This is a genomic window from Prevotella sp. P5-126, assembly GCF_002251185.1.
Lineage (GTDB): Bacteria > Bacteroidota > Bacteroidia > Bacteroidales > Bacteroidaceae > Prevotella.
Window position 1 is genome coordinate 1 of sequence record NZ_NPIZ01000040.1, and the last position, 57,671, is coordinate 57,671.

47 protein-coding genes and 2 pseudogenes (1 of these 49 running past the window's edge) are annotated in these 57,671 nt (G+C 44.6%); 34 read left to right on the forward strand and 15 right to left on the reverse strand.

The genetic code is table 11. The annotated features are described in order from the left end of the window. Positions 1-91: 91 nt before the first annotated feature. Positions 92-1,423, reverse strand: a complete 1,332-nt coding sequence (locus CIK90_RS03490) for a YihY/virulence factor BrkB family protein (protein ID WP_094464365.1) — start codon at positions 1,421-1,423, stop codon at positions 92-94. Between the two features lie 435 nt (positions 1,424-1,858). On the opposite strand from CIK90_RS03490, the gene rlmD reads away from it, so the two are divergent. Together rlmD and CIK90_RS03500 are read left to right on the forward strand one after the other, a co-directional pair. Beyond that, a complete protein-coding gene (rlmD, locus tag CIK90_RS03495; RefSeq protein WP_094464366.1) occupies positions 1,859-3,298 on the forward strand; it encodes a 23S rRNA (uracil(1939)-C(5))-methyltransferase RlmD in 1,440 nt (479 codons plus the stop codon). An 8-nt stretch (positions 3,299-3,306) separates the two neighbouring features. Further along, complete coding sequence (locus tag CIK90_RS03500) at positions 3,307-4,392, forward strand: porin (RefSeq protein ID WP_094464367.1); 1,086 nt, start codon at positions 3,307-3,309, stop codon at positions 4,390-4,392. On the opposite strand, the gene CIK90_RS03505 is transcribed toward CIK90_RS03500, so the two are convergent. After that, on the reverse strand, positions 4,389-5,636 hold the full coding sequence (locus CIK90_RS03505) for an oligosaccharide flippase family protein (RefSeq protein WP_094464368.1): 1,248 nt from the start codon (positions 5,634-5,636) through the stop codon (positions 4,389-4,391). The two genes, CIK90_RS03500 and CIK90_RS03505, sit on opposite strands and share 4 nt — an antisense overlap. A 115-nt stretch (positions 5,637-5,751) precedes the next feature. Here CIK90_RS03505 and thrA point away from each other — a divergent pair, with 115 nt between their 5' ends. The 3 genes from thrA to thrC are packed head-to-tail and all read left to right on the forward strand — an operon-like array spanning position 5,752 to position 10,732. Further along, positions 5,752-8,190, forward strand: coding sequence for a bifunctional aspartate kinase/homoserine dehydrogenase I (gene thrA, locus CIK90_RS03510; protein WP_094434009.1), 2,439 nt, complete (start codon positions 5,752-5,754; stop codon positions 8,188-8,190). Between the two features lie 5 nt (positions 8,191-8,195). Then, complete coding sequence (locus tag CIK90_RS03515) at positions 8,196-9,431, forward strand: cofactor-independent phosphoglycerate mutase (RefSeq protein WP_094464369.1); 1,236 nt, start codon at positions 8,196-8,198, stop codon at positions 9,429-9,431. After that, the gene (gene thrC, locus CIK90_RS03520; protein ID WP_094439667.1) at positions 9,431-10,732 is read left to right on the forward strand and encodes a threonine synthase; all 1,302 of its coding nucleotides are present in this window, start codon (positions 9,431-9,433) and stop codon (positions 10,730-10,732) included. Before CIK90_RS03515 ends, thrC begins: the two co-directional genes overlap by 1 nt. 129 nt (positions 10,733-10,861) lie before the next feature. Here the strand turns inward: thrC and CIK90_RS03525 are convergent, their stop codons facing one another. Beyond that, on the reverse strand, positions 10,862-11,233 hold the full coding sequence (locus tag CIK90_RS03525; RefSeq protein WP_094439669.1) for a thioesterase family protein: 372 nt from the start codon (positions 11,231-11,233) through the stop codon (positions 10,862-10,864). A gap of 152 nt (positions 11,234-11,385) precedes the next feature. Between CIK90_RS03525 and CIK90_RS03530 the strand changes: the two genes are divergently transcribed. The 17 genes and pseudogenes from CIK90_RS03530 (at position 11,386) to CIK90_RS03615 (ending at position 23,687) form a co-directional block, all read left to right on the forward strand. After that, positions 11,386-12,906, forward strand: a complete 1,521-nt coding sequence (locus tag CIK90_RS03530; protein WP_094390387.1) for a DUF4301 family protein — start codon at positions 11,386-11,388, stop codon at positions 12,904-12,906. A gap of 1,151 nt (positions 12,907-14,057) precedes the next feature. Then, positions 14,058-14,708 carry a recombinase family protein gene (locus tag CIK90_RS03535; protein WP_094439671.1) on the forward strand — a complete coding sequence of 217 codons (651 nt, stop codon included), beginning with the start codon at positions 14,058-14,060 and terminating at the stop codon, positions 14,706-14,708. Between the two features lie 5 nt (positions 14,709-14,713). Continuing rightward, positions 14,714-15,514: a YqiA/YcfP family alpha/beta fold hydrolase gene (locus tag CIK90_RS03540; protein WP_094439673.1), complete on the forward strand. Its 801-nt coding sequence runs from the start codon at positions 14,714-14,716 to the stop codon at positions 15,512-15,514. A gap of 2 nt (positions 15,515-15,516) precedes the next feature. Then, positions 15,517-15,815, forward strand: a pseudogene (trxA, locus tag CIK90_RS03545) (thioredoxin). Between the two features lie 8 nt (positions 15,816-15,823). Continuing rightward, positions 15,824-16,294: a pyridoxamine 5'-phosphate oxidase family protein gene (locus CIK90_RS03550; RefSeq protein ID WP_094439675.1), complete on the forward strand. Its 471-nt coding sequence runs from the start codon at positions 15,824-15,826 to the stop codon at positions 16,292-16,294. A 6-nt stretch (positions 16,295-16,300) separates the two neighbouring features. After that, a complete protein-coding gene (locus CIK90_RS03555; protein ID WP_094439677.1) occupies positions 16,301-16,834 on the forward strand; it encodes a flavodoxin family protein in 534 nt (177 codons plus the stop codon). Between the two features lie 51 nt (positions 16,835-16,885). After that, positions 16,886-17,608, forward strand: coding sequence for an SDR family oxidoreductase (locus CIK90_RS03560; RefSeq protein ID WP_094439679.1), 723 nt, complete (start codon positions 16,886-16,888; stop codon positions 17,606-17,608). A 582-nt stretch (positions 17,609-18,190) separates the two neighbouring features. Then, complete coding sequence (locus tag CIK90_RS03565) at positions 18,191-18,754, forward strand: DapH/DapD/GlmU-related protein (RefSeq protein ID WP_094439681.1); 564 nt, start codon at positions 18,191-18,193, stop codon at positions 18,752-18,754. 126 nt (positions 18,755-18,880) lie between these two features. Then, positions 18,881-19,252, forward strand: coding sequence for a rhodanese-like domain-containing protein (locus CIK90_RS03570; protein ID WP_094439683.1), 372 nt, complete (start codon positions 18,881-18,883; stop codon positions 19,250-19,252). Further along, a complete protein-coding gene (locus tag CIK90_RS03575) occupies positions 19,249-19,959 on the forward strand; it encodes a DUF1349 domain-containing protein (RefSeq protein WP_254046265.1) in 711 nt (236 codons plus the stop codon). The genes CIK90_RS03570 and CIK90_RS03575 overlap by 4 nt, the downstream gene beginning before the upstream one ends. Before the next feature lie 41 nt (positions 19,960-20,000). Continuing rightward, on the forward strand, positions 20,001-20,498 hold the full coding sequence (locus CIK90_RS03580; protein ID WP_094439685.1) for a hypothetical protein: 498 nt from the start codon (positions 20,001-20,003) through the stop codon (positions 20,496-20,498). 1 nt (position 20,499) lies between these two features. Continuing rightward, positions 20,500-20,772 (forward strand): DUF1294 domain-containing protein, encoded by a 273-nt coding sequence (locus CIK90_RS03585; RefSeq protein WP_094439687.1) that lies wholly within the window; start codon positions 20,500-20,502, stop codon positions 20,770-20,772. Between the two features lie 351 nt (positions 20,773-21,123). Beyond that, positions 21,124-21,660 (forward strand): flavin reductase family protein, encoded by a 537-nt coding sequence (locus CIK90_RS03595; RefSeq protein WP_094439731.1) that lies wholly within the window; start codon positions 21,124-21,126, stop codon positions 21,658-21,660. Beyond that, positions 21,660-22,412 (forward strand): MBL fold metallo-hydrolase, encoded by a 753-nt coding sequence (locus CIK90_RS03600; RefSeq protein WP_094439691.1) that lies wholly within the window; start codon positions 21,660-21,662, stop codon positions 22,410-22,412. Before CIK90_RS03595 ends, CIK90_RS03600 begins: the two co-directional genes overlap by 1 nt. Positions 22,413-22,438: 26 nt before the next feature. Next, positions 22,439-22,618 carry a transcriptional regulator gene (locus CIK90_RS03605; RefSeq protein ID WP_005816310.1) on the forward strand — a complete coding sequence of 60 codons (180 nt, stop codon included), beginning with the start codon at positions 22,439-22,441 and terminating at the stop codon, positions 22,616-22,618. Continuing rightward, positions 22,618-23,136 carry a ribonuclease H gene (locus CIK90_RS03610; RefSeq protein ID WP_094439693.1) on the forward strand — a complete coding sequence of 173 codons (519 nt, stop codon included), beginning with the start codon at positions 22,618-22,620 and terminating at the stop codon, positions 23,134-23,136. Before CIK90_RS03605 ends, CIK90_RS03610 begins: the two co-directional genes overlap by 1 nt. Positions 23,137-23,240: 104 nt before the next feature. Continuing rightward, positions 23,241-23,687 carry a PepSY-like domain-containing protein gene (locus CIK90_RS03615; protein WP_254046266.1) on the forward strand — a complete coding sequence of 149 codons (447 nt, stop codon included), beginning with the start codon at positions 23,241-23,243 and terminating at the stop codon, positions 23,685-23,687. 233 nt (positions 23,688-23,920) lie between these two features. Here the strand turns inward: CIK90_RS03615 and CIK90_RS03620 are convergent. Then, a pseudogene (locus tag CIK90_RS03620) lies at positions 23,921-24,595 on the reverse strand (aldo/keto reductase). Here CIK90_RS03620 and CIK90_RS14520 point away from each other — a divergent pair. Together CIK90_RS14520 and CIK90_RS03625 are read left to right on the forward strand one after the other, a co-directional pair. Continuing rightward, a complete protein-coding gene (locus tag CIK90_RS14520; protein ID WP_256387347.1) occupies positions 24,582-24,704 on the forward strand; it encodes a hypothetical protein in 123 nt (40 codons plus the stop codon). The pseudogene CIK90_RS03620 and the gene CIK90_RS14520 overlap by 14 nt on opposite strands. 133 nt (positions 24,705-24,837) lie before the next feature. Further along, positions 24,838-26,628, forward strand: coding sequence for a 1-deoxy-D-xylulose-5-phosphate synthase (locus CIK90_RS03625; protein ID WP_094464379.1), 1,791 nt, complete (start codon positions 24,838-24,840; stop codon positions 26,626-26,628). A gap of 108 nt (positions 26,629-26,736) precedes the next feature. On the opposite strand, the gene CIK90_RS03630 is transcribed toward CIK90_RS03625, so the two are convergent. The 11 genes from CIK90_RS03630 to uxaC all read right to left on the reverse strand — a co-directional run bounded on the left by CIK90_RS03630 (position 26,737) and on the right by uxaC (position 44,484). Beyond that, the gene (locus CIK90_RS03630; protein WP_144007218.1) at positions 26,737-27,285 is read right to left on the reverse strand and encodes a hypothetical protein; all 549 of its coding nucleotides are present in this window, start codon (positions 27,283-27,285) and stop codon (positions 26,737-26,739) included. A 583-nt stretch (positions 27,286-27,868) separates the two neighbouring features. Then, a complete protein-coding gene (locus CIK90_RS03635; RefSeq protein ID WP_094390359.1) occupies positions 27,869-28,459 on the reverse strand; it encodes a hypothetical protein in 591 nt (196 codons plus the stop codon). Continuing rightward, complete coding sequence (locus CIK90_RS03640) at positions 28,456-29,250, reverse strand: hypothetical protein (protein ID WP_094390358.1); 795 nt, start codon at positions 29,248-29,250, stop codon at positions 28,456-28,458. The genes CIK90_RS03635 and CIK90_RS03640 overlap by 4 nt, the downstream gene beginning before the upstream one ends. Positions 29,251-29,257: 7 nt before the next feature. Beyond that, positions 29,258-30,295: a hypothetical protein gene (locus CIK90_RS03645; RefSeq protein ID WP_094390357.1), complete on the reverse strand. Its 1,038-nt coding sequence runs from the start codon at positions 30,293-30,295 to the stop codon at positions 29,258-29,260. Positions 30,296-30,507: 212 nt separating this feature from the next. Beyond that, on the reverse strand, positions 30,508-33,228 hold the full coding sequence (ppdK, locus tag CIK90_RS03650; protein ID WP_094390356.1) for a pyruvate, phosphate dikinase: 2,721 nt from the start codon (positions 33,226-33,228) through the stop codon (positions 30,508-30,510). Positions 33,229-33,623: 395 nt separating this feature from the next. Then, a complete protein-coding gene (locus tag CIK90_RS03655) occupies positions 33,624-34,775 on the reverse strand; it encodes a hybrid sensor histidine kinase/response regulator (protein WP_094390355.1) in 1,152 nt (383 codons plus the stop codon). Between the two features lie 83 nt (positions 34,776-34,858). Continuing rightward, positions 34,859-38,104 (reverse strand): carbamoyl-phosphate synthase (glutamine-hydrolyzing) large subunit, encoded by a 3,246-nt coding sequence (carB, locus tag CIK90_RS03660; protein WP_094439701.1) that lies wholly within the window; start codon positions 38,102-38,104, stop codon positions 34,859-34,861. Between the two features lie 33 nt (positions 38,105-38,137). After that, positions 38,138-39,211 carry a glutamine-hydrolyzing carbamoyl-phosphate synthase small subunit gene (carA, locus tag CIK90_RS03665; RefSeq protein ID WP_094464371.1) on the reverse strand — a complete coding sequence of 358 codons (1,074 nt, stop codon included), beginning with the start codon at positions 39,209-39,211 and terminating at the stop codon, positions 38,138-38,140. Between the two features lie 6 nt (positions 39,212-39,217). Then, on the reverse strand, positions 39,218-41,050 hold the full coding sequence (locus CIK90_RS03670) for an amidophosphoribosyltransferase (protein WP_094464380.1): 1,833 nt from the start codon (positions 41,048-41,050) through the stop codon (positions 39,218-39,220). 89 nt (positions 41,051-41,139) lie between these two features. Next, positions 41,140-42,984, reverse strand: a complete 1,845-nt coding sequence (glmS, locus tag CIK90_RS03675; protein WP_094464372.1) for a glutamine--fructose-6-phosphate transaminase (isomerizing) — start codon at positions 42,982-42,984, stop codon at positions 41,140-41,142. A gap of 93 nt (positions 42,985-43,077) precedes the next feature. Then, positions 43,078-44,484 carry a glucuronate isomerase gene (uxaC, locus tag CIK90_RS03680; RefSeq protein WP_094390351.1) on the reverse strand — a complete coding sequence of 469 codons (1,407 nt, stop codon included), beginning with the start codon at positions 44,482-44,484 and terminating at the stop codon, positions 43,078-43,080. Between the two features lie 612 nt (positions 44,485-45,096). Here uxaC and CIK90_RS03685 point away from each other — a divergent pair. From CIK90_RS03685 to CIK90_RS03730, 10 genes are all read left to right on the forward strand, one after another. Beyond that, on the forward strand, positions 45,097-46,710 hold the full coding sequence (locus CIK90_RS03685) for an ABC-F family ATP-binding cassette domain-containing protein (RefSeq protein ID WP_094390349.1): 1,614 nt from the start codon (positions 45,097-45,099) through the stop codon (positions 46,708-46,710). Between the two features lie 54 nt (positions 46,711-46,764). Continuing rightward, complete coding sequence (locus CIK90_RS03690; protein WP_371595914.1) at positions 46,765-47,364, forward strand: nucleotide exchange factor GrpE; 600 nt, start codon at positions 46,765-46,767, stop codon at positions 47,362-47,364. Between the two features lie 38 nt (positions 47,365-47,402). Beyond that, a complete protein-coding gene (gene dnaJ, locus CIK90_RS03695; RefSeq protein ID WP_173815108.1) occupies positions 47,403-48,563 on the forward strand; it encodes a molecular chaperone DnaJ in 1,161 nt (386 codons plus the stop codon). Positions 48,564-48,598: 35 nt separating this feature from the next. Further along, a complete protein-coding gene (locus CIK90_RS03700) occupies positions 48,599-49,906 on the forward strand; it encodes a folylpolyglutamate synthase/dihydrofolate synthase family protein (RefSeq protein ID WP_094435114.1) in 1,308 nt (435 codons plus the stop codon). Positions 49,907-50,011: 105 nt separating this feature from the next. Beyond that, complete coding sequence (locus CIK90_RS03705; protein ID WP_094390345.1) at positions 50,012-51,103, forward strand: aldose epimerase family protein; 1,092 nt, start codon at positions 50,012-50,014, stop codon at positions 51,101-51,103. Between the two features lie 176 nt (positions 51,104-51,279). After that, positions 51,280-52,548 (forward strand): MFS transporter, encoded by a 1,269-nt coding sequence (locus tag CIK90_RS03710; RefSeq protein ID WP_094390344.1) that lies wholly within the window; start codon positions 51,280-51,282, stop codon positions 52,546-52,548. A 64-nt stretch (positions 52,549-52,612) separates the two neighbouring features. After that, complete coding sequence (galK, locus tag CIK90_RS03715) at positions 52,613-53,776, forward strand: galactokinase (RefSeq protein ID WP_094435110.1); 1,164 nt, start codon at positions 52,613-52,615, stop codon at positions 53,774-53,776. 259 nt (positions 53,777-54,035) lie between these two features. Continuing rightward, a complete protein-coding gene (locus CIK90_RS03720; protein WP_094464374.1) occupies positions 54,036-55,214 on the forward strand; it encodes an aldose epimerase family protein in 1,179 nt (392 codons plus the stop codon). Between the two features lie 33 nt (positions 55,215-55,247). Further along, positions 55,248-57,209: a sodium/sugar symporter gene (locus CIK90_RS03725; protein ID WP_094435106.1), complete on the forward strand. Its 1,962-nt coding sequence runs from the start codon at positions 55,248-55,250 to the stop codon at positions 57,207-57,209. Positions 57,210-57,213: 4 nt separating this feature from the next. Next, on the forward strand, positions 57,214-57,671 hold the 5' portion of the coding sequence (locus CIK90_RS03730) for an NUDIX domain-containing protein (protein ID WP_094390340.1). It continues 220 nt past the right edge of the window; 458 of the gene's 678 nt are visible here — the first part of the coding sequence; the start codon lies at positions 57,214-57,216; the stop codon falls past the right edge of the window.

Consider the following 57,671-nt stretch of genomic DNA (forward strand, 5'->3'; position numbering starts at 1 on the left):
AAAATTACGTTATTAATTACCTTTCTTTTCAAACATTCTTTTCTTTAGCAGACAAGCACATCGAAAGTTTCTGCTTTCAGACTCGCCCGCTCTACTGAACTTTTGCCAGGTCTTCCAACGGAATATTGCGCAATTGATGCAGGTACTCCGTATGAATTTCCAAAGTTTTACACCATTGTTCCGTGAAGACTGCGCTGACATCAAGTTCTATCTTCCAAGTGCCTACACTCTCCAAATGGTCAACCATAGTGCCTACCGTCATGCTACGCAAGTCATGGGCTGGAATAAAGGAAGATGTCTCACCCTTTTCGTCGGCAGATACCTCCAGCAGCAATTTGGCATCAATCAACTTATAAAGCAAATCGTTGACAATACGTATGGGCAAACGGGTGCGCTTACGCAAGTCGAGAGCGGTCAAAGGCCGACCTCCTTGTTTGAAGCGTTGCGCCACACAACTCATCAACAGAGCACACATCATGACTCGGTAACGATAACTTATTTCGCCTGTATTGGCATCATAATCATAATAATCGAGATTCTGATTCGTATAACAGAGTTCTACGCCAAAAAGACAGATGGTCCAGGAAATCTGCAACCAGAGCATAAACAAAGGTAAGGCTGCAAAAGAACCATAGATGGCATTATAACTCGACAGAAACATTTGAGCATGAATATAGAAAATCTGCACGCCCTGCATCGCAATACCTGCAAGAATACCTGGCACGACGGCACACATTGGTTTTACATGCGTATTGGGCATAAAGATATAAAAGGCGATAAAGAGGCCCGACATCAATACATACGGCACCATGTCTATCAGAAACCTTACCACAGGAGTCAACAACATGAAATCATCCATCTCGTTGACCATAGTCGCCATAAAGATTGACAATCCAGAGGTCAGGACAATAAGGATGGGAAAACAGAAGAACATGGCAAGATAATCCGTAAAGGTACGGAAAATGGTGCGTGGTTTCTTCACCTGCCAAATCTCATTAAATGCCTGTTCCACATTACTCACCAGCATCAAAACGGTATAGAGCATGAACAGCAGGCCAATACCAAGGAAAATACCGCTTTTCGTATGTACCAAATAGCTGTTTACAAAGCCTATGATAACCTCGGCTGCCTGTGGCTGGGACTGCAAAGCATCACGAAACCACACCTCAATATATTTATTATATCCAAAACCACGGGCAATGGCAAAGACCACTGCCAGGATAGGCACAATAGCCAACAGAGACGAATAAGTCAGCGCCGCCGCCTTATTCACCACGCGTTTGGCTGTAAAGAAGCGAATGGCGAGTACGAGTTTCTTAAGGATCTCTATCATAATCCACTTGAACGGAGTCGTATCGTCTTCGTTCAATTGCCATAGTCCGTAACGGAAAAAACCGATTATATGTCTAATTTGCTCTTTCATATTGTTTGAACTGCAAAGATAAGAAAAATATATTATAATTCCCAACAAAGGCGCTGATATTTTCAAGCTATGGGCTTATTCTGCAAAAGGTCGAACCTTAAAAGCCTCATTCTGTTCCCATGCACCTCCACAATAACACGCAACAGGGTCTGCTTGGTTATGGGAATTACTACGGACTTATAACGGACTCATGGCGGAAACGTATCCCGAACACTTCCCGATGGCATCCCGAAGCCAAGAGCAGAGCCATAAGGTCCACTTTATGGCTTTGCCGAGACAAAAAAGACAAGACCAAAGGTCATGGCGTCTCGAAGCCGAGAGCAGAGCCAATTGTCTCTCAAAACATCATATTTTATTCACATTTTTGGATATTTCTAATTTTTGCATTAACTTTGTCCGTCATATCAAACAATAACAGACAAGAAATACAACAATATGACAAGAAAGAAAAAGGCATTACCCATACTCGAAAACATCACCATCACAGACTTTGCAGCAGAAGGAAAATGTGTTGCAAGGGTCAACGATATGGTTGTCTTCGTGCCTTGGGCTGTTCCCGGCGATGTAGTGGATTTACAGGTCAGAAGAAAGAAACATAGTTTTATGGAGGCTGAAATCATACGCTTCCATGAGGAAAGTCCCCTCCGAACAAAACCATTCTGCCAACACTTCGGCACTTGCGGAGGATGTAAATGGCAGCAGCTCCCCTACGAGGAACAACTGAAAATGAAGCAACAACAGGTGAAAGACCAGCTGACTCGCATTGGCAAAATCACCCTACCCGACTTCCGTCCTATCCTCGGTTCGGTAAAAACACAGGAATACCGCAACAAACTCGATTTCGGATGTTGTAACAAACGTTATCTGACCAACGAAGAAATCACTAGCGGACTGCAATTCCAGCGCAACGCCATAGGATTCCATATTACAGGTGCCTTCGACAAAATACTGCCCATTGAGAAATGCTGGCTGATGGACCATCTGCAAAACGAAATCAGAAACGAGATTTTCGATTATGCACTAAACCACGAGATGTCTTTTTTTGACCTCAGAGCACAAACCGGACTCTTGAGAGATGTCATCGTACGCAACTCCAATACGGGCGAATGGATGGTCATCATTCAGTTCCACTATGATGAAGAAGGTGATGAACAACGGGCTGCAGAACTTCTGCAACACGTGGCAGATAAATTCCCGCAAATCACAGCATTACTCTATGTTAACAACCAGAAATGTAATGACACCATAGGTGATCAGGATGTTATCGTGTTCAAAGGCAACGACCACATCTTCGAAACCATGGAAGACCTGCGGTTTAAGGTGGGACCGAAATCGTTCTACCAAACCAATACCGAACAGGCCTACCACCTTTACTCCGTTGTCAGAGAGTTCGCTTTCATGCCTGTTAACGGACAGACGCCCAACGAAGCGCCTCTGATCTACGACCTTTACACCGGTACGGGAACCATTGCCAACTTTGTTGCTGCTAAAGCCAGCAAAGTCATCGGTATCGAATATGTGCCAGAAGCCATTGAAGACGCCAAGGTCAATTCCTGCATCAACGGCATTGGCAATACCCTGTTCTATGCAGGGGACATGAAAGATATTCTGACCGATGAGTTTATCCAACAACACGGCAGACCCGATGTTATCGTGACAGACCCACCAAGAGCAGGAATGCACCCTGATGTTGTAAACACCATTCTGAATGCTGCGCCACAACGTATCGTATATGTGAGTTGCAATCCTGCCACTCAAGCACGCGACCTACAATTGCTCGACGTGGCCTATACGGTCAACGAGGTGCAACCCGTAGATATGTTTCCACACACTCCTCACGTAGAAAATGTTGTATTACTAACCAGAAGATCATAATTAAGAATATGAGAAAAATCGTTTTGCTTCTCACAGCCTCGTTGTTCGTACTCAGCATCAAAGCACAGGAAAACAAACAGGAAAAGAAAACCGTTTCCGTAGAACTTCCACAATGGGTCAAAGACATCAAACTCAGCGGATATGGAATGTTGCAGTATCAGGCTCAAGACCCCTACCGCACAACAACAGATGAAGAGGGAAACATCATCACAGAAAAGAATGCTTCAAACACCTTCAACATCAGACTGCTAAGGCTCATGCTCGATGGAAAAATCGGCGACGTGGCATGGCGTGCACAATTCCAAGGAAGCGGATCGTCTGCCTTTCTTGTTGACCTCTATGCGGAATGGCAGAAATACAGAGAAATACGAGTCAAAGCAGGACAATTCAAACGTGCTTTCACCTTTGAAAGTCCTACAAACCCCATCGACCAAGGTTTCTACTCCTATGCCCTCGTCATCAACAACCTCGTGGGCTACGGAGACCGGACGGGAGAGAAATCGGCAGGAGGACGTGACATCGGCGTCCAACTGCAGGGTGATTTGCTAAAAAACAAAGCCGGACGCTATCTGTTACACTATCAGGTGGGAGTATATAATGGCGAAGGTATCAACACAAAAGATGCTGACAACAGAAAAGATATTATCGGAGGACTTTGGCTGATGCCGGTTGAAGGGCTTCGCATAGGTGCTTTCGGATGGACTGGAAGCAGAGCGGGCGTAGGCACAAAAAACCGTTATGCGCTATCGGCTGAATACAGCAAGAACGACTGGACTTTCCGGTCAGAATACATCCACAGTCAGGGTGCAGCGGCTCCTGGCAAAAACCTTGGCGATAAAGCCGACGGTCTCTACGCATTCGGTATTGCACCTGTCATTCCCAAGAAACTCTATGCCAAAGCACGATACAATATGTACCGACAGGATAAATCATGGAGTTCGTCAAAAACCATGTACGAAATGGGTATCAACTATGTTTTCTGCAAAAACCTGCAGGTCAACATGGAATATGCCCGCGTCAACGACAGAACGATTGCCAATCCTGACAAACACAACTACAACTTTGTAGATCTTCAGCTTGACTTCCGCTTCTAAAGCCGGAAGTCAAACTGATTTCTGGCATAAATATGGATGAGCAATAAGTCGAAAACATGGGCTATAAAGATTCCGACACCCACACCCGAAAGGCCGGAATAATGCCATCCGACAATAACTGAAATCACAAAAAACACATAATAGACCGTCTCCAAAAGAAGATAGTCAAGCGAACGGCCTCGCGCTAAGGTGAGATAAGCAACAGGAAGTGTTGCCGACTTAAGTATCATCGCGCCTGCCCACCAACGGGCTAAAGGAACAATAGGCAGAAACGATGAAGAAAGCAACAATGGTACTAACCACGGCAACAACACCATAACGATCAAGACTAACGGAATAGTCAAACCGGTCAACACCAACAACTGACGGCGCACTATTCCTGAAGCCGCACGATAGTCAGAGATTGCTGACAGACGAGGCATGTAATCCTGTTCTAAAGCGGAAAACAAAATGGCCATATAACCTGCTGTAAGCAATTGGGCTGAACTAAACCATCCTACCACCTGCGAAGATGCTTCGCCTTGAAGCCACACACGAATACCATATTCTGATGCTGCACCTATTACAGCTGCCAAGGTAAAAGCCATTCCTAAACGAAACATGGAGCGCATTTCTGACAATGGAAACAGGGTATTGCCTTTTGGCAACTGCAACGGACATACGCGCAACGAACAAAAAAGTACGGGCAACAGGGCTGCTAATGCTGTTAAAACCACTACCGCTACGATGGATGACGCTCCATAATATATATATAGAGGTACGGTCAGCAAGAGACTCGACAATACGGAGACGATCTGCGACAAGGCCAACCAACGAAGGCGACGGGCGGCTTTGAGGATTGCCAACTCACCTGAACAGACGATCATCAACAAGACTGCTGGCGACAACAGCCAATGCCCCATCAGACCGCAGACAACCAACCCTAACGATCCGCCGGATATCGTCAACAACCGTACAGACCATACGCTCCGAATGCGTTGCACATTCCCTTCGTCAAAAGCCAACGACAAACGACGGACGCCACTCAACGACACACCCATGCCACAAAGCTGGACCAACATATTGACCAACGTATTGAGCAACGAAAGAGCACCTACACCGTCAGGGCCAAGAAACAAGGCCGCACACTTATTGCGGATAAGTGAAGCGACAACATTAACCGCCTGAACGCCACCAAAAAGGCCGGTGACCATTAAAATATGACGGAATGGCGAAATGCCACTGTTTCTTCTGGTAATCTTCATACTACCCTATTAAACGACAAAATGGCTCAAATTATTGCACTATCGGTAATAAATCTCACGATTTTCCTTTTTTTTTGCTTGCATTTGTGAGATTTTTCGTACTTTTGCATACTGTATGAAAGTATTAAAGTTTGGCGGCACTTCCGTCGGTTCTATAGAGAGTATTCTCAGTTTGAAAAGTATTGTTGAGTCAGAGACCCAACCCGTCATTGTCGTGGTCAGCGCTTTAGGAGGCATCACAGACAAACTGATTGCCATTTCACAACAGGCACTAACCGGTGACGAACAATATAAAGAGGAGTTTGAAAACATCGTCAAACGCCATCATCACATGGTGGAAAACATCATCAAAGACGAAACGGCGAAAAAAGCGCTGCTCGGCACACTCAACGACCTCTTCGATCAGTTGCGATCCATCTACTATGGCGTATTCCTCATACATGACCTCAGCGCAAAAACGCAGGCCACAATAGTCAGCTATGGAGAACGCCTGAGCTCGCATATCGTAGGGACGCTTATCAAAAACGGTAAGCGAATGAATTCACGCGACTTCATCAAGACCATCAACAAACAGGGTAAACATACACTCGACACCAAACTCACCAACCAACTGGTGAAAGATACTTTCGCTACTATCGACTTCAATACGACAGTTCCTGTGGTGCCCGGTTTCATCAGCAGAGACAGAGACACCAACGAGACAACCAATCTGGGACGAGGCGGAAGCGACTATACCGCTTCTATTATCGCAGCAGCACTCGATGCTGACGTGTTGGAAATATGGACTGACGTCAACGGATTCATGACAGCCGACCCACGCGTCATCAAGTCGGCTTATACCATCAACGAATTGTCCTACATCGAGGCGATGGAATTGTGCAACTTCGGAGCTAAAGTCGTATATCCTCCTACCATATATCCGGTTTGCGTCAAAAACATTCCTATCAAGGTCAAAAACACATTCAACCCCTCTGATCCCGGAACGATCATCAAAGACAAGATTGAAAACGACCGCAAACCCATCAAGGGTATTTCAAGCATCAAAGGAACAACACTCATCACCGTTACCGGCCTGTCAATGGTCGGCGTGATTGGTGTCAACAGACGCATCTTCACAGCATTGGCAAACAATGGCATCTCAGTATTCATGGTGTCGCAGGCATCGTCTGAGAACTCTACGTCAATAGGTGTGCGCGATGAGGATGCTGACAAAGCCGTTGAAACACTCAACGAGGAATTTGCAAAAGAAATCAAAACAGGAGCTATGTTCCCCATGCACGCTGAAAGCGGATTGGCTACAATCGCTATCGTGGGCGAAAACATGAAACATACACCTGGTATTGCCGGTAAACTCTTCGGTACATTGGGACGAAGCGGAATATCCGTCATCGCCTGTGCACAGGGTGCATCCGAAACAAACATCTCGTTTGTTGTCCACTCAAAATATCTGCGTAAATCCCTCAACGTACTGCACGACTCGTTCTTCTTGTCGGAATACAAAGTACTCAACTTGTTTGTGTGTGGTGTGGGAACCGTCGGAGGTAACCTCCTGCAACAGATTGCATCACAATATCAGGAACTCGCCGATACACGCCAACTGAAACTTAACGTAGTGGGTATCGCCAGTTCACACAATGCCATCTTCAACCGAGAAGGCCTTGACCTGAACAACTACAAAGAGCAGCTGAAAGCGTCGGAGCCCAGCAACATTTCAAAAATGTGCAAGGAAGTGGTGGGCATGAATATCTTCAATTCCGTATTCGTTGACTGCACAGCCAGCAGCGAAGTGGCAGAACTGTACCAGACGTTTCTGGAGCACAATATTTCAGTCGTAACAGCCAACAAAATTGCTGCCTCTGCGGAGTATGAAAAATATGCGAAACTCAAAGAAACTGCGCTGCGCCGTGGCGTGAAATTTCTCTTCGAAACCAATGTGGGCGCAGGACTGCCTATCATTGGTACCATCAACGACTTGAGAAATTCAGGCGACAAGATCCTTAAAATCGAAGCGGTATTATCTGGTACGCTTAACTATATCTTCAATACAATAGCAGCCGACGTACCTTTCTCTGAAACAGTCAGACTTGCCAAAGAGGAAGGCTATTCAGAACCGGACCCACGTATCGACCTGTGCGGTAAGGATGTTATCCGTAAGTTGGTCATCCTTACTCGCGAAGCAGGATATAGAGTAGAACAAAGCGACGTCGTGAAACAGTTGTTCATGCCAGATGATTTCTTCGAGGGTAGTCTGGAGGATTTCTGGAAGCGCCTACCGTCACTTGATGCTGACTTTGAGCGCCGCCGTGAAATATTGGAAAAAGAGAAGAAACGCTGGCGCTTTGTGGCGAGCATGGAGATGGGCAAGACAAAAGTGTCGTTGGAGGCCGTCAGCGAACATCATCCTTTCTATGGTCTTGAAGGATCAAACAACATCGTCCTGCTGACGACAGAACGATACAAAGAATACCCCATGCTCATACAGGGCTATGGAGCTGGTGCAGGTGTAACTGCAGCAGGTGTGTTTGCTAACATCATGTCAATTGCTAATATATAATCACATTGAAACATATCATCATATTGGGCGACGGAATGTCTGACCACCCCGTTGAAAGACTTGGTGGAAAAACACTCTTGGAATATGCACGCCCTGAATACATGAACCGCTTGGCTAAAATGGGACGGACAGGAAGACTGCAAACCATCCCAAGTGGATTTGCTCCGGGTAGCGAAGTAGCTAATACGTCCATTCTCGGATACGACCTCAACAAGGTATATGAAGGACGTGGCCCGCTTGAGGCTGCTTCTATCGGATATGAACTGCATCCCGATGACTTGGCGCTACGGTGCAACATCATCTCGCTGGCGGATGGGAATATCATCACACACAATGGCGGAAACCTTGAAACGGCTGATGCAGATGTGTTGATACAAGAGCTCAACAAATACCTGGGAGATGACCGTGTGCGCTTTATCACTGGCATTCAATACCGTCACCTGCTCGTCATTCGTGGTGGTTCAAAACATGTTGTCTGTGCTCCCCCACACGACCATCCCAATGAACCATGGGAGAAACTATTGGTGAAAGCAGAAGACAACGCACCTGTTGAACCAGGAAGAATGACTGCAGAGGAAACGGCAGAACTCATCAACAGACTCATCATAGAATCCCAGCAGATTCTGTCCGCACATCCTTTCAATCGCAACAGGGCGGCAAAAGGTGAACGACAGGCCAATAGTATTTGGCCATGGGGCGGTGGATACCGACCTTCCATGCAGCCACTCACACAACTCTACCCACAGGTTAAGAGCGGTACCGTGATTTCTGCCGTTGACCTGATCAGAGGCATAGGACATTATGCCGGACTGGAAATCGTCAACGTAGAAGGTGCTACTGGTTTGGCAAATACCAACTACGAAGGTAAGGCACAGGCTGCTATTGAAGCCTTGCAACACGATGACTTCGTATTTGTTCATGTAGAGGCTACTGACGAAGCTGGTCATGATGGCGACCTCGAACTGAAACTGCGGGCCATTGACTATCTTGACAAACGGCTTATCAAACCCGTTTATGAAGCCGTATGTCAAATGAACGAACCCGTATGCATCGCTATCCTCCCCGACCACCCTACTCCCGTGGAAATGCGCATCCATGTCGATGAACCTGTCCCCTTCCTGATCTGGCATCCTGGCATCGAGGCTGACGCAGTAGAACATTATGATGAGGTGAGTTGCGTAAGCGGCAGTTATGGGATGTTGAAACTCAATGAATTTATGAACCAACTGATGAAAATATAATGAAATATTACAGTACAAACGGAAAAGCGCCAAACGCAGACTTGCATAAGGCTGTAGTAAAAGGTCTGGCAGAAGATAAAGGTCTATACATGCCTGAAAAGATCAAGGCATTACCACAGTCGTTTTTCGACCATATCGAGACACTTTCATTTCAGGAAATCGCCTATACTGTTGCCGATGCCTTCTTCGGTGAGGATGTGGAGGCGGATGCGCTGAAGAAGATTGTGTATGATACTTTAGCCTTTGACTGTCCTGTGGTAGAGGTTGAACCGACCATCTACTCGCTCGAACTCTTCCATGGTCCCACTCTTGCATTCAAAGATGTAGGTGCACGTTTCATGGCTCGTCTGTTACAGTATTTCATCAGCAAAGAAAAGAAAGGCCGCGTGAATGTTCTCGTGGCAACCAGTGGAGACACGGGTAGTGCCGTTGCCAACGGATTCCTCGGTGTTGAAGGTATTCATGTCTATGTTCTTTATCCAAAAGGCAAGGTCAGCAAAATACAAGAGTCACAGTTTACGACCTTGGGACAGAACATCACAGCCATTGAAGTTGATGGAGTCTTTGACGACTGTCAGGCATTGGTGAAAGCAGCTTTTATGGATCAGGAACTCAACGCGCACATGTGCCTCACATCGGCAAACTCTATCAATGTTGCGCGCTTTCTGCCACAGTCGTTCTACTATTTCAATGCCTATGCACGCATGAAGGAGCGCGGACTTGCTGATAAACTGGTGGCTTGTGTTCCCAGTGGCAACTTCGGCAATATCTGCTCTGCCCTCTTCGGCAAAAAGATGGGTCTCCCCATCAGCCGTTTTATCGCAGCCAACAATGCCAACGATATCTTCTATAAATATCTCTGTACTGGCAAATACGAACCAAAAACCAGCGTACAGACCTTGGCCAATGCGATGGATGTGGGCGATCCCTCAAACTTCGCACGCATCTATGACCTTTATAAGGGAAGTCATCAGGATATCTGCCAAGACATCAGCGGTGCCACCTATTCCGACGAACAAATCAAAGAGACGATGACACAATGCTATCGGGATCATGGTTACACGTTGGATCCGCACGGAGCCTGTGGTTACCGTGCACTCAAGGAAGGATTGCAACCTGGAGAGGTTGGCGTATTCTTGGAAACAGCACATCCTGCTAAGTTCAAAGAGAAGGTCGATGCCATCCTCCATACCGACATCACCATTCCAGAACGTCTTGCTGCATTTATGAAAGGCGAAAAGAAGAGCATTCCCATGACGAAAGATTTCGTAGATTTCAAATCATTTCTCATGCAAGAATAACATCATCAGGCTATCATCACCACCTTTCTGATATTTTGAAGAAAGGTAAACTTAGGTAAATAATGCAATAAACAAAAAGAGAATCTCTGAATTTGAATAGAGATTCTCTTTTTTTCTTGACGTATGGACTTACAGCTTTGAGAGGAATTTCTCCCGGTCCACAACAAAGCGAAGATGAGTGCCCTCACCAAGCAATTGTTCGCCGCAGAATGCTTTCACAGCATATTCTATTTTCCGACCATCTACTTTGGTCACCTCTGCCGTAGCCGTTACGGTTTCGCCGATTTTTGTCGGCCGAAGATGCGAAGATTCAATATGACCGCCTACTGTAGTACAGCCCTCCGGCAACGCATCAGCAACAGCCAGCATGGCGGCATTTTCCATAAGCGCCATCATGGCTGGAGTCGCCAATACCTTCATATCTCCAGAACCTATCTTCTTCGCTGTTACATTTTCGTCAACAACCAGCTCACTGGTATGTTTCATTCCTGTTTCTATCATATTTCCGTTCTATTAAGTTTTTATAAATGAAATGCGAAATTAGTTGATTTTACTGAAACAGCCAAATATTTTTATCATTCTTTTTTGGTGGTGTGCAATATAATTCCTATCTTTGCATCAAAACAAATTCAATACTAACAATCCTATATATTATGGAATATTCACAAGAAGATCTAAAACAGATTTCCCAAAAAGGAATCAACGAAGCACAAGTAGAGAAACAACTTGAACTATTCAAAAAAGGGTTCCCTTTTCTGAAGCTTGAAGCTGCTGCTAGCATTCAGCATGGTATCATGGCACCCAGCGATGCTGACCGGAAGAAATATATAGAGGCATGGGAAAGCTACAAGAAAGCAGGCCACAGAGTAGTCAAATTCGTACCTGCCTCTGGAGCCGCAAGCCGTATGTTCAAAGACATGTTTGCCTTTGTCGATGCCGACTATGATATCCCCACAACAGACTTTGAGAAAAAATTCTTCGACAACATCAGCCACTTCGCCTTCTACAACGAACTTGATGCTGCCTGCCGCAAGAACAATGGAAAAGGCATCAGCCAACTCATAGCCGATGGACAATACAAAGCTGTAGTAGAAAATATGCTCAAACCGGAAGGCCTCAACTACGGACAACTGCCAAAAGGTATGCTGCTGTTCCACAACTATCCGGAAGGAGCACGCACACCAATGGAAGAGCATCTTGTGGAAGGTGCCCTCTACGCTGCCTCTAACAACGAGGCTCACGTACATTTCACGGTGAGCCATGAGCACATGGACTACTTCAAACAGCGCGTAGCCATGAAAGCCGATTCTTTTGCAAAGAAATATGGAATCCGCTATGACATCAGTTTCTCAGAGCAAAAACCTTCTACCGACACCATTGCTGCCAATCCTGACGGTACCCCGTTCCGCAACCAAGACGGATCTCTGTTGTTCCGTCCCGGAGGCCATGGCGCACTTATCGAGAATCTGAACGAGATCAGCGCCGATGTCATATTCGTCAAAAACATAGATAATGTAGTTCCAGACCGACTGAAAGACGAAACAGTGGAATGGAAACAAATCATTGCAGGAGTATTGGTAACGCTCCAGAAACGCGCTTTCGACTATCTACAGCTGCTTGAAACCGGTTGTTACAACCACCAGCAGATTGAAGAAATCATCCGTTTCGTCCAACAAGATCTTTGCTGCCGCAAAAACAACATCAAGGAACTGGAAGATGCAGAACTGGTAATGTACCTCAAAAAGAAGCTCAACCGTCCCATGCGCGTGTGTGGCGTTGTGAAAAATGTAGGCGAACCGGGAGGTGGTCCTTTCCTCACCTACAACCAAGACGGAACCGTATCGCTGCAAATTCTGGAAAGTTCACAGATAGACAAATCAAATACCGCTTATATGGAAATGTTTACCAAGGGAACACATTTCAATCCAGTCGATTTGGTCTGCGCCGTGAAAGACTATCAGGACAAGCCTTTCAATCTGCCCGACTTTGTAGATCCTACCACAGGATTCATCTCACAGAAATCCAAAGACGGAAAACCGCTTCAGGCACTTGAGCTCCCAGGCCTTTGGAATGGTGCCATGAGCAATTGGAATACTATCTTTGTGGAAGTTCCTCTTGGCACTTTTAATCCTGTAAAGACCGTCAACGACTTATTGCGCAGCCAGCATCAATAAGACTTTGCGATATTAACAAACACCGCGGCACTTTTCCATCATCAAGAAAGTGCCGCTTTTATTTTATCAGAACCTCCGTGTGCAGCCCCTTTTAATGTCGGAAATCGAATGACACGGATTTTTTGCGTTGGTGCTCCGGTGTAGTAGATCCGTAGTTCCGTGGTTCTGTAAATCCGTAATATTTCTGGCCATAGGCCATATTTTATCAAAGATTTCCTCCAAAGATTTCTTGCGAAGCAACCCAAACTCATCCAGCTAAATCAGCATAAAGTATTATAATTTAAGTTAAACCAATACTGGTTTTAGTTAAATATAATTAATAGGCGATATAAAAAGTGCCAAATCTCTTGCATTCTGGGGATTTCATGTTGTATATTTGTATTTTAAGCCGAGGATGATTTCCAAAACAAGAAAGAGACCTTCAAATCAAAAGTTAAACAAATAATTTACAACTAAAAAGTCACTTATGTTTACAAAACAAGTAATTCAACACACCATCCGGTCCCGACAGAGACACAACGGTTTCCCGATCGCTTCTCGTTCGGTTCCCGTTAACTTCTCGTTAGGTCTTCGTTCGTCTCTCGTTCGTCTCTCGTTGCTTATTCGTTAGTCTATCGAAGACCTATCGAGGACCGAACGAGGAACAAGCAAAAAACGAACGAAAGAACAACGAATATCGATCGAGATGCCGACGAGAAGCTATTGAAAACCCAACGAGAAGCCCCCGTCATGGCTTGCAGAATACCCTTTTGCAACCACAAACCAGCATACAGCCCCTCACCCTGCTTCTGCCGAGGCAGACAGCAGTACTTTCAGACCCACTCAGGCATTCTCACGGCGAATCAAGCCATTTGTAAAATTTGAGTGCAAAGACACAGATAAAAATCCAAACAAAAGCCACGGCAATCAGACTTTGTATAATTTTATATTTCATACTCTCTTTAGTATGATATTTTGTTTTTATCTTTATGTGTGTGAAATCATGTATGATTCTTTGGGTTTGTCAAACAAAAAATATCAGTATAATAATGATTCTGAATATTATTGTGTACCTTTGCATGTGAATCATATCTATTTAAGATTAAGTTTTGACTTTTCTGTTATCTATAGGCATATAACTATCAAATTATCAGTCAATAATATATTTTGATATGGCAAAAGTGGGCTACATAATGGCAACCTCTCAGTATGACAAACTGGAAGAAGACCGCAAATGGATGAACGACTTCGGCTGTGTCCGCATCGTAGAAGAAAACGATGAGGACGAACGCAACAGACCGCTCTGGAAACAACTGATGGTTGCCCTGCAAAGGGGCGATGAACTTGTCATATCCAAGTTTTCCAATGCCTTGCGTGGCAGTCGGGAACTGGCAACATTTCTGGAATTTTGCCGAGTCAAGGTCATCCGTATTGTCAGCATCCATGACCAGATTGATTCAAGGAACGAGCTGTTTCCCGAAACAAGGCCGTCCGATGTATTGGAAATGATGGGTGCTTTTCCGGAAGAGGTTCTTCCCCTGCGTAAGTCTGCGGAGCATGTCGTCAATTTACAGGAGAAGATGATAGTGTCACTACCTCCCGTCTCGTCAGCAAAGATGCAGAAGCTCGACAGAGAAAAGACAGTCATCAACCTGTATGTTGCAGGTCATCCCATTGATGAAGTATGGAGAGCCAGCGGTTTCAGAAGCCGAAGCTCTGTGTTCCGCATACTGAACAAACATGGCATCAAGCTGAACCGCGACAATCATTCTGGGCCAATCAAGAGAAAGGGCATATCTGACAATCCACAAGACAAAGAATAAATAGCATGAAAAAGATACTGTTCCTACATGGTTTCTTTGCTACTGGCAGCTGTCCAATGGCGAGAGCACTGAGGGAGGCCTTTGATGGGCAAGCCATCGTGCTGACTCCCGATCTGCCTCTCCATCCCAAGGTAGCACTGAAATACATACGCATGCTTATCGACAAGGAGAAGCCAGACCTGCTCATAGGCAACAGTTGCGGGGCTTTCCTTGCACAGATGCTTTCTCCTGTCGTTGGCATCCCTGCCCTACTTGGCAATCCTCATTTCAAGATGACGGACTTCCTGAGAGAACGCATTGGCGAACATGAGTACAAGGCTCCGCGCATGGACGGTAATCAGACAATAGTCATCAACGAATCACTCATCAATGAGTTTGGGGAACTCGAAGCCACACAGTTTGATTGTTGTAATCCGTATTACAAGGATCGTGTGTGGGGACTCTTTGGTGAACAAGACACACTGGCTCATTTTGAGCCGTTGTTCTTGCAGTACTATAACAACAGCTATCACTTCCCTGGCGGACACACGCCCACAGAGCAGGAAGTCAGGACTTGGTATGCCCCGTTGGTACAGAAGATACTCATGGAGTATTCAGTTAAAGAAGAAAGATTTTTCCGTCACTTCAAGGGAGGAATGTACAAGTATATCCATTCCGCATATGACAGCGAAACTCAGGAACGCATGGTAGTATATCAAGCACTATATGGTGAGGAAGCATACTGGGTTCGTCCCGAGAAGATGTTTTTCGAGCAAATAACAAGAGACGGAAGGACATTTAACCGATTCACAGAAATAGACAGATAAAGATGGAAACATTCAAAGACGTTATATCAGGCGACCAACTGGTCTTGGTCGATTTCTTCGCCACATGGTGCCAGCCATGCAAGATGATGCACCCCATCTTGGAGCAGGTGAAGACAGTGCTGGGTGACAGAATCCGCATCATCAAGGTAGATGTGGACAAGTATGGAGTGACAGCAAACCAGTATGGCATACAGTCTGTGCCCACACTCATGTTGTTTAGACACGGCGAAGTACTTTGGAGAACAAGCGGCGTGGTACAGAAATCAGAGTTGTTGCAACGATTGACCCGTTTTTAAGATAAATATCATTATGGAACAAGAGATGACATTACGTGATTTGGCCAACTATCTGGACAATATCGGCATCCAATTCTTGGCGACAATAGGATTGGACGGCAAGCCGAAGGTTCGTCCGATGCAGTATATGGTGTTGGAGGATGGGAAACTATGGTTCTGCACCAATTCTAAGAAGGAGGTCTATGCAGAACTGCAAGCCAATCCCTTTGTGGAACTCTGTGGCTGCAAACTGGAAAGGGATGAGATGCAGACTCCTTGGATTCGTTTCTCGGCAGAGGCAGTTTTCGAGGAAAGGCAGAACATTAGGGATGCCATCATCGACAAGAGTGCCATCGTGAATGCGCTATATAAGAATATGCGTGACAATCCCATCTTCAAGGTGTTCTATCTGAAGGACATCGACGGATGGATGACCAACCTCGGTCATGTCAAGGGACTGGAGAACAGAGATGAGTTTGCAAGACCTATACATTTCAAATTCTGACATACAATGAACATCGTAATATTATCAGGCAGCCCACGAAAGGGGGGCAACACGGAAATATTGGCGGAATCGTTTGCCCAAGGAGCTTCATCCAAGCACAATGTTGACTTCATATCAGTAAGGGACTATCACATAAATCCTTGTATAGGATGTAATTCGTGTTTCAAGAGAGATGACCAATCCTGTATTCAAAAAGATGACATGCAGACCGTTTACGACAAGTTGGCAAAGGCAGACATGCTTGTTGTTGCTTCTCCTGTCTATTTCTACGGCATAAGTTCACAGCTTAAGGCTCTGATCGACAGGTGTCACAATCCACTCAGAGATTCTTTCAAAATAAAGAAAGTTGCCTTGTTGCTCGTCGGTGCCGCCACATTACCCGAACTGTTTGACAGCATTCTTGTCCAATATAGACTATGCATCAACTACTTCCACCTTGAAGACAGTGGAAAGATACTTGTAAGAGGAGTTAAAGAAAAGGGCGACATCAAAAACACCAACGCCCTAAAAGAAGCATTTTCCCTCGGAGCTTCAATATAATACCAACATATAAGAATGTGTAAAAATTCATTGGCACTATAAAGAAAAAAAATGGAATATAAAGATAAGGTAGCAATCGTGACAGGCGGTGCGCATGGCATCGGCAAATGTATCGCTGAGGAGTTTCGCAAGAAAGGGGCTTCGGTAGCGGTCATTGATATGCGAGAGGGTGACCATTTCGTTGGGGACATTTCCAAGAAGGAGGTGCTGGAAGCCTTTGCCGATGAAATAATCGGCAAATACGGTAAGGTGGATTATATCATCAACAATGCCCTTCCTCTGATGAAGGGGCTGGATGTATGTACGTGGGAGGAGTTTCAGTATGCTTTGACAGTCGGGATTACAGCACCTTTCTATCTTGTCAAGCTGCTTGCTCCGTATCTTGCTGAGGGAGCATCGATAGTAAACATATCGTCCTCGCGCGACCGCATGAGTCAGCCGCAGACAGAGAGCTACACAGCTGCCAAGGGAGGTATTGCCGCCCTCACCCATGCCCTTGCCGTCACACTTCGGAACAAGGCAAGGGTCAACTCCATTTCGCCAGGATGGATAGACACTGATTATAAGGAGTACGATGGCGCAGATGCGGTGCAGCAGCCGGCAGGACGTGTGGGCAACCCGATGGACATCGCCAATATGGTGCTGTTCCTCTGCTCGGACAAGGCAGGATTCATCACAGGCGAAAATATCTGCATCGACGGCGGTATGACCCGACAGATGATTTACCATGGTGATCATGGCTGGATGTTGACTTCATCGAAGGCTGGATTATGACAGAGTGTACATATCTACTGCTAATTTGATTGATGACAAAATAATTAAAAAAATTTAACAATGAAGAAGATTTTTAAAATTGATTGTGGGCTATATCCTCTGGGACTTCTTACGATTCTGTCTGGTATAGGCTTGCACATAGCGGGACATGGAAGTAACCATAATACATGGGAAATTTGGGCTGTTATTCATTCTGTCTTATCAGTTTCGTTTACCATACTGCTTGCCTGTCACATCCACACTCATTGGGCTTGGTTCAAACATGTACGTCGAAGCACAATCAGCCGTAAACGGTTTATGACAACCATGCTGACTATGGTTTCCATATCCACTGTGTTTTCAGGAATTGTCCTGCTTGCAATATGGGGCGTAAACACACAGGTCGGTCTTTTACATTACAAAATAGGTATTAGTTTTGTACTGCTGATGCTATTACATGGAGTAAAAAGAATACGTATAATAAAGAAAGCAGTCTGTAAAGCAGATAGAACTCACTCCCATTGTTTATGTGGATGATAACAAATATTACATCGAACTGAAATGCGAGTGCGGAACATACGCCGTAATTGCTTTTGAATAGATATGACAGTACAAGAATACAGAGATTACATTGCAGCAGGAAATCCTGTTGTGGCTGGTAGCGATGTCCACCTCTTCATGCACCAAATGGCGCAAGAGGCCATTCGCATCACTATGGAGATAAACAACAAGTACCATACACCAGAGGAACTCAGGAAGCTGTTCTCCGAACTTTGGGACATAGACGTACCAGAGTCGTTCGGCATGTTCCCTCCTTTCAATACCGATTGTGGAAAGAATACCCACATTGATGAGCGAGTATTCATCAATAGCGGTTGCAAGTTCCAGGATCAAGGAGGCATCTTCATTGGCAATGATTGCCTTATAGGACATAATGCAACACTCTGTACTATCAATCACAATCCCGATCCAGAGCATCGTGGCGACATGACATTCAAGCCAATTCGCATTGAAAATAAGGTGTGGCTTGGAGCAAACGTAACCATCTGTCCTGGTGTCACCATCGGTGAAGGAGCAGTTGTAGCAGCAGGAGCAGTTGTAACAAAGGATGTAGAAGCAAGAACAGTTGTGGGTGGTATACCTGCAAAAATTATAAAGAACGTTTAGAAAAATGAAAGTAATAGCAATAAACGGAAGTCCACGTAAGAATTGGAATGCAGCCATCATGACTGTGGTGAACACGCAGATAAACCAGTATTCAAAAATCCTAACATATAAATAATAAGAAGAGTTATGGGAATTATTACAATGCTCTGTAGCCTGTTTGGTTGCAGTGCTCAGACAGAAGGATTCAAGAGTCTTTCTGTAGAAGAATATGCCAAGGCGATTGAGGACACAACCATTGTGCGCCTTGATGTACGCACAGCAGAAGAATACGCAGACGGACACATAGCGAAGGCTCTCAACATTGATGTACTCAAATCTGACTTTGAGCAGAAAGCCGTTGCTACACTTCCAAAGGACAGAATCATTGCCATAAACTGCCGTAGCGGAAAGCGAAGCAAGAATGCAGCAAGAATCCTTGTAAAGAATGGTTACGAGGTAATAGAACTGGATTCTGGTTTTAATGGTTGGACAAGCAAAGGTATGCCAGTGACCAAATGAAAAACTTTATAATTCCTTTCGCATTGCTGGCATTGATGACGGCATGCGGCGGCAATAACAATGGCAAAAGCCAAGAGAACGTAGAACAAAACAACAAGGTTATGACACTGAATATCGACAATTTCAAGTGGACACGGCAACCCGAGAGTTACGTCATCAAGGGTGACACAATCGAAGTCGTGACCAAACCGGGAACGGACTTGTGGCAACGTACTTATTACCATTTCCGCAACGACAACGCTCCCGTATTCCAGATGGAGACTGAGGAGAAGTTCTTCAGCTTCGTGGTAAAGACCGACTTCACCGAAAGCCACCATCGCTTCGACCAATGCGGCATCGTGATGTATCTCGACAGCGAGAACTGGCTAAAAGGCAGTGTGGAATACGAGAACGAGGAATTTCAGCACTTAGGTAGCGTGGTCACCAACAACGGCTACTCCGACTGGGCAACCACCGCCATTCCCGCCGACGTGAAGACGATGTGGTATCGCCTCTCGCGCCGAGAGGATGACTATTGCATTGAGTGCTCGCGGGACGGAGAACATTTTACCCAGATGCGCGTATGCCACATGCATCAGGGCGGCGGGAAGATACGTTTTGGCATCTACGCATGCTCTCCCGAGGAGTCATCCTTCAAGGCCATCTTCACCGACATGAAGCTGACCGAATGTACATGGAAGGCTCACAACGGACAGCAGCCAGACTAACTGTTCAACTACATAAATAGTCATTCAAAGATGATGAGACAATGAAGAAACTGTCAGCAAAGGGGATGAAGGCACTGAAGGTGGTACACCTTTTATGTGCCATAGCTTGGTTTGGCTCTGCCATATCCATGAATCTGCTGCGACACATTGTAGTGGTAAAGGATGCAGCAGGAATGTATTGGATGGCAGAGATACTGGAAGCCATTGACATGAAGATACTGGTGCCAGGAGCTGTTGGCTGCCTGCTCACGGGCATTGTCTATGGCATTTTCACCAACTGGGGCTTCTTCAAGCATAGATGGCTCACGGTGAAATGGGTGCTCACTCTCTTCATGATTCTTTTCGGCACGTTCTATATGGGACCATTGGTAAAAGAGAATGTACTGATAGGCAAGGCTATCATAGAGGGAAACGGTGATGTGGCGCAGTACTGGAAGAATGTTACGGCAAACGCCTATGCCGGTCTGCTCCAAATAGTATTGCTGACCGTCGTAACCATTGTGTCTGTATATAAACCATGGAAGCGGAAAGGGCATTGAAATGATGAACATCATTCTTGGTTATCTACTTGCCGTCAACATAGCCACATTCTTCTTGTACGGCATTGACAAGTACAAGGCAAAGAAGAATAAATGGCGTATATCAGAGGCTACACTGCTGACAATGGCTGCCATAGGTGGAAGTATTGGAGCATGGGCAGGTATGCGACTTTGGCATCACAAGACTATGCACAAGAAATTCAAGTATGGCATACCTTTAATAATCATCATGCAGATTGCTTTGGTGGCCTATCTGCATACAATCATATTATGACCGCACCGAGTATTGAATCATCCACACGAGAAGAGCGTTTGGATTACTTCTGAACGAATGGAAATGCTTACACAACTGTGAGTTGTGTGGCAAATGCCATGTTCTTAAAGGTCGAAGCGAAGAAATCCTCTATACCGACTATATAGACGGCAATCGGTCGTATATGGATATAACATTGGAAATAAGAAGTAACAAATGAGTCTATGACAATACATTGAATGAATTGATAACAAAATAAATAGAATAAAAATGAACCGACGAACGAAGGAAACGCAGAGTAATGCAGGCATTAACTCTGCTTTACAAGGAGGAGGAAGACCAAAGGTCAAATCATTTGGACAAAAATCGTGGATGCTTCCACAGCCGGTACTGATTATCGGCACATACGATAAGAACGGCAAGCCCAATGCTATGAATGCTGCTTGGGGAGGTCAATGGGACGCGAAGGAGATTATGATTGCCATGGGCGCACATGCCACTACCGAGAATCTGAACGACTGCCCTGATTTTACCGTGGCATTTGCTACAAAACAGACCATGGTGGCTGCTGATTTCGTGGGCATTGTCTCTGCCAAGAACGATGCAGACAAGATGGAGAAAGCAGGTTGGAAATGGGAGAAGTCAGAGAATGTAAACGCACCCGTCTTCACCGACTTTCCCATGACCTTGGAGTGCCGCATCAAGGAAAAGATTGACGAGTCGGAAGAGGGCTATTACATCGTGGCAGAGATAGTCAACATCCTTGTGGATGAGAACTATCTGGCAGAGGACGGCAAGCCCGACATGGAGAAGATGGAACTCATCGTGTTCGACCCGATACATCATGGTTACATCGAACTTGACAAGACCATTGGAAAGGCATTCTCAGATGGCAAGGCTTTGAAATGATGACACTCAGATACATCTTCCATAGTGGATTCCTGCTTGAAACGGCTCGGTGCATCCTGGTCTTTGACTACTGGATGGATCCTGCCGATGTCATGAGTGGGTACATGAATACATGTAAACATGTGTACATGTTTTCAAGCCATTTCCATGAGGACCACTTCACGAAAGCAATCTTCAAATGGAAGAATAGCATCCCCAATATTACATACATCCTGTCAAAGGATATACTCAAACGAAGAAGAGCGCAGAAAGAGTATGCCGATGTATGGATGGCCAAAGGAACGGTATGGGAAGATGAGAACCTGAAGGTGTCAGCCACGGGCAGCAATGACAGTGGCGTGAGCTGGATTGTTGAAACAGAAGGTAAAACCATCTTTCATGCTGGTGACCTGTGCAACTGGTACGCACGCTTTCTTGTTGACGGCGCGCCTGAAGGAGAAATCTTTAGCGAAGAGTTCAGTCAATATATCAATCCAGTGGCAGAGGAAAAGCGGTTCCTTGGTGAACTTAAAGACATCCGAAAGATTACCGATTCGTTTGACCTTGTGATGTTCCCTGTGGACGGACGCATCGGCAACGGCTTTACGCTGGGAGGGCGTCAGTTTATCGACCGCTTCAAGGTTGGGATGTTCGTTCCAATGCACTTAGTCATGAGTGGGTTTGAGAGTGCGTGGCGCATGGAGCCTTTCTGCAAAGAAAAGGATGTCCCCTTTTGGTGCATCGGGCACGAAGGAGACTGCATAACAATATAATAATAACACATTAAATCGTTAAAACAATGGACGCAAAAGAAAAAGTATTAGCAACAATGAAAGAGGCAGGTCAGCCTCTTAACGCAGGTAAAATCGCAGAGCTCAGCGGTCTCGACCGCAAAGAGGTAGATGCAGCCATGAAGCAGTTGAAGGCAGAGGGCGCAATCGTCTCTCCTGTTCGTTGCAAATGGGCACCTGCAGAGTGATGGTACAGGACTCGACAACATATTATGTATGGATAGGCGGGTCATGTGACTACGGTCATAAGGAACGTGCTGGTGGTGCTGCCGTTGTGATTGAGCATAACGGTAGCATCATCAGCCGTGATGTAATCAGCGACTTGCATACCACAGAGTTCCGCATGATGCTAACCCTCATGGTGAAGGTAATGCAGGAAATCCCTGAAAGTTCCGACATTATCTTCCTGACCAATGCCGCCTATATTCAAAACTTTGACAAGACTCCAACATCAAAGTCGGCCAACCGAACGAGCAGCGAGAGCAAAGATGCAAGCTCGCTTGCAATCTCTGCCGAGTCGCGAGGGAAGAAGGCGAGAGCCAACTCCGACTTGATTATTCAATGCATCGAGGAAAAGAAGAGACACAAGTCTGTTGGAGTCAAAATCGTACAATATCATAAGAGCCCATTGCTGATAGAGACCCATGATAGGGCTACGGAAGCAATGGCTAAGACAAGGAAGGAGTTTCATCAGAAGCTGCAATAGAATTTCTCTTTAAACTTTCAGGCACGATTTGCGTCTAATTCTTAGGTAATGGCGTTTAAGCACCCATCGCTTTTTAGGTATTATAAATTTTTAATTTTTAGCTTATGAAAAGAATTTTTCAAATATTGATGATTGCCATTTGCTGCATGGTTTCATGCAATATGGCGGCGAATGCGGGCAACGACAAGCCTATCTCTGTAAATGCACTTCCTGCCAAGGCCCAGACCTTGCTCAATAATCATTTCAATGGTCAGAAGGTGATGCTTGCAACGATTGAATCGGGAGTTGTCAGCAGAAGCTATGATGTGGTTCTGCAGAATGGCACGAAGCTGGAATTCGACAAAAAAGGAAATCTTACAGAGATAAACTGCAAGCAGGGAATCGTGCCAGCTCTGTTGATTCCGCAAACCATCAAGAACTACTTGAAGGATAATTATGCAGGACAATCGGTGAAAAAGATTGAAATGAACAAGAATGAATACGAGGTGGAACTGACAAACGGATTGGATTTGACCTTCAACAAGAATTTCCAATTAATAGATATTGACTGATCTGCATTTTGTAAATAGATGTTCCTGCATAGGGTGAAAACAACAGATAAATTATATGACTGTTTTAAGTAAAAAGTTACAGAGAATATGAATTATCTCCGTAACTTTTTACATTTTCATCTTATATGTTTTGGGAGCATTTCACTCCAAACCATACCGTATTAGAAATCACATGTATCTGGGTCTGCACCTATTCTGTCAGCTTTCAGCGATGCGATTTAAAACATTTCCTGCTAAGAGAGTTCAAAGTCGAAGACATCGAAGTTTTCCTTGATTCGGCTTGGAGTAACCGACTTTACCAGTGGCAGCACGCCTGTCTGCATCACCCAACGGATAACTACCTGAGCTACACTCTTGCCATGGTTGGCAGCAATCGACTTCAAGAGAGGATTATCCAAGACATTACCTCTTCCCTATGAGCTCCATGCTTCCACAAGAATGTTGTTCTTCTTGCAGAACTCAACACACTCCTTCTGGGTGAATCCAGGATGATACTCTATCTGGTCAACCATCGGACAGATGTTTGCCTTCGCCATTACTGGCTCTGCATGATGCTGCATGAAGTTGGAAAGACCGATGCTGCAAATCAAGCCCTCTTCATGCAGACGATCCATCGCTTTCCAAGTATCTACATTCTGCTGATTTGCATCCTTGCCAAACTGCAACTCGTTGGCTGGCCAATGGCTGAGGTTGAGATCGAGATAATCGAGACCTAAATCGCTCAAAGTCTTGTCAAACGCCTTCAAGGTCTTGTCGTAGCCACACTCCGTGTTCCAAACCTTGCTGGTAACAAAGAGATTCTCACGTTTGATTCCAATTTCCTTGATTTCCTCGCCCACGCTCTTCTCATTTTTATAGACAGCAGCGGTGTCGATGTGGGTGTAGCCTGCAGCGATGGCAGCTTTCACAGCTTCAACGCAGGTTGCTCCATCAGGAGTAAGAAAGGCTCATCTGATAGAATGGGCGCTGGATAACATGGCTGTGATTCTGAAGGATAGGGATAAGGCAGCAGGCTGATTTCCAAGATGAGTTTTCCGGAAAATCATTCATTTTTTCTGTAGTTTGGGTAATGCGTGTTTCCTGGATTCTTCGTATCTTTGCACCCGGAAATGATGATCATCATATAATCATAACTATAAGTATAAAAAATATGTATATTGAGAAAATAAAGTCGCCAACCGACTTGAAGAAGCTGGATTTGAAGGAGTTGCAGGTTGTGGCTGATGAAACCAGACAGGCTGTGCTGAACCGTGTGAGCAAGCATGGCGGTCATGTGGGGCCGAACCTGGGATTCGTGGAGGCTACCGTGGCGCTTCACTACGTTTTTAATGCGCCAAAGGATAAGCTCGTGTTTGACGTAAGCCACCAATGCTATCCGCATAAGGTGCTTACCGGGCGCGCTGCGGGATTCCTCGGCGATGTGGATGACATGAATGCCATTTCGGGCTATTCTTCTCCTGCCGAATGTCCGGAATATGATAACTTCGAGGTGGGGCATACTTCAACTTCCGTGAGTCTTGCCACCGGTTTGCAAAAGGCGCGCGACATCAAGGGAACCGATGAGAACATCATAGCCATTATCGGCGACGGCTCACTTTCTGGCGGCGAGGCTTTCGAGGGACTAGACGAGGCTTCGGAACTCGGCACGGGTATCATCATCGTGGTAAACGACAACGAAATGTCTATCGCCGAAAATCATGGCGGAATCTATAAGAACCTGCGTGCCTTGCGCCAGAGCAACGGCACCTGCAAGCACAACTGGTTCAAGGCGTGGGGCTTTGAATACAAGTACCTGGAAGAGGGTAACGACATCGAAAAACTCATCCAGATTTTCAAGAGCGTGAAGGATACGGATAAGCCTACCGTGGTTCACATTCACACAGAGAAAGGTCATGGATTTGCGCCAGCCGTAACCAACAAGGAGGCATGGCATTGGGGAATGCCTTTCAATCTGGAAGACGGCAGCCGACCAAGAAAGAATGCCGATGGAACTCTCCCGGTGGTTGCTCCAACAGAGGATTACGGCACATTATTCTCCGACTGGATGCTGGGCGAGATGAAGCAGGATAAGACCCTAATCGCCGTAACCGCCGGTACTCCTACCGCAGGTGGTTTTACTGCCGATAAGCGCCAACTGGCTGGCAAGCAGCACATCGATATGGGAATCGCCGAAGAGCAGGCGGTGGCCATGATTTCGGGAATGGCGAAGGGTGGATTGCATCCTGTCTGGACCGTTTACAGCACCTTCATCCAACGTACCTACGACCAGATAGCGCAAGACCTCTGCATCAATTCCAACCCAGCCGTAATCAACGTGGTAGGAGGCGGAGTGAACTCGATGAACGACATCACCCACATCTGCCTTTTCGATATTCCGATGCTCTGCAGTATTCCGGGGCTCATCTATCTGGCTCCAACCACCTGCGAGGAGTATTTAGCCATGCTCCGCTGGAGCATTCTGCAGGATAAGAAACCTATCGCCATCCGCGTGCCAAGCAATGGTGTGGTTCATACGTCCGAAGCCGTTGATGCTGAATATGGTTACAAGGCAAAGTACAAGGTGATGCACCAGGGCGAGAAGGTGGCAGTCATCGCCGCCGGTTCGTTCTATCAGAAGGGCGAGAATGTAGTCCGCCTGTTGGCTGATAAGGGCATCGATGCTACGCTCATCAATCCACGTTATCTGAACGAGGTGGATGCCGAAGTGCTGGATAGTCTGAAGGCAAACCATCAGCTGGTGGTAACTCTGGAGGATGGATCGAAGGATGGCGGATTCGGCGAGCGTATCGCCTCTTACTATGGCACTTCAGATATGAAGGTGATGGTGGGCGGCATCAGGAAGGGACTCTATGACAGATACGATGTGAAGAAGTTGCTTTCGGATAATCGCCTGCTCGATGAGCAGATTGTGGAAGACGTTTTGTTAGTTATTAATGATTAATGATTAGTTAGTCGGCATAGTTAGTTTTTATTTAACGAGAAATTCAAGCCGGAGAATGATCTCTAGCTTGGATTTCTTCTGTTTTATCATCGAATGTTTGTCTTAATCTTAGTCATCATCCCAATCTCTATCGTGCTTCCACTTCTTCTTGTCGTGCTTCCACTTCTTATCGTGCTTGTGATGCTTGTGGTGCTTACACGGCTTTCCTGGTCCATAAGTTACATGGGTTCCGCCTGGGCATCCTGGTCTTCCGTAGCTGCACTCAGGGCGAGGGCGGCGCTTGTCGTGTCCCCAGTTATGCTTTGGATACTTGGTGTAAATATGGTGAACATACACATGATTCTGCCAGCCGATAGGGCGATAGAAATAGTATGAGTTCTTAAATTTCTTCCATTGTCTGGCGGTCATCATGCGCTTGAGCTGCTTGTTGCGGTAATGCCAGCCGTAGGCATCGATGTCGCGATAGCTGCGGATGCTATTGAGATAATTAAGATTGATGTTCAGGATGCTGTTGCGCTGGGCGCTGCTCAATCCCAGTTCCACCACCATCTTATCTGTGATAAAACGGGCTTCTGCCTGAATATTTGTCAGTCTCTGAGCATTCATAGATGTAATCATCATCCATACTGCTACCAATGTCATAATCATTCTTTTCATAACTATCTTCTCTTTAAAGGGTTATTACTGCATTTATTTCTGGTGCAAAGAAAGTGCAAACGAGTACAATGAAAGCTTGCTTTCAAATTGTCGAGTGCAGCCTTTCTTCTAACGTAGTGCAAAGATAGGGAGAATAGCTGAAAACAACAAGGGGAAAACCATAATCTGATGTATGATTTTCCCTAAAAGCATCGGGGGAAACTCCCGTAATAAAATTGTAGTAACAGCACCCTCAAATTTGGGAAACATATTGCCTGTTTTCGACGTCTTATTCTGCAAATGAAACGCACAGAATGAACGCAAAAAGAAATGGTAAGTGTCTGTCACGCAGACGCTTACCATTTATACTACTGAATTTCAGCATTTTCTGTCTATTCTTCGACAGCTGCCTGCGCGGCGGCTAATACGAAAGATAACTTTCTGATAATCGATAATATACATAAGGACTGGTCAACATTTGAGATGCAGTTTTCGTGCATTCTGCACGTTCTGCACGTTGCAGACTCGTATTCTCTTGCAAGAATATTCACTTACATAATAAAATATTCCATCATCTAATCCTTACTTTTTAAAGGTTTACTTTTTAATGCTTTTGAATAATATTTATTTCCAACGTGTCAGTACGCATAACATCACAAAGAGTGTAAGAGTCCCCTCTTTCTGTATTATGAAACAACGTGATTACATGAGTTATGTCATCTTTCGGAATGTATGTGCACTTATTCTTGTCGTATATAAAAAATCTCGGATCAGAAAAAGCCACTAGTTTACACTTAAAGGGCAGTTTTCCGATAACTGGATTGTTTACAGGGAAGTCTTTTGGAGCCATGGAATGTGAACTTTGTTCTTCTAAAGAAAACAATTCCTTGAACTCACGCCCTTTCCGAATATAGACAGTATCCACGCCTTCTACAAAAAGAAAAGATATAACATCACTGCAATAATTATTGTGAACATAGAATGATATACTGTCACTTTTTATCTTCCCTGCTTGATGGATAGTAAAAAACAAAAGTGAGTCCTGTTTTTGCTCTTTCATTTCTATGCGCCATCCACCTCTATCAAATATTGCCTCAAATTTGCGATCATTAGACGATAAGGTGATATATGGAAGTGACATATATATCACTACTGGTAAAAAAAACAGGACCAATATATATATCTTTTTTTTCATTTAATAAAGTAATTCCACAGGGATTTTATAGAACTTCCCACTGACCTCAAAAGGTTATCCATTTTTTTGTTATAGCTCGCATTGTTGTATCCCATAGTCCATCCATACCTTTCGGCATTTCTTGTAGATTTACCCTCCATTCCACCTTGGTATGAATCAAATGCTATTCTCGATGCCTCCCAAGACATTCCATTTACTCCTGCAACATATCCTGCTGCTATGTTTCCTATATCCCTGGCAGAAGTATAAATAGTTTGTCCTTTTCCATTCTCTCCTACAGGCATACCGCGATAGATGTCTATACCTTTTATTGGACTGTTTGTTCCATTTGTCACTTTAAAATCATAAGGCTTATTATTTCGTGCATTCATCATGTAATCATCTATCATTGGAGGATTATTAGAAATGATTTTTTCAAGGAATTTGTCGCCACTCCTATCATTTGTGTCAATAATACTTCCGACACTCCATTGACCTCCACCTTGAGCTTCACTATTATAGAATGATGTCATTGATGTAGTTACTCCAATGGAATTGCCACGAACAAATTCTCCCTTTTTATTAAATGAACCAACATAAATGTTTTTATCCTTATCGTTTAGATTACCACCTACAACTTGATATTTTCCATCTCCTTGATTAATTACCCATGTGCTTCTTCCATCAGGATCAATACAATTTACTGGATTTCCGAAACAATAAGCATACGGCGAAATCCAGGGCCATGCATTTGCATTTACGGTTACTATTGAAATAGCAACTGAAATTAAGACTTTCTTTAATCTGTTCATAATGACTTTATTTTATAATTTGTACATTCTTTCGAATTCTCTCCATATCTTCTGGAGTCTGCTTCAATTTATTCCGTAGTTCCTCTGTTTCTTGAGTCCAATGAGTTGCTCTTAGGTCTTGTAGACATTGCTTAGATTGAGCATCATTCTCATCTGTATAATCATCTCGAAGATGCCCATTTTGTTCAAGATGCCTCTGTAGTAGCGTATCCAAGGATTTACCTTTAGTAATTATCGCATTAGGATTCATTGCATAGTATTTCAACGAAGTTTCTACACATTTTAGTGTAAACTCATCATAACGCGAAAACTTATGATAATATGCTAAAGCCAAGTCACTTAATTGGCAGGCAACGGTTTCTTTATCTGTTAACGGCGAAAGGTATGTTTTTGCAATAATTGCTGAATCTTCTATCTCAAAATGTTCTTTTATCCCCCAAGTCGGTTGATACTGTTGGGCAGTAACCTCAACATTCACCCAGTCTTCAGGAAACAAATTATCTTCATCCTTGTACATAATGAAGCAATGTCGTGGGGCATGTGCTATATAAGCCTTTGCTCCAAGTTCTTCTGCATACAGTTTGAAAGCCCATGGGAGCGAATGGCATTGTCCTTTATGCGTCTTTAGGGTTCTTGATACTAATTGATGATGCCAATCTTCGTCAGGATACTCAGTACTAAAATCATAAGAAAATATAGTATAATTATTTCCTGATAATGATTGAAAGAAGAATGTACAGATTGCAATCTGTTTTGCAGTCTTATAATTTTCCCACTTATTAGCAGTGATTAGTCTCCTCATGTATTGTGCCCCTCTTTGCAACGGTTCACAAAAATCTTGCTCATAATCGAGATGCCCATCAAGATACGCCCATTCAGCAAGAAACACACTCCTTTTAATAGATAGTGGCTTCTTGTCTTCAAGCATATCTACAATTTCTTTGTATGCAGACTCGAATCGCTGCTGCATTTGAACCTGTTGTGCTCTTAAATCAGGAACAAAGAGTACAATACAAAGAAGAAATAATACTATCTTTTTACGCATTTCCAATATCAATATTATTATGGATTATCCGACATTTCGAGTGACATGACAGTCTTGTATTACATAGAGCCTAAAACACCTATTATCTCTGCTCTGCATTCATATATACACGCGTCTTGCAGACGTAACATGCAAAATATTAGCTAAAATCAAGACAAGAACCTGTTGCCAGATCCTTGTCTTGTATTTAACTGATTTTCAGCATCTTTCGTCTATTCCTCTACAGCTGCCTGCGCGGCAGCAAGTCTTGCGATGGGCACGCGGAAAGGAGAACATGATGCATAGTTCATACCAATCTTGGCACAGAACTTCACAGAACTTGGTTCACCACCATGCTCACCACAGATGCCACAACGGAGATCAGGACGTGTTTCGCGACCCTCTTTAACGGCATACTTGATGAGACGGCCTACACCCTCTTGGTCGAGTACCTGGAATGGGTCAACCTTAAGAATCTTCTTGTCGAGATATACAGGCAGGAACGAAGCAATATCGTCACGGCTGTAACCGAAGGTCATCTGGGTAAGGTCGTTAGTACCGAATGAGAAGTACTGTGCTTCGCTGGCAATAAGACCTGCTGTAAGGGCAGCACGTGGAATCTCAATCATAGTACCAATCTCAAACTCTACCTTGATGCCATATTCAGCAAATACCTCCTTGGCAGCATACTGAATAACATCCTTCTGCTGTTTGAGCTCCTTGATGGTACCGATCAATGGAACCATAATCTCTGGCATAGGATTCTTTCCTTCCTTCTTCAGTTCACATGCTGCGCTGAGAATAGCACGGGTCTGCATGGCTGTAATTTCAGGGAAGGTAATACCAAGACGACATCCGCGATGTCCAAGCATCGGGTTGTTCTCTGCCAGAGAATCCACACGACGCTGGATGGTGGCGAGATCTACGCCCATCTCCTTGGCCATTACTTTTTGACCTTCGATATCGTGGGGAACGAACTCGTGGAGAGGTGGATCGAGCAGACGGATATTTACGGGCAGACCGTCCATTGCTTCAAGAATTCCCTTGAAGTCAGCTTTCTGATAAGGAAGAAGTTTGGCGAGTGCCTTTTCGCGTCCTGCGATACTATCAGAAAGGATCATTTCACGCATAGCCACGATCTTCTTGTCCTCGAAGAACATGTGCTCGGTACGAGTCAAACCAATACCCTTGGCACCAAACTGACGTGCAACCTGTGCATCGTGTGGAGTGTCTGCATTGGTACGAACCTGAAGTTTGGTGTATTTATCGCAAAGGTCCATGAGTTCTTTGAAGTCGCCACTCAGTTCTGCAGCCTTGGTAGGTACTTCGCCTGCATAAACCTGACCTGTGGTACCATTAAGTGAGATGTAGTCACCTTCTTTATATACGACTCCGTCAATCTCAACGGTCTTAGCATGATAATCAACATTGAGTGAACCTACACCTGATACACAGCATTTACCCATGCCACGTGCTACAACGGCAGCGTGAGAGGTCATACCGCCACGTGCTGTCAGGATGCCTTCTGCGGCAGACATACCGGCGAGGTCTTCTGGAGAGGTTTCAATACGTACAAGTACCACTTTGTGGCCATCTTCATGCCATTCCTGTGCATCGTCAGCATGGAATACAATCTGTCCGCATGCTGCTCCTGGAGATGCAGGCAGACCCTGTGCAATAACTTTTGCTGTGGTAAGAGCTTTTTTATCAAAGATGGGGTGAAGCAGTTCATCAAGCTTCTGTGGTTCACAACGCATGATAGCGGTCTTCTCGTCGATTTTTCCTTCGTGAAGCAGGTCGATGGCAATCTTCACCATGGCAGCACCTGTACGTTTTCCGTTACGGGTCTGAAGGAACCAGAGTTTGCCCTCCTGTACGGTGAACTCCATATCCTGCATATCGCGATAGTGCTCTTCGAGTTTCTCCTGAATGCCGTTAAGCTGTGCGTAAATCTCTGGCATAGCTTCTTCCATTGAAGGATATTTAGCGACACGCTCTTCTTCTGAGATTCCTGCACGTTCTGCCCAACGCTGTGACCCCAGCTTTGTAATCTGCTGTGGTGTGCGGATACCAGCCACAACATCTTCACCCTGTGCATTAACGAGATACTCACCATTGAATACGTTTTCACCATTAGCGGCATCACGGCTGAAGCATACACCAGTAGCTGAAGTCTCACCCATATTACCGAATACCATGGCCATTACCGAAACAGCTGTACCCCACTCGTCTGGAATGCTTTCCATCTTACGATAGAGGATGGCACGTTCGTTCATCCATGAACGGAACACCGCACAAATAGCACCCCACAGCTGTTCAATAGGATTGTCTGGGAATACTTTGCCTGTACGTTCCTTGATAGCTGCTTTAAACAGCTGAACGAGTTTCTTCAACTCATCCACAGAAAGGTCTTTGTCGAGTTTCACACCACGCTCAGCCTTCACTTGTTCGATAATCTCCTCAAACGGATCGATATCCTCTTTATTCACAGGTTTCATTTCGAGTACGACGTCGCCATACATCTGTACGAAACGGCGATATGAGTCATAAACGAAGTGAGGGTTGTTTGTCTTCTTTACCAATCCTTCAGCCACCTCGTCGTTAAGACCAAGGTTCAGGATGGTATCCATCATACCAGGCATGGAAGCACGTGCTCCAGAACGAACAGACACGAGCAATGGATTTTCTTTGTCTCCGAACTTAGAGTTCATCAGTTCCTCGATGTGCTTGACAGCAGCCATGACATCATCGTTAAGCAACTGCATGATTTTCTCTTGTCCTACCTGATAGTATTCATTGCAACAGTCAGTAGTAATGGTGAATCCTGGAGGCACAGGCACTCCAATAAGGTTCATTTCGGCAAGGTTGGCACCCTTACCACCAAGTTGTTCACGCATTTTTGCATTACCTTCAGCTTTTCCATTACCAAAGGTATAAACTCTTTTTTGGCTCATAAGTTAGCTTTGATGTTTGTTTATTAATTATTGTTATTGATTTTTCTATTCGGCAAAGATAACATATTTCCTTGTATTATGCAAGAAAAGAGTAATTTTTTTCATCATTTCTTTAAATAAGTCATTCATTACGGCTTCCTACATGACAGAGGTGGCACCTTATGCTTACTTATATTTATATAGGAAGTAAGTCCCATTAAACTCCCATTTTTATAGTACTTAGAAGAGACTTATTGAAGAGGTAAGCATAGGATCGTATTAACCCGAAGACATTTCCAAAACATCCCGAAGAAGAATAAAGTGTCATAAGTTCACGAAACACAAACAGGGGCGATCATTCAAAAGATGCCCCTGTCTGTATTTTATTGTAATAATCAAAATGTATGATTACAATATTATGCTTCTTCTTTCAACAACGGTACTAAGAAACTGAAGGTAGAGCCTTCTCCTAAGGTTGATTCCACCATCACGTCGCCACCATTCTTGCGAGCGAAATCTGCACAAAGCTGGAGTCCAAGTCCAGAACCTTCCTCACCACCTGTACCATAAGTGGTTTCTCCTTTATGGAACAAGGTATCAATACGTTCTGGAGCAATTCCGACACCATGGTCGCGAACGCTGATTTTGGCAAACTCGCCAGACTTCTTATAATATACCTCGATTCCCTTGCCTTCTGGGGTAAACTTAATAGCGTTTGAAATGAAGTTGCGCACCACGGTTTTCATCATATCGTTGTCAGCTCGTACTTTCAGATGCTCCTCAGAAGGAATATACTGAAGTTTGATCTTCTTCATCTCAGCAATCATCGTGAAGATATCAACCACACCAGGAACGATATCATCGAGTTCGAGATTCTGATAAGCCACTTCAAGGCGTCCAGTCTGACTCTTGGTCCACTTCAACAGGTTGTCAAGCAAGTCATGAGTCTCTTCTGATTCACGATTGGCCTTATCGAGCAAACCAAAGATCTCCTCGCCAACCATATCCGGCGTCACCACGTTGACACAGAGGTTAAGTACCATACGGATGGATGCCATAGGCGAACGCAAGTCATGTGCGATTACTGAATACATCTTATCACGGTTAGAAATGATCCGCTTGAGCTTTTCATTTTGCTCTATAATATAGCGTTTGGCTGCCACCAATGAAATCTGGTGCATGACGCGCATGATCAGTTCTTCCTTATTGAAAGGCTTCGTCAAAAAGTCATGAGCTCCAACTTGGAATCCATGTACAAGATCACTTGGGCTATTGAGAGCCGTCAGAAATATAATAGGTATATCTGCTGTCAGGGGATCTTTTTTCAATATAACCGCCGTGTCAAATCCGTTGAGTTCGGGCATCATTACATCGAGCAATATCAAGTCAGGATGTTCGCTACGTGCCACTTCTACACATTGATGGCCGTTAGACGCTGTGCATATTTGAAACTTCTCATTGGTCAGAAGAATCTTCAATAGCAACACGTTACTCGTCACATCATCGACAATAAGTATCTTATAGTCACTTCGGTTTATTTTAGATTCAAGTATGTCACCAAGTTCCATAGTTTTATAATCTTTAAGAGTTTTGACTGTGCAAATATAGTAAACATTTGGCAACCTGCCAAATGTTTACATAATTATTTTTGTCAATACTCTCTCCAAGACTTGATTCCTATATTGTCTAACGATACCGTACAGAACGCCTGGATAAAAGCAGAAGCCAATCGACTGTTGGTAATGAGCGGCACGTTGAGATCGATGGAGGCACGACGGATGAGATAACCATTACTCAGTTCTCCTTCGGTCAGATTTTTGGGGATATTGACTACCATATCCACCTTGTGGTCATGGAGGAGTGTAAGAGCCTGTGGCTGTTTGTCTGATTCGCTGGGCCAATAGACAGTCGTGTTTTCTATACCATTTTCTGTCAGATAGCGTGATGTTCCACCTGTAGCATAGAGCTTGTAGCCATGATCTACTAACATACGGGCAGCATCAATCATTTCAGCTTTCTGTTTAGGTGTACCTGTAGATAAGAGGACAGTCTTTTTCGGAATGCGATGTCCCACGCTCAGCATGGCTTTCAGCAAAGCCGTAGATGTATTGTCACCCAAGCATCCCACCTCACCTGTTGAAGCCATATCAACGCCAAGTACAGGATCAGCTTTCTGCAATCTGTTGAACGAGAACTGACTGGCTTTGATACCTACATAATCGAGGTCGAAAAGGTTTTTATGAGGTTTCTCAACAGGAAGACCAAGCATTACTTTAGTGGCAAGCTCAATCAAGTTGATTTTCAACACCTTTGATACAAACGGGAAGGAGCGTGAGGCGCGCAAGTTACATTCAATCACGAGAATGTCATTATCACGTGCCATGAACTGAATATTGAAAGGTCCGTTGATGTGAAGCGCTTTGGCAATCTGGCGACTGATGCGCTTGATGCGGCGAACTGTTTCTACATAAAGTTTCTGTGGAGGGAACTGAATCGTAGCATCTCCAGAATGGACGCCAGCAAACTCGATATGTTCTGAAATGGCATAGGCAAATATTTCGCCATCTTTAGCAACAGCATCCATTTCTATTTCCTTGGCATGTTCGATAAACTTGGAAACAACCACAGGGTGGTCTTCGCTCACATTTGCAGCCAACTGGAGGAAGCGCTCAAGTTCTTCACGATTGGAACAAACATTCATGGCCGCTCCACTCAACACATACGATGGGCGCACGAGAACTGGGAATCCTACCCTATCCACAAAACGGTCTATGTCATCCATCGAGGTCAAAGCGCTCCATTCAGGTTGGTTGACTCCAAGTTCGTTGAGCATCTGTGAGAACTTTGCACGATCTTCTGCGCCGTCAATATCGATGGCAGACGTACCCAGAATCGGCACGTGCTGTTCTGCCAAAGGCATGGCAAGATTATTAGGAATCTGTCCACCAGTCGATACGATGACACCATGAGGCTGTTCGAGGTCAATAATATCCATGACGCGTTCGAAGGTCAGTTCGTCGAAATACAGGCGGTCGCACATATCATAATCGGTAGAAACCGTTTCCGGATTATAATTGATCATGACACTTCTCCAACCTTCCTTGCGTATGGTATTAAGAGCCTGCACACCACACCAGTCGAACTCTACACTCGAACCGATGCGGTAAGCTCCTGAGCCAAGTACGATAATACTCTTTCCATCTTGTTCATATTGAATATCGCTTTCCACCCCACTATACGTCACATAAAGATAATTGGTCTGGGCAGGATATTCCGCAGCAAGCGTGTCTATCTGTTTAACCACGGGAACAATACCCATCGACTTACGTATCTTACGAACAGCAAGTACAGCCTCATGCATATTGTTCATGGTATCCTCAAGTCCGATGGCACGTGCAATTTGGAAATCGGTAAATCCATAGACTTTTGCCTCACGAAGTAATGTCGCATCAAGTTTTTCTGCCGATGTACCATCATTATTTTTCAGGCCTTTCAACGCCTCGTCGATATCTATGATGTGTTTCAGTTTGTAGAGGAACCACTTATCGATACGGGTAAGTTCGTGAATACGGTCAATATCATATTGCGGAAGATGCATAGCCTTTGAAATGACGAAGATGCGCTTATCGGTAGGTTCACGGAGGGCCGCGTCAACATCCTCAATCTTCAGTTCCTTGTTTTCCACGAAACCATGCATTCCCTGTCCTATCATGCGCAGTCCCTTCTGTATAGCCTCTTCAAAGGTACGTCCGATAGCCATGACCTCACCTACAGACTTCATAGATGATCCAAGTTCCTTGTCAACACCACGGAATTTGGACAAGTCCCAACGTGGAATTTTGCAGACCACATAGTCAAGGGCAGGTTCGAAGAATGCACTTGTCGTTTTGGTAACCGAATTATTGAGTTCAAAGAGTCCATAACCCATACCAAGTTTGGCAGCCACAAATGCCAAGGGATAACCAGTCGCTTTAGATGCCAAAGCAGAAGAACGACTCAGGCGTGCATTAACCTCAATCACTCGATAGTCTTCCGACTGTGGGTCGAAAGCGTATTGTACATTACATTCTCCAACAATTCCGATATGACGGATAATCTTGATGGCAAGGGCACGGAGTTTGTGATATTCTGAGTTTGTCAAGGTCTGAGAAGGAGCAACAACTATTGATTCGCCCGTATGTATTCCCAGCGGGTCGAAGTTTTCCATATTGCAGACGGTAATGCAATTATCGTAACGGTCTCGCACCACCTCGTATTCAATCTCTTTCCAACCTTTGAGAGATTTCTCGACCAATACCTGTGGAGAGAAAGAGAACGCTTTTTCAGCAAGTTTGTTGAGTTCTTCTTCATTATCGGCAAAACCAGAACCTAATCCGCCAAGTGCGTATGCTGCACGAAGAATGACAGGATAGCCCAATTCCGCAGCAGCTTTGCGTGTTTGTTCTATGTTTTCACAAGCCTCACTCTTAATAGTCTTTACGTTGATTTCATCGAGTTTCTCCACAAAGAGTTCGCGGTCTTCTGTATCCATAATGGCCTGTACGGGAGTTCCTAATACGCGTACGCCATATTTATCGAGCACTCCACTCTGATAGAGTTCTACGCCACAGTTCAACGCGGTCTGACCACCAAAAGAAAGCAGGATACCGTCTGGTCGTTCTTTTTCTATCACACGTTCAACAAAATAAGGTTGAACGGGTAAGAAGTATATTTCATCGGCTACCCCTTCTGATGTCTGTACGGTAGCAATATTCGGATTGATAAGTACGGTTTTCACCCCTTCCTCGCGTAATGCTTTAAGGGCTTGTGAACCAGAATAATCAAATTCTCCAGCTTCTCCGATTTTGAGCGCTCCACTTCCAAGGAGCAATACTTTTTTGATATTATCGTATTTCATTATTGTTCTTATTACAAAAAATGGTTTGATGGATTATAATGCCTCTACGAAGCGGTCGAACATAAACTCAGTATCGACTGGTCCAGAACAAGCCTCAGGATGGAACTGGCTGCTAAACCAAGGGTTGGTCTGATGGCGAATGCCTTCATTAGAACCGTCGTTCATATTGACAAAGAGTTCGCGCCATTCTTTTCCTAATGTAGAAGCATCAACGGCATAACCATGGTTCTGACTGGTCACATAACAACGGTTGGTACCTACTTCGCGAACTGGTTGGTTGTGGCTGCGATGTCCATATTTCAACTTATAGATTGAGGCGCCACCTGCCTTAGCTAACAATTGGTTTCCCATGCAGATTCCACATATAGGTTTACGGCTCATAGACATTTGTTTGCGGATAATATCGACGGCATCTCCACACATGTCAGGGTCGCCAGGTCCGTTAGCCAAAAAGAGTCCATCAAATTCCATTCCGGTATAATCGTAGTTCCATGGCACCCGAATAACTTCCACTCCACGATTGATAAGACAACGAATGATATTGGCTTTCACTCCACAATCGACGAGTAGCACTTTTCGTCCTGCGCCTTCATTATATCGGATGATGTCTTTACAGGAAACACGATCCACGAAATTCACACCTTCATAATCGGCTTCTGGAATATTGTCAGGTTCGTCGTCCATGAGTATTTTACCCATCATCACACCATGTTCACGAAGAACCTTTGTCAATTGGCGGGTGTCAATACCTGTTATACCAGGTACTTTTTCTCTCTTCAACCAGTCGGCAAGACTTTCGTTAGCATTCCAATGGGAATATTGCTCACTATAATCGCTTACGATAATAGCAGAAGCATAGATACGGTCGCTTTCCATGAAGGTCGGTAGGCCGTTCTTTTCGAAAGAAAACTGAGGTACTCCATAGTTTCCAACCAACGGATATGTAAGCGTCATGAGTTGTCCGGCATAAGATGGGTCTGTTAATGACTCGGGGTAGCCCATCATAGCCGTGTTGAACACGACTTCTCCTGCTACTGGTGCATCATAGCCGAATGATTTTCCTTTGAATTGCGTTCCGTCTTCCAGAACAAGTGTTACGTCTTTCATTATTTATTATTTTGTTTCCTGATTATATACATTTTCTATATAGTTCACGAATGCCTTGAGGCAGAGTCTTGTACCTCCTGGCGTTGGATAGTCGCCTGTAAAATACCAATCGCCATGATGATTGGGACAAGCTTTATGAAGGCCTTCTATGCTTTGGAATACCAGTTCTATAGGTGTTTCCACATCAGCAGGGCACAACATTTCAACCATCTTAACGTTGAGTTCTTCTACGGTAAACGGACGGTAGAGTTCCTTGACAGCACACTCCATGCTTCCGTCGTTTTTCTGAAGTTCGTCTTTACACTTCCGATAAACCGTATCTATGAGAGACTCCATATGTCTGTCTTTCAACAGTTGGATGCACGCACGGAAGGCGCAAAATTCCTCAAGGCGCGCCATGTCGATACCATAATAGTCTGGATAACGAATCTGTGGAGCGCTACTAACGATAACGATTTTCTTGGGTTGAAGTCGCGCGAGTATTTTTATGATGCTTTCCTTCAGGGTTGTTCCTCGCACAATAGAATCATCGATAATGACGAGATTGTCGCGTTGAGGTTCCAGAATCCCATAGGTTACATCATAGACATGTGAAGCCAAGTCGTTACGAGAATTTCCTTCGGTAATAAAGGTTCTCAATTTAATATCTTTCCATGCCGCCTTTTCCGAGCGCACGTAATCTTTAAGGATATCCTCCAATTCCTCTGGAGTAGGTATGTGGCCAAGATTCGAGATACGCTCTATCTTGCGTTGGTTGATATACTGTTTGAAACCACGCAACATACCATAGTATGCCACTTCAGCGGTATTGGGGATAAATGAGAATACCGTATGATGGACATCCTTATCGATAGCCTTGAGAATGCTACCAGTCAATTGTTCTCCTAAGAGGAGTCGTTCTTTATAAATATCCTCATCATTACCACGGCTGAAATAAATACGTTCAAACGAACAAGCTTTATCGCCACGTTGAGGAATTATTTGCCGTACATCCACCTTACCATTCTGCTTGACGAGTAAAGCCTGTCCGGCTTTGAGTTCGCAGACGGCATCCGAAGAAATATCAAAGGTGGTTTGCAATACAGGCCGTTCACTTGCTAAAGCCACGACTTCATCGTCACGATAGTAAAATGCCGGTCTGATTCCCCACGGATCTCTCATGGCAAACATTTCGCCACTTCCAGTCAATCCACACACAACATATCCTCCATCAAAGTCGGGCATCGTGGTTTGAAGGACATTACTCATTTCTACGTGTTGATCGATATAATCGGTAATATCGCGTCCTTCCAACCCTTGGCGTTGAGCTTCTACGAAGTTACGCTCCACTTCTCGGTCAAGGCGATGGCCCATCCATTCCAGCATGATATAGGAGTCTGAATAGATGCGTGGACATTGTCCCTGTGCTGTGATTTTCTGAAAGACATGGTCAATATTTGTCATATTGAAATTACCACAAATACAGAGATTCTTCGCCTTCCAGTTGTTTCGTCGCAGGAATGGATGAACATAAGTCAGTCCAGACTTTCCTGTAGTGGAATAGCGAAGATGGCCCATATAAAGTTCTCCAACCATGTCTTGTTTTACGCGCGAGAATATTTCTGTGATAGCGTCTTTACCTACAGCCTTTTCACGAAACATATATTCGTTTCCGGGCTCAGTATTTAGTTTTACCGTAGCAAAACCTGCGCCTTCTTGTCCGCGGTTGTGCTGTTTCTCCATCATCAGATAGAGTTTGTTGAAACCATACGCCCATGTACCATACTTCTTTTCGTAGTATTCTAACGGCTTAAGTAGCCTGATCATGGCCACGCCACATTCGTGCTTGAGTTCTTCCACGTTTTTGTCTCCTTTGTTTATTTGTGTTTGTATTGTCTGTTCTTCTCTCTTTTCACTACGTCGCAAAAAAAAGTCGGTAACTGTTGAAATCATTCAACGGTTACCGACTTTGCGAGATTACGGGGTTGGTCAACATCAAGACCTTTACATACTGCAACATGATACGCCAGCAATTGCAAGGGTATTGTTGTCAATAACGGTTCAAGACATTCGATGGTGTCTGGCAGTTCGATGACTTCATCGGCAATTTTGCTGATAGTATTGTCGTCGTGACTGACAATAGCGATAACCTTTCCCTTACGAGCTTTTACTTCCTGGATATTGGATAATACTTTCTCGTACATGGCATTATGTGTTGCGATGACCACCACAGGCATGTCTGAGTCAATCAAGGCAATCGGACCATGTTTCATTTCTGCAGCCGGATAACCTTCTGCATGAATATAGGAAATTTCCTTCAGTTTCAAGGCTCCTTCAAGTGCAACCGGATAACTGAATCCACGTCCGAGATATAAGAAGTTTCGTGCATAGGTGAATGTACGACTTAAATCTGCGATACGGTCGTTAAGTTGAAGTACTGTTTTTATCTTCTTGGGTATTTCGTGGAGTTCTTTCACCACATGCATGTAATTCTCCGTGGAGATTGTTCCTTTTTCTTTTGCCAAAGCAAGAGCCAGCATGGTCAATACGGTAACCTGTCCAGTAAAGGCTTTAGTAGAAGCGACTCCTATCTCTGGTCCTACGTGAATATACGAACCGGTATCTGTGGCACGGGGAATACTTGATCCGATGGCATTACATATTCCATAAATAAATGCGCCGTGCTCTTTGGCAAGTTGTATGGCGGCAAGGGTGTCTGCGGTCTCACCGCTTTGTGAGATGGCAATTACCACGTCTTTTGATGTAATGACGGGATTACGATATCTGAACTCTGACGCATATTCCACTTCTACAGGAATGCGACAGAGTTGTTCTATCATTTGTTTGCCTATCAATCCTGCGTGCCACGACGTACCACAGGCTACGATGATGAAGCGATTGGCATCAAGCAGTTGTTCCTTATAATCGATTACTGCCGAGAGTACTACGTTGTCGGTATCCACGTTGACGCGTCCTCGCATACAGTTGGTCAGACATTCGGGCTGCTCAAAGATTTCCTTAAGCATGAAGTGTGGGAATCCACCTTTTTCAAGTTGTCCAAGGTTAATATCCACCTTTTTCACCTTGAGTTGCTGTTCCTCTCCAAAAATACTTACCACTTTGAGTTCTTCTCCGCGACGGATCACGGCGATATTTCCATCTTCGAGATAGACGACCTTGTCGGTATATTCCACCAGTGGTGTGGCGTCTGAACCTAAGAAGAATTCGTCTTTACCTATTCCGACCACAAGTGGACTCTGCTTACGGGCTGCAATAATCTGATTGGGGTCGCGTTTGTCGATAATGGCAATTGCATAGGCGCCAATGACCTGGAAGAGAGCTACCTGTACGGCTGTGAGAAGATCGACATCCTTATGCTCCATAATATACTCTACCAGTTGCACGAGTACTTCTGTATCCGTATCAGAACGAAACTCTACGCCTTTGGATTGAAGTTTACGCTTCAAGTCTGCGTAGTTTTCTATAATACCATTATGTATAATTGCGAGATTCTTTGATTCAGAATAGTGAGGGTGTGCATTTACGGCAGATGGTTCTCCGTGGGTAGCCCATCGGGTATGAGCAATACCTACTGTTCCGCTTACATCCTTGTCTTTGCAATATTCCTCCAGGTTATCGACCTTGCCTTTTGTCTTACAGACATTAAGGTTGCCATTATCATTGATAAGGGCAACACCGGCAGAATCATAACCACGGTATTCAAGACGTCGCAAGCCTTTTATCAAGATGGGATAGGCTTGTTTGTTGCCTATGTATCCTACTATTCCACACATATATTTCCTCGTTTATAAAGTTTGTGTTCGCTATTTCGGGTGCAAAGATAAAAAAAAATCGGCTATCATGTGCAACGATAGCCGATTTTTTTATTAATAGAATTTGAAATATCTTCTTGCGTTGTTGTAAGAGATGTCTTCTACCATCTTTCCGAGCAACTCGCGATCGTCGGGAAGAAGTCCCTTTTCTACGTCATTTCCGAGCATATTGCAAAGGATGCGACGGAAATATTCGTGACGTGGATAGCTGAGGAACGAACGGCTGTCGGTAAGCATTCCAACGAAACGGCTGAGAAGGCCAAGTACCGAGAGTGCGTTCATCTGGCGCTCCATACCATCTTTCTGATCGTTGAACCACCATCCTGAACCAAACTGGATTTTTCCAGGTTCTCCGCCTTGGAAGTTACCTAGCATAGTAGCGATTACTTCGTTGGCACAAGGATTCAACGTATATAATATGGTACGTGTGAGCTTATCTTCCATGTTGAGCTTGTTGAGGAACTTCGACATGGCCTTAGCGGTATTGAATTCGCCGATAGAGTCGAAACCGGTATCAGGACCGAGAGCATTATACATCTTCGTGTTGTTGTCGCGGATTGCTCCGTAGTGGAACTGTTGGGTCCAGTCTGCATCAGCATCCATTTCTGCCATAATGGTCAGGAAACAGTTTTTATACTGACGAGTCTCTAAGGCAGAGAGCTGCTGACCACGAAGTGCCTTTTCGAAAATCACTTCAATCTGTGAATCTGTATATTCCTCATCATAGAATTCTTCAATTCCATGGTCTGAGAGTTTACAGCCATTGGCACTGAAGAAATCGTGACGTTTCTTAAGAGCGTCAACCATATCGGCAAACTTGGTAATGGTTACTCCGCTAACCTCTTCGAGCTGGTGAACATAAGCGCCAAAATCAGGTTTTTCGATATTCATGGCCTTGTCAGGACGCCATGCTGGAATCATCATGGGATCATCGGCTGCCTTGCTCTTTGCATATTCAATGTGGTTGTGAAGGTCGTCAACGGGATCATCGGTAGTACATACGCACTCCACATTATAGTGTTTCATGAGACCACGTGCAGAGAACTCAGGCTGTTTGAGCTTCTCATTACACTCGTCGAAAATCTCACGTGCAGTCTTTGGAGACAGAAGTTTTTCGATTCCGAAAGCGGTTTTCAACTCAAGGTGTGTCCAGTGGTAAAGTGGGTTGCGAAGAGTATAGGGAACAGTCTCAGCCCATTTCTCAAATTTTTCCCAATCGCTGGTGTCCTTTCCTGTACAATAGCGCTCATCCACGCCATTGGTACGCATGGCACGCCATTTGTAGTGGTCGCCGCCGAGCCAAAGTTCAGTAATACTGTTGAATTTGTGATCCTTGGCTACCATCTCTGGAATCAGATGGCAATGGTAGTCGATGATTGGCATTTTGGACGCATGATTGTGGAAGAGGTCCTGAGCCACTTCGTTGTCAAGAACGAAGTTTTTGTCATTGAATTGCTTCATTTCTTATTGTTTTAGTTTGATTCGTTTTAATTTTAACCTTGCAAAGGTAGCATTTTTTTTTGTTTTATAAAATATTATATATTAAAATATTGTCTTTTTTTACGTAAACGATGACGGAAAGACAACCTAAGATTTACGTTTTTCCATTTACTTTTCTTCTCTCCTTCCCCTTCATCTCCCATCCTTCTCCCATCAAGTTCGCATGATTGTAGAAAGATAATGGGACTTAATTGGGACTTAATTGGGACTTGCTTGGGACTATAACATAAACTTCCATATTCACAAATCCCGAACCCATCCCGAACCCATCCCGAAGGCTTCCCGAAGCCGAGAGCAGAGCCCAAAAAGCAGTAATAATTTCTCATTAGCACGACTCATTTTCACAAAAGTTTAGTTACATTTCTTCCACTTCTTGCTCCACCATTCTTCCTTCATTATTTCCAAACCATTTGAGTTTTTTCCGACTCTCTCCACGTTTCTTTGCCCGTTTTCACTGATTTTCAACAAAGAACCACATGGATTGACGAAAAAAGCAGGATTTTTCTTTGTAATTCGATTGATTTGCAGTAACTTTGCAAGAAATATATATTTTAAATAAAGAGAAAAGAAGAAATGATTACAGTCACAAACTTGGCTATTCAGTTTGGAAAGAAGACGCTCTACAAAGACGTCAACATGAAATTTACCAATGGGAACATTTACGGCATTATCGGTGCCAATGGTGCAGGAAAATCTACATATCTTCGAGCTATCAGCGGAGAACTTGAACCCAACAAGGGCACTATCGAACAAGGACCTGGCGAGCGTATGTCTGTGCTCGAGCAGGACCACTTCAAATATGATGCATTCTCGGTAATGGATACCGTCCTTATGGGACACCAGCCACTTTGGCAGAACATGAAAGAGCGTGAAGCACTCTATGCGAAAGACGAAATGACAGAAGAGGATGGAAACCGTGCCGCAGAACTGGAAATGGCTTTCGCTGAAATGAATGGCTGGGAAGCAGAAAGCGAAGCCGCACAACTCTTGCAAAACCTTGGTGTGGCAGACTCACAGCACTACAAGCAGATGGAAGAAATATCAAACAACGAGAAGGTGCGCGTCATGCTGGCCAAAGCACTTTTCGGTCACCCCGACAACCTTCTGCTCGACGAGCCGACCAACGACCTCGACCTCGATACCGTACAATGGCTGGAAGAGTATCTTTCAAACCTTGAACAATGCGTATTGGTAGTCAGCCACGACCGTCACTTCCTCGATGCCGTTTCCACCCAGACCGTCGATATCGACTTTGGAAAGATCACCCTTTTCTCAGGAAACTATTCTTTCTGGTATGAATCAAGTCAATTGGCACTCCGTCAGGCTCAGAACCAGAAAATGAAAAACGAAGAAAAAAGAAAGCAGTTGGAGGAGTTTATCCGCCGATTCTCTGCCAATGTGGCAAAGTCAAAGCAAACAACATCACGAAAAAAGATGTTGGAGAAACTCAACGTGGAAGAAATTCGTCCGTCAAGCCGCAAATATCCAGGAATTATATTCACTATGGACCGCGAACCTGGAACACAAATCCTCGAAGTAGAAGGACTCAAGGCTGTTGACACAGACGGAACCGTACTCTTTGACAATGTTAACTTCACCATCGAAAAGGGACAAAAGACCGTATTTCTGTCACACAACCCCAAAGCCATGACTGCTCTCTTCGAAATCATCAACGACAACAGAAAAGCCGATGCAGGAACATACAAATGGGGCGTTACCATTACAACAGCATATCTGCCGTTGGACAACACCTCTTTCTTCGAATCCGATATGAATCTCGTGGAATGGCTCTCACAATGGGGAAAAGGTAACGAAGTGACTATGAAGTCGTTCCTCGGAAGAATGCTCTTCAAAGAAGAAGATGTGCTCAAGCATGTCAACGTACTCTCAGGAGGTGAGAAAATGCGCTGTATGATTGCACGTATGCAATTAAAAAATGCCAACTGCATCATCCTCGACACACCAACCAACCACCTCGATCTGGAGTCTATTCAGGCATTCAACAATAACCTTGTCAACTTCAAGGGAAATATTCTCTTCTCTTCACACGACCACGAATTCATCAATACCGTTGCCGACAGAATCATCGAACTCACACCAAAAGGAACAATTGACAAACTGACAACCTATGATGACTACATTTATGATGAGGCCATCAAGGAACAACGCGCGTCTATGTATGAGTAAATGAAAACATGGCACAGAATTTGCATGTTCCTTAAGAAAACAAATAAAAACATTATGAAAGAGAATAAAGAAGAGCAAATAAATTGCGAAGAACAGGAAATGAATAAAGAGGAGGAATGCACACAGCAAGAATCCGCTCAGCAAGAATCTGCTGATAACACACAGCAGGCAGAAAACGAAAATCCTGAAGAAGAAGAAGAAAAGGATCCGCTGGCTGCTGCGCAAGAGGAAATCGAACAACTCAAAGACCAAGTATTGAGAAAGGCTGCGGAATTTGAAAACCTCCGCAAGCGCACCATCAAGGAAAAAGCAGAACTCATACTCAACGGAGGCGAGAAGGCAATTGTCACTATCCTGCCCATCATCGACGATATGGAGCGAGCTATTGAGAATGGCACCAAGACGGACGATCCTAAAGTGCTCAGAGAAGGCATGGAAATCATCTATCATAAATGTATCAAAGCATTGGAGTCGCTCGGAGTGAAGACCATCGACACAACAGACGCAGACTTCGATACCGACGAACATGAAGCAGTTGCCATGGTACCTGGTATGGGCGACGATAAAAAAGGAAAAGTCATCGATTGCATCCAAACAGGATACAAACTCAACGACAAAGTCATTCGCCATGCCAAAGTGGCAGTTGGACAATAAAGATTCATAGAATCAATAAAAAATAAGACAACACAATTATGGCAAAGAGAGACTACTATGAAGTTCTGGGCATTGACAAAAATGCCACAGAAGACCAAATAAAGAAGGCCTACCGCACCATCGCCATCAAATACCACCCTGACAGAAACCCTGGCGACAAAGAAGCCGAGGAGAAATTCAAGGAGGCGGCTGAAGCGTATGATGTGCTCCATGACCCTCAAAAACGTCAGCAATACGACCAATTCGGATTCAACGGACCACAAGGTGCGGGAGGATTCGGAGGATTCGGCGGACAAAGTATGAACATGGACGATATCTTCTCTATGTTCGGCGACATCTTCGGAGGTGGCGGAGGATTCGGAGGATTCGGCGGAAGCAGAAGAAGTGCCGGACCCAAAGAACATCGAGGAAGTGACCTTCGCCTGAAAGTCAAACTCACCTTGGAAGAAATCGCCACAGGAGTGACCAAGAAGTTCAAAGTGCGCAAAGACGTGCCTTGCTCACATTGCCACGGAACTGGATCAGAAGACGGCAGCGGCACAGAAAACTGCCCCACATGTCATGGTTCGGGAGTAATCACACATACCACACAAAGTCTTTTCGGCATGATGCAGACACAAGGTGTTTGTCCTACATGCGGCGGAACTGGCCGTGTCATCAAGAACAAATGCAAATATTGTGGCGGTACTGGCGTAGAGAAAGGTGAAGAAGTAGTTGAAATCAACATCCCTGCAGGAGTCGCACAGGGCATGATCGTCAACGTTCCTGGCAAGGGTAATGCCGGACACAACAAAGGAGCTAACGGAAACATTCAAGTATATGTGGAAGAAATCGAACACGACACCTTCATACGCGACGATAACGACCTCATATACAACCTATTGCTCGATTTCCCAACAGCATCACTTGGAGGTGAAGTGGAGATTCCGACCATCTACGGAACACGCCTGAGAGTGAAAATCGAACCAGGCACACAACCTGGCAAGACTCTCCGTCTGCGCGGTAAAGGCCTTCCTTCCGTACAGGGCTATGGACGTGGCACAGGAGACCTCGTTGTCAACATCAGCGTTTATGTGCCAAAGACACTCAGCAGCGATGAAAAGAAAGCAATAGAAAGCTTCAAAAGTAGCGACAACTTCAAAGGTGACGCTTCAACCAAGCGATCTATCTTCCAACGCTTCAAGAATTATTTCAACTGATTCTGTTTCAAAAACACATAAAAAAAGTATAGTCCATGACCTATCAGGAAACTTGCGAATACCTATTCAGCAGAACCACAGCTTTCGAAACTCAAGGAAAGAGTGGCTACAAAGAAGGATTAGAAAACACACTGGCGCTGGACGAACATTTCGGTCATCCACACCAAAAGTATCTCACCATCCATGTGGCAGGTACCAACGGCAAAGGTTCCGTTTCTAATATGCTCTCTGCAGCACTACAAAGCTGCGGATACAGAGTAGGACTATACACCTCTCCACATCTCGTCGATTTCAGAGAAAGAATTCGTGTCAACGGCGAGATGATTCCAGAGGACTATGTGATGAATTTCGTTGAAGACGAAAGAAATTTTTGGGAACCATTGTCGCCGTCATTCTTTGAAGTGACGACGGCAATGGCTTTCAAGTATTTTGCAGAACAAAATGTTGATATTGCAATTATTGAAGTAGGGCTTGGGGGACGACTCGATTGTACCAACATCATCCACCCTATCCTATCCATCATCACCAATATCAGTCTGGATCATACAGAATTCTTAGGAAACACCATCGCAGAAATAGCACGAGAGAAAGCAGGCATCATCAAACATGCCACAACGGTCATCATCGGAGAAAACCAAAACGAGACACGACCTGTCTTCGAAGAAAAGGCACGGGAAATGGAAGCACCCATCATCTTTGCCGAAGACGACAATTTCATCAAAAGTGCAGAAATAACTGACCAAGGCGACATCAAATGCGAAACAGCGAAATACGGAAACGTATTTTGCGATCTCGGAGGAATCTACCAACCAAAGAATATCAATACCACATTACACGCCCTTCAGATTCTTGAAGACAAAGGCTATCTGATCATTGACAAAGACGCAACAAGCGGAAATGTGCTCAAAGCATTCGACAACGTCAAGAAGCTCACAGGATTGGCAGGAAGATGGCAAACAATAAGTTCGTCACCACATGTAATTTGCGACACAGGACATAATCCTGGCGGTTGGCACTTCATCAGCCAACAGCTAAACCATGTGATTGCCCATTGCCACCAATTACATATTATATTTGGAATGGTCAACGACAAAGATGTAGATGCAATACTTCAGATGCTTCCAAAAGAGGCAATCTACTATTTTACTAAAGCCAAAACAAAACGAGCACTCAACGAGCAGATTATTTTCGCATTGGCACAGAAGTATCAACTGAAAGGAAAGACGTATTTATCTGTAAGTGAGGCATATCACGAAGCAGAGAAAGCTGCAGGAAACAACGATGTTATATTTGTTGGAGGCAGCAACTATATCGTCGGAGAATTGCTCAAAGATGGAATTTAGTTGTTTTTAACATTCCTTTTGCTCAATTTTTCGCCATTAAATTTGTTAAACTCACTTTTTTTTGGTTACTTTGCAATATAATTTAGTAACTAAAAACAACTGATTATGGCGAACACAACGGAAAACGTTAATTTGTGTGGTTTGAATCGCAAAGATTTTCAAACCACAGTAAACGGGAAAAAAACAGATTTATATATCCTACGCAACCGCAAAGGATACGAAGTAGCAGTAACCAATTTCGGTGGAGCAATTGTGGCCATCATGGTTCCAGATAAAGACGGAAAAGTAGCAAACGTCATTCAGGGACATGACAACATCCAAGATGTTATCAATAGCCCAGAGCCTTTCCTCTCAACCCTTATCGGACGCTACGGAAACCGTATTTGCAAAGGTTCCTACACCCTCAACGGTAAAGAATACCAGCTTGCTCTCAACGATGGTCCTAACCATCTGCACGGCGGTCCTACAGGTTTCCACTCTCGCATCTGGGATGCCAAGCAAATGGGACCTCGCGCCTTGGCTTTATCATACATCTCATCGTATGGAGAAGAAGGATTCTCAGGTGAATGTCGCATCAACGTGGAATATACTTTCACAGACAACAATGAACTGGTTATTGAATATCTTGCCACAACCAACAAGAAGACCATCATCAACCTGACTCACCACGCATTTTTCTCATTGGCAGGTATTGCTAACCCCACACCTGCCGTTGACAACGTAGAATTACAGCTCAACGCAGATTTCTATCTTCCTATTGATAAGGTATCAATCCCTACCGGCGAAATTCTTAAGGTCGAAGGAACTCCATTCGATTTCCGCACACCAAAGCCAATCGGTCAGGATATCAACGCCGACAACGAGCAACTGAAAAATGGATCTGGATACGACCACAACTACGTTCTTAATAAAAAGGAAGAAGGAGAACTCAGTTTTGCCGCTAAACTAAAAGAGCCTAATAGCGGTCGTACCATGGAGGTTTATACCACAGAACCAGGACTCCAACTCTATACAGGTAATTTCGAATCAGGAATCTCTGGAACTCACGGTTCAACTTATCCTTGGCGTAGTGCTGTTTGTCTTGAAGCACAACACTTCCCCGATACTCCAAATCGTCCTTACTTCCCTTCTGTAGTACTCCGACCAGGTGAACAGTACAAGCAGAAAACCATCTATAAGTTTGGAGCAGAAAAATAATATAAAACAACAAAAAGAGTGGCTGATAGCTATCAGCCACCCATTTTGTGTATAATAGCTATCTTTGTATAACAGGAAAAATCAAAACATAGAATTATAATACACAATTCTTATTGTTCTATAATCGAAAACACATTTTTCGTAATTACTAACAACATTAAAATCCTATAAAACCAATGTCACAAACAAACAAAAACCAGAAGAACCTCGTAGCTATCATCACAATGTTCTTCATCTTTGCCATGATTAGCTTTGTAACAAACATGGCAGCTCCCTTCGGAAACATTTGGGGTATGTCATACAACTGGGCAGGTATGGCCGGCAACCTCATGAACTTTACTGCCTACCTCATCATGGGTATTCCTGCCGGAAACATGCTCATCAAGTACGGATACAAAAAGACCGCGCTTATCGCACTTATTATTGGTGCAATAGGTCTGGGTGTTCAGCTGCTCTCTGGCGTAGTCAACAATATCTTTGTTTACCTACTCGGTGCTCTTATCTGCGGATTCTGCGTATGTATGCTCAACACCGTAGTAAACCCCATGCTTAACCTACTCGGTGGCGGCGGTAACACCGGAAATCAGCTCGTACAGGCAGGGGGTACCCTCAATTCTCTTTCTGCAACAGCAACTCCTATCCTCACTGGTTTCCTCGTAGGAACTTTGACAAAGGATTCTTTCCCCGATGTTGCACCACTTATCATTACAGGTATCGTAGTATTCTTGGCAGCCTTCTTCGTCATTTCTGCCATCCAGATTAACGAGCCTCAAGGTGACTTGAAGAATGTAACATACGAAAAATCACCTCTCGCTTTCCGCCATTGTCTCCTCGGTATCATCGCCATTTTCTTCTATGTAGGAATCGAGATTGCCACTCCTGGTATGATGAACCAATGGATTAGCCGTGAAGGAGGATTTGAAGGTGCAGCAGCCGTTGCAGGATCATTGGCTGGTATCTACTGGTTCCTGATGCTCTGTGGCCGCCTTATCTCAACAGTTATCTCAGGTAAGGTTTCTACCCGTGCACAGATGATTACCGTTTCAACAGTAGGTATTGCACTTATTGTCGCTGCCATCTTCACAGGTGATGTGACTACAACACTCAATATCGATCTCAACATCATCAAGATTGAGAACGCTACAGTTCCTTTGTCTTGTGTGTTCATTTTCCTCTGCGGTCTCTGCACATCTGTCATGTGGGGAGGTATCTTCAACCTTTCAACAGAAGGACTTGGCAAATATACCGCTAAAGCATCAGGCCTGTTCATGGTCATGGTATTCGGTGGAGGTATGATGCCTTTCTTCCAGGATCTCGTACTCGTTCAACAGCTTGGAATCAGCTACCTCAATTCTTATTGGCTGATTGTTGCCATGTTGGCATACATCCTCTACTATGCGATCTGGGGATGCAAGAACGTAAACAAAGACATCAAAGTGGATTAAGACAACATGATTTGTCACGTTCCACATTATAAAAAGATACTTCAAACCTTTAAACAACAAGACTATGAACATCGAATCAGTAAGAACACGTTTTGCCAAGCATTTTGATGGCAAGGAAGGTAATGTTTATGCATCACCCGGACGTATCAATCTCATCGGTGAACACACCGACTATAATGGAGGATTTGTTTTTCCAGGAGCCGTAGATAAAGGTGTTGTTGCAGAAATGCGTGCAAACGGAACAGAAGATACCGTTATGGCTTATGCCATTGACTTGAAAGACCGCGTAGATTTCAAACTCTCTGATCCCAATGGACCTAAAGCTAGCTGGGCACGTTATATTTACGGTATCGCATTGGAAATGAAAAAGCTCGGAGTACCTGTTAAAGGATTCAATATCGCATTCTCAGGCGATGTTCCCTTGGGTGCAGGTATGTCATCTTCTGCTGCCATGGAGAGTTGCTTTGCCTGTGGTCTCAACGACATCTTCGGTGATAACAAGGTAAGCCAGTGGGATATGGTATTGGCAGGTCAAGCTACAGAACACAACTACTGTGGTGTGAAATGCGGTATCATGGACCAGTTTGCTTCTGTATTCGGAAAAGCAGGTTGTCTGATGCGTCTCGACTGCCGTTCTCGCGAATTTGAATATTTCCCATTCAAACCGGATGGCTACCGTTTGGTATTGCTCGATTCTGTTGTAAAACACCAGTTGGCAGGATCTCCTTACAACGACCGCCGCAATTCTTGTGAAAATGTTGTTCGCCATATTGCTGCCAAACATCCAGAAGGAAAGTTTGAAACACTTCGCGACTGCACATGGGAACAACTTGAAGAAGTCAAAGCCGAAGTGGGCGAAGAAGACTACAAGCGTGCCAAATTCGTGTTGGGCGAAAAAGACCGTGTACTTGCCGTTTGCGATGCTCTGAACGAAGGCGACTATGAAAAAGTTGGCGAGTTGATGTACAAGACTCACGAAGGTCTGTCAAGAGACTATGAGGTTTCTTGTGAAGAACTCGATTTTCTCAATGATCTTGCCAAGGAATGTGGAGTTACCGGTTCACGTATCATGGGTGGCGGTTTCGGAGGTTGCACCATCAACCTTGTCCGCAACGACCTCTACAACCAGTTTATCGCCACAGCAAAAGAGAAGTTTAATGCCAAATACGGCCACGAACCAAAAGTCTATGATGTTGTCATCGGCGATGGTTCACGTAAGATTTGCTAATCAGAACCAGCTATTTAAAGTGTATTCCGGTCTGAAAAACAACCCTTTAATACACGTATAGAATAGCGCGTTTTATTTCTCTATAAAACGGAAATGAATATCAATTTCATTTCCGTTTTTTTATGCTATGTAACAAGAAACTATAAAAAATAGTGTAAGCACAACACTTTTCTCCGTAATATCTTTGTCAATTCAGAAAATAGTCGTAACTTAGCACGCAGAATTAGAAAACATAACTAACAACTAAAAACTCTTCGCAATGAGAAAAATCAATTCAATGCTTATTGGCCTTGGCACCATTGCCATTTTTTCAGCATCATGTGCCTCTAAACAAAATGCCACATTAACAGTTTCCGGACTTGACACAGCTAAGTTTGACACCATCCTTCAAGAAAAGCCCGTCAAACTGTATGTACTTAAAAACAATAATGGCATGGAAGCCTGCATCACCAACTATGGTGGTCGCGTGATAAGCCTTGTGGTGCCCGACAAAGACGGTAAACCCACCGATGTTGTCCTTGGATTCGATAATATCGCTCAGTATGCTGATACGATCAAAACACCTTCTGATTACGGATCAAGTGTAGGTCGTTATGCTAACCGCATCAACAAAGGTAAGTTCACCCTTTCAGGTACAACCTACCAGTTGCGTCAGAACAATGCCCTCCATTGCCTTCACGGAGGTGGAAATACCGGATGGATGCATAAAGTCTATGATGCCGAACAGGTTGGTGACTCTATTCTCAAACTCACCATCGTAGCTCCAGACGGAGAAAATGGATTCCCCGGTACTGTTACCGCCACTACCACTTATAAGGTAACTGCCGACAACACCCTTGACATCGTTTGGGAAGCCACTACCGACAAGGAAACGATCATCAACATGACCAACCACAACTACTACAATCTTAGTGGTGATTTCACCAAACCTTGTTATGACCAAATACTCTATGTTAATGCTGATAATTTCACTCCCTCTGACGCTACCAACATGACAACGGGTGAGATTCTTCCTGTAGCTGGTACTGCAATGGATTTCCGCACTCCTCATGCTGTAGGTGACAGTATCCATTCTGACTATCAACAGATCAAGAATGCCACAGGCTACGACCACAACTATTGTCTGAACACTTATAAAGACGGAAAGGGCGATGATACACAGGTATGTGCTTCACTCTATAGTCCCAAGAGTGGCATCTTTATGGAGATGTTCACCAACGAACCAGGTGTTCAGGTATATTCTGGAAACTTCCAGGGGGTTGGTGCTGATGCGAAGATAGCCCGGAAACATGGTCTTACCTATCCCAAGCATGTAAGCATCTGCTTGGAGAGTCAGAAGTATCCCGACAGTCCTAATAAGAAAGACTGGCCTCAGCCCACACTTAAACCCGGTGAGAAATACTACAGTCATGCTGCCTACCGTTTCTCAATCAAATAATATGTTTTATTCACTAATATACCTATAATTATTATGAATAGTATTTCAGGAGCAATTGCAATGTCTGGTTTCAAGACCATCGACTTTGTAATTCTCGCATTCTACCTAATCTTGTTGGTTGGTTTAGGATTATTTTTAAGTCGCAACAAAGACGGAAAAGAAAAAAGTGCCAACGACTACTTCCTTGCTGGCAACACACTAACATGGTGGGCTGTAGGTGCATCATTGATAGCTGCTAACATTTCTGCCGAACAGTTTATCGGAATGTCAGGAACAGGATTCCGTGACGGTATCGCTATTGCCGCCTATGAAGTAATGGCAGCTGCCGCATTGGTAGTCATTGGAAAGTTCTTGCTTCCCGTCATGCTTGAGCGTAAGATTTTCACTATTCCACAATTTCTCCGTGAACGCTATAATGATGGCGTAGGCCTTGCCTTCTCTATTCTGTGGCTTTTCCTTTATGTCTTCGTCAACCTGACTTCTGTAGCATGGCTGGGCGCTTTGGCCATCGAACAGATTCTCGGTCTTCAAGGTCTTGGCGTCAGCATCTTCGGCATGGAGGTTTCTATCCGTATGTTGATCATCCTCGGATTGTTCATTGTGGCAGGAACCTATTCTATCTATGGCGGACTTGCCTCTGTGGCTTGGACCGATGTGATGCAGGTCACCTTCCTCGTAGGTGGCGGTATTATTACCGCTTACATCGCATTACAGGAAATGGGTATAGTAATGGGAACCGACGCATTAGGCGCCCTTGGACAGGTTTATAACGACATGACGACAGGCGCCCATGCACAGGATGTTCATTTCCACTTAGTCATCCAGCAAAGCCATAATGCTGATGCCTTTGCCAATGTTCCTGGTATTGCCGCTGTAGTAGGTGGAGTTTGGCTTACCAATCTCGGTTATTGGGGTTTCAACCAATATATCATTCAGAAAGGACTTGCCGCCAAGAGTATCAACGAAGCCAAGAAGGGTCTTATCTTCGCCGGTTTCCTTAAGATTCTCATTCCTTTCATCGTAGTACTTCCTGGCATTTGCGCCTATTATATTATGGAGAATCCCGAATTCTTCAAGAACATGGAATTGGCAGGCAATATCAACGTTGCCGATGATGCCTATCCTTGGCTCATCCGCAACTTCACACCTACAGGTATCAAGGGCTTGAGTTTTGCCGCTCTTGTAGCCGCCATCATCTCTTCTTTGGCTTCTATGTTCAACTCCACCTCAACCCTTTTCACGATGGACATATACAAGAAGTACATCAACAAGGGTGCGAGTGACAAGCAGTTGGTAAATACCGGCCGTATCGTAGCCGTTGTGTCATTGGTTATAGCCCTTGTTACCGTTAAACCGTTGCTGGGCGGACTTGACCAGGCATTCCAGTACATTCAGGAATATTCAGGTTTCATCTATCCAGGTATCATCACCGTCTTTGGTCTTGGTCTGCTGTGGAAGCGTGCCTCTTCTACTGCAGCAGTATGGACGGCCATCCTAACCATCCCCATGGGTGTACTCTTCAAGGTTTGCTTCCCCGATGTAGCCTTCCAGTTCCGTGCTTCCTACATTTTCATCATCCTTGTCACCTTCTTCATCCTTGTATCATATCTCGATAAGAAATATGTAAGTGCAGAAACTCCTTCTGCCGCAGATCAGAAGCAGATGATGACATGGGCACGCATCCTGGCAGTAGCTGGTCTTGCCATGATTATCGTGGCTGCAATAGTAGTAATTCTCGGCGCCACTCACGATGTGAAGTCTCCAGAAACAAATTTCATCGACTATCTGAACGACATCGGTTTCCAGGCATTCATCTTCTTCGGCGTACTCGTAGGCTGCAATGCCGTATGGCTCTACAGCAACTCACATGATAAGGTCAAGGACGAGAAAGCCCTTCCTATCAATCTCTCTATCTTCTCTACCGACCGCAACTACACATACGGTGCCGTAGGAATCTGTGTCATTACCTTGTTGCTTTACGCCATACTTTGGTAGTATTATGACAAGTTTCTATCAAGATAAAACAAAAGTCCTCGTATCGGTCGATTGTATCATTTTCGGATTCGACCAGAACGAACTCAAGATCCTGATCGGCAAACGTCAGATGGATCCTGGGCGTGGTGAATGGAGTCTCTACGGAGGCTTCATCCACCTCGATGAGGGCATCGACGAAGCTGCCGACCGCGTGCTCTACGAACTTACCGGTATGCGCAATGTATATATGCGTCAAGTAGGCGCTTTCGGTAGTGTTGACCGTGACCCGGGTGAACGTGTGGTCTCTATTGCCTACTACGCCCTGATCAACGTCAAACAATACGACGACGAACTGCGCGAACAGCATGGCGTGGAATGGGTGAGCATAGACAATATCCCCCCACTCTATTCTGACCATAAAATAATGGTGGAGAAGGCACGTCGCATCATGAAAGAAAAGATTCGCACCGCACCAATTGGCTT

Excerpts from the sequence above, each read along its gene's own strand:
- CIK90_RS03490 (WP_094464365.1), bottom strand. The coding sequence starts at position 1,423 with ATGAAAGAGCAAATTAGACATATAATCGGTTTTTTCCGTTACGGACTA.
- rlmD (WP_094464366.1), top strand. The coding sequence starts at position 1,859 with ATGACAAGAAAGAAAAAGGCATTACCCATACTCGAAAACATCACCATC.
- CIK90_RS03500 (WP_094464367.1), top strand. The coding sequence starts at position 3,307 with ATGAGAAAAATCGTTTTGCTTCTCACAGCCTCGTTGTTCGTACTCAGC.
- CIK90_RS03505 (WP_094464368.1), bottom strand. The coding sequence starts at position 5,636 with ATGAAGATTACCAGAAGAAACAGTGGCATTTCGCCATTCCGTCATATT.
- thrA (WP_094434009.1), top strand. The coding sequence starts at position 5,752 with ATGAAAGTATTAAAGTTTGGCGGCACTTCCGTCGGTTCTATAGAGAGT.
- thrC (WP_094439667.1), top strand. The coding sequence starts at position 9,431 with ATGAAATATTACAGTACAAACGGAAAAGCGCCAAACGCAGACTTGCAT.
- CIK90_RS03525 (WP_094439669.1), bottom strand. The coding sequence starts at position 11,233 with ATGATAGAAACAGGAATGAAACATACCAGTGAGCTGGTTGTTGACGAA.
- CIK90_RS03530 (WP_094390387.1), top strand. The coding sequence starts at position 11,386 with ATGGAATATTCACAAGAAGATCTAAAACAGATTTCCCAAAAAGGAATC.
- CIK90_RS03535 (WP_094439671.1), top strand. The coding sequence starts at position 14,058 with ATGGCAAAAGTGGGCTACATAATGGCAACCTCTCAGTATGACAAACTG.
- CIK90_RS03540 (WP_094439673.1), top strand. The coding sequence starts at position 14,714 with ATGAAAAAGATACTGTTCCTACATGGTTTCTTTGCTACTGGCAGCTGT.
- CIK90_RS03550 (WP_094439675.1), top strand. The coding sequence starts at position 15,824 with ATGGAACAAGAGATGACATTACGTGATTTGGCCAACTATCTGGACAAT.
- CIK90_RS03555 (WP_094439677.1), top strand. The coding sequence starts at position 16,301 with ATGAACATCGTAATATTATCAGGCAGCCCACGAAAGGGGGGCAACACG.
- CIK90_RS03560 (WP_094439679.1), top strand. The coding sequence starts at position 16,886 with ATGGAATATAAAGATAAGGTAGCAATCGTGACAGGCGGTGCGCATGGC.
- CIK90_RS03565 (WP_094439681.1), top strand. The coding sequence starts at position 18,191 with ATGACAGTACAAGAATACAGAGATTACATTGCAGCAGGAAATCCTGTT.
- CIK90_RS03570 (WP_094439683.1), top strand. The coding sequence starts at position 18,881 with ATGGGAATTATTACAATGCTCTGTAGCCTGTTTGGTTGCAGTGCTCAG.
- CIK90_RS03575 (WP_254046265.1), top strand. The coding sequence starts at position 19,249 with ATGAAAAACTTTATAATTCCTTTCGCATTGCTGGCATTGATGACGGCA.
- CIK90_RS03580 (WP_094439685.1), top strand. The coding sequence starts at position 20,001 with ATGAAGAAACTGTCAGCAAAGGGGATGAAGGCACTGAAGGTGGTACAC.
- CIK90_RS03585 (WP_094439687.1), top strand. The coding sequence starts at position 20,500 with ATGATGAACATCATTCTTGGTTATCTACTTGCCGTCAACATAGCCACA.
- CIK90_RS03595 (WP_094439731.1), top strand. The coding sequence starts at position 21,124 with ATGCTTCCACAGCCGGTACTGATTATCGGCACATACGATAAGAACGGC.
- CIK90_RS03600 (WP_094439691.1), top strand. The coding sequence starts at position 21,660 with ATGACACTCAGATACATCTTCCATAGTGGATTCCTGCTTGAAACGGCT.
- CIK90_RS03605 (WP_005816310.1), top strand. The coding sequence starts at position 22,439 with ATGGACGCAAAAGAAAAAGTATTAGCAACAATGAAAGAGGCAGGTCAG.
- CIK90_RS03610 (WP_094439693.1), top strand. The coding sequence starts at position 22,618 with ATGGTACAGGACTCGACAACATATTATGTATGGATAGGCGGGTCATGT.
- CIK90_RS03615 (WP_254046266.1), top strand. The coding sequence starts at position 23,241 with ATGAAAAGAATTTTTCAAATATTGATGATTGCCATTTGCTGCATGGTT.
- CIK90_RS14520 (WP_256387347.1), top strand. The coding sequence starts at position 24,582 with ATGGCAGCTTTCACAGCTTCAACGCAGGTTGCTCCATCAGGAGTAAGA.
- CIK90_RS03625 (WP_094464379.1), top strand. The coding sequence starts at position 24,838 with ATGTATATTGAGAAAATAAAGTCGCCAACCGACTTGAAGAAGCTGGAT.
- CIK90_RS03630 (WP_144007218.1), bottom strand. The coding sequence starts at position 27,285 with ATGAAAAGAATGATTATGACATTGGTAGCAGTATGGATGATGATTACA.
- CIK90_RS03635 (WP_094390359.1), bottom strand. The coding sequence starts at position 28,459 with ATGAAAAAAAAGATATATATATTGGTCCTGTTTTTTTTACCAGTAGTG.
- CIK90_RS03640 (WP_094390358.1), bottom strand. The coding sequence starts at position 29,250 with ATGAACAGATTAAAGAAAGTCTTAATTTCAGTTGCTATTTCAATAGTA.
- CIK90_RS03645 (WP_094390357.1), bottom strand. The coding sequence starts at position 30,295 with ATGCGTAAAAAGATAGTATTATTTCTTCTTTGTATTGTACTCTTTGTT.
- ppdK (WP_094390356.1), bottom strand. The coding sequence starts at position 33,228 with ATGAGCCAAAAAAGAGTTTATACCTTTGGTAATGGAAAAGCTGAAGGT.
- CIK90_RS03655 (WP_094390355.1), bottom strand. The coding sequence starts at position 34,775 with ATGGAACTTGGTGACATACTTGAATCTAAAATAAACCGAAGTGACTAT.
- carB (WP_094439701.1), bottom strand. The coding sequence starts at position 38,104 with ATGAAATACGATAATATCAAAAAAGTATTGCTCCTTGGAAGTGGAGCG.
- carA (WP_094464371.1), bottom strand. The coding sequence starts at position 39,211 with ATGAAAGACGTAACACTTGTTCTGGAAGACGGAACGCAATTCAAAGGA.
- glmS (WP_094464372.1), bottom strand. The coding sequence starts at position 42,984 with ATGTGTGGAATAGTAGGATACATAGGCAACAAACAAGCCTATCCCATC.
- uxaC (WP_094390351.1), bottom strand. The coding sequence starts at position 44,484 with ATGAAGCAATTCAATGACAAAAACTTCGTTCTTGACAACGAAGTGGCT.
- CIK90_RS03685 (WP_094390349.1), top strand. The coding sequence starts at position 45,097 with ATGATTACAGTCACAAACTTGGCTATTCAGTTTGGAAAGAAGACGCTC.
- CIK90_RS03690 (WP_371595914.1), top strand. The coding sequence starts at position 46,765 with ATGAAAGAGAATAAAGAAGAGCAAATAAATTGCGAAGAACAGGAAATG.
- dnaJ (WP_173815108.1), top strand. The coding sequence starts at position 47,403 with ATGGCAAAGAGAGACTACTATGAAGTTCTGGGCATTGACAAAAATGCC.
- CIK90_RS03700 (WP_094435114.1), top strand. The coding sequence starts at position 48,599 with ATGACCTATCAGGAAACTTGCGAATACCTATTCAGCAGAACCACAGCT.
- CIK90_RS03705 (WP_094390345.1), top strand. The coding sequence starts at position 50,012 with ATGGCGAACACAACGGAAAACGTTAATTTGTGTGGTTTGAATCGCAAA.
- CIK90_RS03710 (WP_094390344.1), top strand. The coding sequence starts at position 51,280 with ATGTCACAAACAAACAAAAACCAGAAGAACCTCGTAGCTATCATCACA.
- galK (WP_094435110.1), top strand. The coding sequence starts at position 52,613 with ATGAACATCGAATCAGTAAGAACACGTTTTGCCAAGCATTTTGATGGC.
- CIK90_RS03720 (WP_094464374.1), top strand. The coding sequence starts at position 54,036 with ATGAGAAAAATCAATTCAATGCTTATTGGCCTTGGCACCATTGCCATT.
- CIK90_RS03725 (WP_094435106.1), top strand. The coding sequence starts at position 55,248 with ATGAATAGTATTTCAGGAGCAATTGCAATGTCTGGTTTCAAGACCATC.